The following is a 57,671-nucleotide window of genomic DNA, read 5'->3' on the forward strand; positions in this document are numbered from 1 at the left end:
GATCTGGATGGGGGGCGCCTTTTGAACCTCGGCGACGCAGGCTTCGATGCCGACACGGGGTTCTACCTGGTGCGGAAGCGGTCATCTTCGTCCGGCAGTGCCGTCGATGCCGTCTGGTCCTGGTGCACTGAACAGTTCCAGTGGAATTCGCTCATTAAACTTGAATAGTTTCTACTATATTTTTTTCAAACAAAATCACCAATGTTACTTTAAAACACTGTTGTTTTATATAATCATTGCGCCAATTTAATTTTTTTGAGGTATGATATCGACCGGTCAATGCCGCGCTTGTTATTCAACTCAAGGATGAGGCGAGGCACTTCTGGAAGTCTCTTAAGCGCAAAAAATACCCCCGACCAACATATGGATCCATCTCCGATAGGTAAATGATGGTCAGCAAGTCCGTCGTTGTCGTGCAGGTGGACATGCTTAATTTTTGATCCTGCCTTCACGATGAAATCTTCAACGGAAGAACCGCCAAAACTATTATGAGTAAAATGAGCATGCCCTGCATCCACAGATAGCGCAACAGCGTCTGATTGGAAACGGTCAGCGATCATATTGCATAGAAATGGATCGCGATCTTGAATATTTTCAATGACGATAGTTACACTGAGCATTTCAGCTCGTTTAACACATGCGTTCAAACTGTTATAGCGGCACTCGACAATCCACTCCAGGAGAGAGGCAGAATTAACTTCAGTTTTTTTTTGAAAAATTCCATACTGAATATGGGGAGTGAATAACCAACTGGTCCGCACCAATGTAGCTGCAAATACTTAATGACGTATCGATCCGTTTGGAGGTGATCTTTTGGATATCGCTATCAGGATTTGAGATATCCAGACCCCAAGAGGGACCATGCAAGCCTATTTTACCTTTATGCTGTGACAGTAGATCCTTTGCTTGGTGTGCTAATGTCAACCAATCTCCTCCCAGGACTTCACTCATAACGAAATCCTGAAGTTCAATATCGCGACGGCCACATTCCAACAAGTGTTGATTATTTAAAAGGTCACAGACTTCTACTGCTATCCCAACAAGAGGAAGACTTATGCGCTTATATCAACTAAAAATTGCAAGTGCATGAAGTTGGTATAGCTCATAACAGCACCCAAATCGGATTATGTCGAAGTATCTCCAAATAGAGCCACCCCCTGATTGCAGAAGCCGGTATATACGGCTTTCCGCAGCCGGAATAGCATTTATTTCCAGTCAGATTCAATTGAAAAAGTAGGAAGACGCCAAGAGCGCCATATTGCAAGAAGACGCAATAGAAGGCCCGCCATAAAACTGACTAGGTTGGCAATGTCCGTAGTAACACCAAGATATTTCAAGCTGAGGAACATGATGCATACAGTCAGAGCGACGCTAGCATAAAGCTCACGCTGAAACACGACAGGAACCTGACCGCACAGGATATCCCTCAAGATCCCGCCGCAAATCCCAGTAATCATGCCTGACATGATCACGACAACCGTGGCGTAATTCATGCTTAATGCCACGCTGCAGCCGATCAACGAAAATGCTACGAGGCCCATAGCATCTAACACGAGAAACAGCCGTTTCAGTCGCCGCACAAAGGGTGCAATAAGTGTTGTCAACAGGCCGGCAGAGATGACGATATAAACATACTCAGGATTTTGAGTCCATCCTATAGGAAATCTGCCGAGGGTGACATCACGAATGGTTCCTCCTCCTAGCGCCGTCACGAAAGCAATCACGGCAACGCCGAAGATATCCATATTCCGTCGACCGGCCGCAAGGGCGCCGGACATGGCCTCAGCAGTGATGGCAACGAGATAGATGCTGAACAAGACTGATTCTGACGGAGGTAAAGGATACATCAAGACTTCCTGCTTATGTCATTTTGTGCAATTTTTTTCGATATACCCTGGGCGACGTTCGCCTATATGCGGTGACTGTTACTGCGCCGAACGTTTTATGCATCATAGAGTAAAAATGTTCTTCCTACCTCTATGCTGTTATCGCACCCTCATAATATAAAAATCTTATATCGTGCATCTGGTTATTGGTGCTGAGGAGTACGCAAAAATGGTATCACGGTCTTATTGAATTGCAATGCGGCTTCAATATTGACGATATGCCTCCCAGGCAGGGAGACATGCTTGCCATTGGTAACACCGGCGGCGAGCACTTCGAGGTCAGCGGGCGGACAGACCGGATCATCCCCCCCTGATATTGCCAGCACGGGGTTCTTGATATCATGAATCTTTTTGCGGAAATCTGCACGGGCCAGCGCTGCGCAGCATCCCATGTATCCATCGACAGATGTCTGTTCAAATTGGCCAAGAACTGCCGCGGCGGCATCAGGATGAACCTGCCGAAACTCCGGCGAGAACCACCGATCAGCTGTCGATGTGATCAGAGGGCTTAAACCGTTCTCGGTGACGTCTGCAATCCGGGAGGTCCAGCTGTCCACGGTGCCGATGTGGGCAGCAGTCGCGCACAAAACAATGCGGTCTAGACGTTTGCCAGCATGGATCGCCAGCCACTGCCCCGTCAGCCCACCGATCGACAGGCCGCAGAAATGGGTGCGATCGATGCCCATGGCATTCAGCAGCATGATGACGTCTGACCCCAGGTCGGCCATCTCATAGGGGGCTGGTGGGGCCTCGGACCTTCCATGGCCCCGTCGGTCGTAACGCAGGATTTGGAAATCCGATTTCAGACCCGCGATCTGCGCGTCCCACATGTGCAGGTCAGTTCCGAGGGAATTGCAGAAGGTTAGCCAAGGCTTGTTCACTCCTGCCCCATCGATACGGTAGTGCAGGCGGTGCGTAGGAAGGTTCAGATATGGCATGGCGTAGTCTCCAAAAGAAAAGACGCGCAGCCTAACGACTGCGCGCTATCAGATGATCTTCAGACTGTCGCCAACTGCGCCCTTTCGGTGCTGCGGGCATTGCTGAGGGCAAAGACCATCATCGCAAGAGTCGCGATGGCAGCGGGCAGCGCGAAGATCAGGAAGTTCTGACCCAAGGGCAGTTCCTTTGCCAACAGCACCCCGCCCATCGTCGGTCCGACGATGGCGCCGATGCGACCCACACCGGACGCCCAGCCCAGCCCCGTCGAACGCACTGACAGATTGTAGAGCTGCGCGACGCTGGCGTAGAGCAGGATCTGCGTCCCGATGGTGGTGGCACCTGCGACGAAGATCAGCGCGAACAGCAGCCCCGGTGCCGGATTGACGCCGATCAGCGCGATGGACAGTGCGGCCGCCGCAAAGAAGCCCACGACGACGCGCGGAAGGCCGAACCGGTCACCCAGCCTGCCGCCCATGATCGCGCCGGCCATGCCGCCAAAGTTCAGCGAGAACAGGCTGAGAAGGCTGGCGCGTTCGGCATAGCCCGCTTCCTGCAGAACCTTGGGCAACCAGGACGACAGCAGATAGACCAACAGCAGGCAGCAGAAGAACGACAGCCACAGCATCAACGTGCGCAGCAGTCGGCCATGCCGGAACAGTTCGGCGACCGACGCGGAGGCGCCCTTCACCTCGGTAAAGACCAGTCGGTCGTCGGCGGCCAGCGGCATTGCAGGATTGATTTTGGCGAAGATGCGCTTCGCCTCTTCCTGCTTGCCCTGCTTGATCAGGAAGCCGAGCGACTCAGGCAGCTTCCACAGGATCAGCGGCAACAGCAACAGCGGCACCGCGGCGATGAAGAACATCGGCTGCCAGCCGAAGCTGGGGATCAGGCCGATGCCTAGCCCCGCCGCAACCATGCCGCCCACCGAATAGCCCGAGAACATCAGCGCGACCATCGTGCCGCGCAGACGCTTGGGTGCATACTCGTTCATCAGCGCGACTGCATTGGGCATCAGGCCGCCACAACCCAGACCTGCGATGAAGCGGAAGAATTTGAACTGTCCGGGCGTGTCGGCAAACCCCGTCAAAACCGTGGCAGAGGTGAACAGCACGAAGCTGATGGCCACGCCCTTCTTCCGGCCGATCCGGTCGGCCAGCGGGCCCAGGATCAAGGCGCCGAACATCATGCCGAACAGCGCCCATGCCTGAAGCGCACCCGCCTGCGGCTTGGTCAGGCCCCATTCCTGGATCAGCGTCGGCAGGACCGTCCCCGCCACGAACACATCATAGCCGTCGACCACCAGCAGGGTGCCGCACAGCGCAACCACCAGCCACTGAAATTGCCCGAACGGACTTCGGTCAATGGCCTCGTTCACGTCTATCGTACGCATCGTCATTCTCCTCCCTGTTGTTGTTTCGGTGTCAGCCCTCGTCGCCTCCCGCGACGGACAGGACGGACCCGGTGATGTAGGATGCCTCGTCGGACGCCAGGAACAGGATCGGCGCGGCCTGTTCGTCGATGGTCCCATAGCGCTTCAGGACACTGGACCCGGTCACCTGTTCCACGACCTGCGCCATCCACTGCCGCTCATCCGGGCTGTCGCCCGCGGCATTGCGCGGGATGCGGCGCGGGGGTGCCTCGGTTCCGCCGGGTGCGGTGGCCACGACGCGGATGTTCTGGCCTGCCACCTCCATCGCGAGGGATCGCGTGATCGCGTTCACGCCCCCCTTGGCCGCCGAGTAAGGCACCCGGTGGATGCCGCGTGTCGCGTTCGACGACACGTTGACGATGGTGCCGCCGCCCCGCGCGGCCAGATGCGGCAGGACCGCATGGCAACCATACAAAGTCGGCATCAGCGACCGGCGGATCTCGACGTCGATCTGGTCAGGTTCAAATTCGGCCAGTGGGCGCATACGGATCGCACCGCCCACCACGTTGATCAGAATGTCGATGCCGCCAAAGGTATCGGCGGCATTGCGCATGGCGGCGTTCGCCCCTGCCCAGGTCTCCAGGTCGGCAGTAAAGCCTGCGGCATCTCCCTGGGCCTCGGCCACAACTTCGGCCAGGAAATCGGCCCGGTCCACGAACAGTACGCGGCCACCTTCGGCCGCGGCGCGCAGCGCCACCGCCCGGCCGATGCCCTGGGCCGCGCCGGTGACCACGATCACCTTGCCCGCAAAGCGTCCGGCAAACACCGCGGCAGTCATGCACTGGCCTTCAGCGGTGCGTTCGGCGTGAATTTCTCGTAATGAAAGCTGGCCGGTTCGACCTTGTGGTCATTGAGATACTGCCTGACGGCATCGACCATCGGTGGGGGGCCGCACAGATAGATGTCGACATCGCCCGCCGCCAGCATCTCCTCCGGCATGTGTTGGGTCACCCAACCCGTGCGCGGGTGATCCGAGGCCGGATCGGCAACCACAGTCGCGACGGTCAGGTTCGGCAGCCGCCTGGCCAGCGCCATGATGCGGTCCACCAGAACAAGATCCAGATCGCGCGTCACGCCATAGATCAGGTGGATCTGCCGCCGCGATCCGGCACGCGCCAGCACCTCCAGCATCGACAGGAACGGAGCCAGCCCGGTACCGCCTGCCAGACACAACAGCGGACCATCGCCCCCTCTCAGGTAGAAGCTGCCCATCGGGCCGGTCAGTTGCAACTGATCGCCCGGTTTGGCACGCGACAGCCAGGTGCTCATCACCCCATCGGGGATCTTCTTGATCAGGAATCCCAGGTTGCGCTCGCCCGGCGCGGTGCTGAAGGAGTAGGATCGGTGAGTACCGCTGCCGGGAACGTTGATATTGACATATTGCCCTGGCAGAAATGCAGGAGCCGTGGCCGTATCATCCATGGTCAGTTCCAGGACGACGGCGGCATCATGATGCGGCTCGATCCGGGTCACCGTGGCCGCGAACGCCTGCTGGCCGGTCTTGCAGGCCTGCGATGTGGTTGGCACCGACAGCACGCAGTCGGACGATGGCACCATCTGGCAGGTCAGCACCAGCCCCTGCCCCGCCTCGTCCTCGGTCAGGGCGTCCTCGATGAAATCGTCGCCCAGGTCGTAGGCGCCGCTCTCGGCGCGGCACTTGCAGGTGCCGCAGACGCCGTCGGAACAGTCCATCGGCAGATTGATCTTGTTGCGGAATGCCGCATCGAGAACCTTCTCTCCGGGCTTGCAGTCAACGAAGCGGGTGACCCCGTCCTCGAAGTTCAGGGCTATGGTGTAGCACATGGTCGCCTCCTCCTTGCGGTTGTGCGGGGTCGGCGGTCAGACGTGATAGACGTCGATGACCTGGCGGATGTAGTCGTTTTTCAGGACGATCTTTTTGGCCGCGATGCGCAGCCCGTCCGGATCCCGCCGCAGGGTGACGAACATGGTCCCGAAGAACTGATCCGTGGCCTTGTAGCGGTGGTTCAGCGTGTGGAAGTTGTAGCGGACATCGACCTCGTCGCCGCGATCGGCCACCATCTCGACGTTCTGGACCGCGTGACTGGTGCGCGGCTCAGGCGTGGATGCGCCGGAGCGTTCCGTCTTGATGCGGAACACCCGGTCTTCCAGCCCCTCGCGGTTTGGATAGTAGATCAGCGAGATCTCGGATTGGGGATCTTCGGTCGTCTGGTCGTTGTCGTCCCAGGCCGGCATCCAGTAGGAGGCATCGGGCGCATAGCAGGTCAGCCACTCATCCCATTGCCGGTCATCCAGCAGGCGCGCTTCGCGGTAAAGGAACGCGCAGATCGCGTGATGATCGATGCTCATGCCATCTCTCCCGTCTTCTCGCTGGCCAGGGCATCGCGCATGACGCGGGCCCAGTATTCGTGCTGGCAGACGAACAGCCCTTCGTCCTCGCTGCGCTCTCCAGAGATCAGCGGGTTCAGACCCATGCGGCGGGCATTGTCGTCCGCGCCGTGGATCCACAGCGGCGCACCACGCGACATGTCGTTCCACAGCGGCGCGCTGCCGGCATAAGCGGTCTGGCAGGCACGGAATTCCTCCAGGTCGTCCGACGTGCCCATGCCGGACACGTTGAAGAAGTCCTCGTACTGGCGGATGCGGGTGGCACGGTCTTCGGCGCCTTCTCCCTTTGGTGCGAAGCAGAAGATGGTGACCTCGGTCCGGTCCACCGACAGCGGTCGGACCACGCGGATCTGAGTGCTGAACTGGTCCATCAGGAAGACGTTCGGATAGAGGCACAGGTTGCGCGTCTGGTTGACGATGAAGCCAGCCTTGTCCTCGCCCAAGCGGGCGGCAATCTCGTCGCGGCGGTTGAAGACCGGGCGCACCTCGGGATTGGCAGTGTTGGTCCACAGAAGGATATGGCCGTTGTCGAACCCGTAGACGCCAGCCTTGGATTTGCTCCAGCTGTTGGCATCGACCGCCTTGGTGCCGGTCTCGCTGCGGCGGTCCATTGTGGTGGCATAGTTCCAGTGGACCGAGCTGACGTGATAACCGTCGCAGCCGTTTTCCATCTGCAGCTTCCAGTTGCCGTCATAAATGTAGCTGGAATTCCCGCGCAGCACTTCCAGCCCCTCGGGGGCCTGGTCGACGATCTGGTCGATGACCACCGTGGTTTCGCCCAGGTAATCGGTCAGCGGCGCCACATCGGGGTTCAGGCTGCCGAACAGGAACCCTCGATAGCTTTCAAACCGGGCTACGCGGGTCAGGTCGTGCGAGCCATCGGTGTTGAACTGGTCGGGATACTGCGTGGTCTTGGCATCCTTGACCTTCAGCAGCTTGCCCGTATTGGCAAAGGTCCAGCCGTGGAACGGACAGGTGAAGCTGCCCTTGTTGCCCTGCTTGCGGCGACACAGCATTGCACCCTTGTGGGCGCAGGCATTGATGACCGCGTTCAGCGTTCCTGTCTTGTCGCGGGTGATGACGATGGGCTGGCGGCCGATCCAGGTAGTGTAGTAGTCGTTGACGTCGGGGATCTGGCTCTCATGGGCCAGATAAACCCAGTTACCCTCGAAGATGTGCTTCATCTCCAACGCGAACAGATCCTCGTTCGTGAAGATGTCGCGGCGGCAGCGGAACAGCCCGGCCTGGGCGTCGTCCTGCACGGCTGTCGCCAGCAGGGTATCCAGATCGCGGGCCTTGTCGATGATCGCAGACATGAGTGGTCCTCCCCCAGGGGATGCGCCGGATACGGGCATGCCCTGCTCAGATGTCATTGGTGAAAGATGGATGCGGATCGAGGCAGCCGCGTCGGGCGGCTGCCTGCAGGGCTCCGTCAGGCGGCTGCGCGGCGGCGCTGTTCGTTCAGCTGGTTGTCCACACCGTCGATCAGGGCCGTCAGGTGGATGTCAAAAACGATCTCGGCAAACGGACCGTTCAGGTTGTTGGCATGAATGCTCTGCTCATCCGACCGTTCCACGACTTTGGGGATCAGGCCCTCGCGCGTCGCATAAGCGAAGTCGTCGTGGATCAAAGGATCGCCCTCAATATTGATCTGCGTCGTCAGCTTGCGATGTCCATCGGCGCTGACGAAGAAGTGGATATGAGCGGGCCGCTGGCCGTGCCGTCCAAGGGCGGTCAGCAAACCCTCGGTCGGGCTGCCGGGGGGCACGCCGTAACCACTCGGCAGAATGCTCTGGAACTTGTAGCAACCCTGGTCGTCGGCAATGATCGTGCGGCGCATGTTGAAGGGGGCCTGCTGACCGGTCGGGTCAAAATGCGAATAGAAACCGCGCGTGTCGCAATGCCAGACCTCGACCTTGGCGCCGGGCAGCGGCTGGCCGTCTGCGCCATGAACCTTGCCCTGCATGATCAGCGTTTGACCGTTGGTGTCGTTTCCGTCGTCCAGTCGTGCGAAGCCCACTGACTCCGGGGCGCCGGCCACGTAAAGCGGACCTTCGATCGTGCGCGGGGTCGGGTTTTCGATGCCCATGGCCGCGTCAATGGCGTCCAGCCTCTCATCCATGAAGTGATCGATGCCAAGGCCCGGTGAGACCAGCCCCACTTGACCAGCGGCGCCCAGATCATTCAGCCAGGCCACGCCCTGCCAGTATTCGTCGGGGGTGATATTCAGATCGTCGATTGCCTTGAACAGGTCAGACATCAGGCGGTGCACGATCTGCTTCATCCGCGGATCGCCATCCTTGTTGTTCAGGCCGCTCAGCTCGTTCAGGAATTCCTGGACATCGGGTCGGTTGAAGATGGTCACGGTCATCGGGTTCTCCTCCTGGATTCTTTTGGAAACTGGGTCGGCGGGGCTCCCTCCCCGCCGTTGGGCATGACTAGCGGTCGTCCTCTCTGATGGCCGACGGATGGCGCAGCAGAGGCGTGACGCTGATCTCCATGAACGGGAACAGTGGCAGGCCGGACAGGATCTGGTGCAGCTCGTCATGGTCGCGCACATCGAAGATGCTGCAGTTCGCGTATTGTCCGGCGATCCGCCAGATATGGCGCCACTTGCCGCTGCGCTGCAGATCCTGGGAATAGGCCTTTTCCTGCGCAAGGATCCGGGTGGCCTCTTCGGACGCAAGGTCCCGGGGAAGATCGACCGTCATGATCACCTGGTACAGCATCGTCACACAACCCCTCTGGGCAGGCTGATCGTCTTGCGCAGTCCGTCGCGCGCGAAGAACGCCACGCGGTCCTCGTCCAAAGACAGTCCGAGACCGGGGCCGGCCGGAACCGTCAGCTCGAAGTCGCTGTAGTCCAGCGGCTCGGTCAGGATTTCTTCGGTGAGCAGCAGCGGTCCGAACAGTTCGGTCCCCCATTGCAGATTGGCAAAGGTCGAGAACGTATGGGCCGAAATCACCGTGCCCACCGCCCCCTCCAGCATCGTGCCGCCGTAAAGGCCGATCCCCGCCGCATCGGCGATAGCCGCCACGCGCAAGGCGTTGAACGCGCCGCCGCTTTGCTCCAGCTTGACCGCATAGACGTCCGCACCCTGCACGCGGGCGATCTCGAACGCGCTTTCGGGTCCGGTCAGTGATTCATCGGCCATCAGCGCGATCGGAAAGCGGCGCACCAGCCGACCCATCGCCGCGCTTGAGGCCACCGGTTGTTCGACCAGCAGGCAGCCTGCATCGGCCAGCGCCGCCATGCCAAAGGCGGCCTCCCCTTCGGACCAGGCCATGTTCACGTCGACGCGGATGGACGCCCTTTCGCCAAGCGCCTGCCCGATGGCGGCGACATGGGTAATATCCTCGCGCAGCGCCCGCGCACCAATCTTCAGCTTGAAGACACGGTGGCGGCGCAGGTCCAGCATGCGCTCGGCCTCTGCGATGTCGCGCGCCGTGTCGCCCGAAGCCAGCGTCCAGGCCACGGGCAGGCGATCCCGCCGCCGCCCGCCCAGCAGTTCGCTGACCGGCAGGCCAAGACGCCGACCGTGGGCGTCCAGCAGTGCGGTCTCGACCGCGGACTTGGAAAAGCGATTTTCGCGGACCATCCTGCCGATCCGCGCCATCAGCGACTGCACGCGGGTGGCATCCTGACCGATCATCAGCGGCGCGAACCACGTGTCGATATTGGTCTTCATGCTTTCGGGGCTTTCGCCGCCATAGGCCAGACCGCCGATGGTTGTCCCCTCGCCGACGCCAACGATACCGTCGCTGCAGTGGACGCGGACCAGCATCAGAACCTGACCGTTCATGGTCGCAACCGACAGCTTGTGTGGCCGGATGGTCGGCAGATCAAGGATCACCGTCTCGACCCGCGTGATGACGGGGGTGGCGGTGGTAGTGGAAGCGAGGGGGGCGAATGACTGGTTCATGAGGCCAAAATGCCTCCCGCACAGCGCCCCGTCCAACACCGTTTCGGTTTGAAGCCATACCCTTTGGGTATTATGATCCGTCAGGCATCCACGAAGACTATGATGCTTCGGTGCAGAATACTTTGCGTGAAGGAAAGAATCCGATGGACTTGCGTCAGCTCCGCTATTTTGTCGCTGTCGCGAGAGAGCGCAATTTCACCCGTGCCGCGGAACAGCTGAACATCGCCCAGCCACCGCTGAGCCGGCAGATCCAGTTACTGGAGGAGGAGCTGGGCGTCGTCCTGATCACCCGCACAAGCCGGCCCGTGAAGCTGACCGACGCCGGACGGCTTCTCTATGAACAGGCGTTGCAGGTCCTTGGGCGCGTGGACCAGATGAAAGACGCCACACGGCGGGTGGGCATGAACCGCAATCGGGTGCTCTCCATCGGCTTCGTGGCCTCGACGCTGTATGGCGGGCTGCCGGTCCTGGTGCGCAAGCTGCGCCAGAATGCACCGGAACTGGATATCCAGTTGCTGGAGATGCTGTCGATCCAGCAGGTTGCTGCACTGAAAGAAGGCCGCATCGATATTGGGTTTGGCCGCATGCGCCATAATGATCCCAACGTCGTCGCCACGATCCTGCGCGAGGAGCGTCTGGTTGTCGCGCTGCCACAGGACTCGGTGCTGGCCCAGGACGAGGGCCCGATCCGGCTGTCTGACATCGCGGACCAGCGGTTGATCGTCTATCCGAAGGAGCCGCGTCCCAGCTATGCCGACCAGGTTCTCAGTTTGCTACAGGAGGAAGAGATTCGTCCCCGCGATGTCTTGGAAGTCCGTGAGATCCAGACGGCGCTTGGGCTGGTCGCTGCGGATTCTGGGGTCTGCATCATCCCGTCATCCGCGAGGCAGATGCGGTCTGATGTCCGCTATCGTGTCATCGACAGCCCTGGTGCGACGTCTCCGGTAATCATGAACCATCGGGCTGGCGATACATCCCGCTATCTGGACCTGATCCGGCGCCTGATCCGCGAGATGTATGCCGAAAAACCCGCATGGCTGGCGGCCAACAACTTGGCCGCCCCGGACCCGGACCCCTGACGTCAGACCCGTTCCAAGGCGATCGCGATGCCTTGGCCCACGCCGATGCACATCATCGACAGGGATCGCCTGCCGCCGGTGCGGGCCAGTTCCAGCGCCGCCGTGCCGGTGATGCGCGCGCCCGACATGCCCAGGGGATGGCCAAGCGCGATGGCGCCGCCATTGGGGTTCACGCGCGGGTCATCGTCGGCAATGCCCAGATCGCGAAGGGTCGCCAGACCTTGGCTGGCGAAGGCCTCGTTCAGCTCGATCACGTCGAAGTCGGTCTGGCCCAGCCCCAACCTGGCCATCAGCTTGCGCGCGGCGGGCGCCGGGCCAAATCCCATGATCCGCGGCGCCACGCCCGCGACGGCCCCGCCCAGGATACGGGCGATGGGCGTCAGCCCGTGTCGGCGCGCGCCTGCCTCGGACGCGATGATCAGCGCTGCCGCACCGTCATTGACGCCAGAAGCATTGCCCGCCGTCACCGTCCCTCCCTTGCGGAAGGGCGCCTTCAAACCTGCAAGGGTCTCCAGCGTCGTCTGGCGCGGGTGTTCGTCGCGATCGACCCGGTTAGGGTCGCCCTTGCGCTGAGGGATCAGCACCGGGGTGATCTCTGCGTCAAACCGACCATTTCCCTGAGCCACGGCGGCTTTTTGCTGAGAGCGCAACGCGAACACGTCCTGGTCGGCGCGGCTGACCCTGAAATCCTCGGCGACGTTCTCGGCCGTCTCGGGCATTGAATCGACTCCGTATTGCGCCTCCATCAGCGGGTTCACGAACCGCCAGCCGATGGTGGTGTCGTGAACGGATGCGCTGCGCGAGAACGCCGTTTCGGCCTTGGGCATCACGAAGGGCGCGCGGGACATGCTTTCGACACCGCCGGCGATCATCAGATCCGCCTCTCCGGCGCAGATGGCGCGGGCGGCGGCGATGACCGCGTCCATGCCCGACCCGCACAGCCGGTTGATGGTCGTCCCGCCGACCTCAACCGGGAGGCCCGCCAGCAACAGCGACATGCGCGCCACGTTTCGGTTATCCTCGCCCGCCTGGTTGGCGCAGCCGAAGATGACGTCATCGACCGCCTGCCAGTCGACACCGGCATTGCGCGCCATCAGCACCCGCAGCGGAACGGCCCCCAGATCGTCGGCCCGGACGGAGGACAGCGCACCTCCGAACCGGCCAATGGGCGTGCGGACATAGTCGCAGATATAGGCTTCGGTCATCTCATACCTCCGGAACGGTCAGGTCGGTCACGGCACCATCCACATGCAGCGGGGCGCCGGTGAGCAATTGCAGAGCCTCAAACGACAGGGCGGCGAGCTTTTCGCGCAGCACGAACCGACCGCCCTCGATGTCGATGACCGCCAGCGAGGTATAAACCCGCGTCACGCAGGCCACGCCGGTCAAGGGCAAGGTGCAGGCTTCAACCAGCTTGGGCTTGCCGTCGCGGGTCACATGGTCGGTGATGACCGCCACGCGCTTGGCCCCATGGACCAGATCCATCGCGCCGCCGACGGCGGGCACGCCCTTGGGGCCGGTCGACCAGTTTGCCAGATCTCCGTTCTGTGCGACCTGATAGGCCCCCAGGATCGCGACATCCAGATGCCCCCCGCGCACCATCGCAAAGCTGTCGGCGTGGTGAAAGAACGCGGTGCCGGGCCGGATCGTCACCGCCTTCTTTCCGGCATTGATCAGATCCCAGTCCTCCGCGCCCGCCGCGGGGGCCTCGCCGAAGCCGAGGATGCCGTTTTCGGTATGAAAGATCGCCTGACGCCCGGTGGGCTGGAAGCGGGCGACCATTTCCGGAAATCCGATGCCCAGATTGACATAGGCTCCTTCGTGGATGTCCTGCGCGGCCCGCCACGCGATCTGCGCATTTGTCAGCTTGTCAGTCATGCCGCCACCTCCGGGTATCGCGCCCCTGCGCGGTTCAGGTCCTCTTCCTGCGCCGGGTCCGGCACGTGGATGATCCCATCGACAAAGATCCCCGGCGTGATCACCGCCTCCGGGTCGATATCTCCCGGCGCGACCACATGGCTGACCTGCACGATCGTCCGCATCGCGGCCATCGCCATCAGCGGCGCAAAGTTGCGCGCGGCCATCCGGTAGGTCAGATTGCCCAGGTGATCCCCGGCCTCCGCCTTGATCAGCGCCACATCGGCTTTCAGCCAGCGCTCCTGCACATAGGACCGGCCGTCGAATTCGGCCACGGGCTTCCCCCGCGCCAGGTCGGTGCCGAACCCGGTGGGGGTATAGAACGCCGGGATGCCCGCCCCGCCTGCGCGGATGCGTTCGGCCAGCGTTCCCTGCGGGACCAGCTCAAGGTCGATCTGCCCGGCCAGATAGCGCTCGGTGAACACCACCGGGTCTGCCGAGCGCGGAAAGGAACAGATCATCCGGGCCACCATGCCCTGCTCGATCATCGCCGCGATGCCGACATGACCGTTGCCGGCGTTGTTGTTGATCACCGTCAGGTTTCCGGGGCTACCGGTCGTCACAAAGCGGTCGATCAGGGCGTGGATGAGTTCGATCGGCGCGCCGGAGCCGCCAAACCCGCCGATCATTACCGTGGCACCGTTCGCGATTTGGGCCGTGGCCGCCGCCAGCGTTGAGATACGCTTGTCCATGAATGCTCCTCCGTATGGGGAGGGCTTACGGCGCGATAACAAACAAAGCTATCAGGTTTGGTCACATGTTGAGTTTTGTTCGGACTGCGATTATTTCTGATCGCATGGCGAACAGAACCGACATTATCGGATCATTGGGCAAGGGACTGCAGGTGATCGAAGCCTTCGGCGCCGAGCGACCCCGCATGGCGATTTCCGAGGTGGCGGAGGCAACCGGCTTGGATCGGGCCACCGCCCGGCGCTGTCTGCTGACCCTGCACGAGTTGGGCTATGCTGATTACGACGGGAAGTTTTTCACCCTGACCGCGCGGGTGTTGCGCCTAGGCATGGGGGCCTTGGCAGCGATGCCCTTGGCGCAGCTGGTCCAGCCTTGGCTGGACCAGTTGTCCGACCGGATCGGCCAATCGACATCCGTGTCGATCCTTGACGGCACCGAGATCGTCTATCTCGCCCGCGCCGCGCAGCGTCGGGTGATGTCGATCGGGCTGATGCCCGGATCACGCCTGCCCGTGCATTGCACGTCGATGGGGCGCGTCCTGCTGGCCGCCCTGCCCCGCGATCAGGCCCTGACGCTGATCATGACATCCGATCTGACGCCCCGGACCGCCCACAGCCTGACCGACCCCACCGAGATCATGGACCGGATCGACACTGCCCGTGTAGACGGGTACGCCGTCATCGATCAGGAGGTGGAGCCGGGACTGCGGTCCATCGCCGTCCCGCTGTACTCGGTGCATGGCCGGGTCATCGCCGCGGTCAATACCGGGGTCGCCGCGGTTCAGACCGATGCCGTGGATCTGGTCGGGCTGTATCTCGATCCGCTCCTGAAGGTTCAGGAGGGCCTGCGACGCGTGCTGCGATAGCGCGACACGCCAAATTGCCGCAGATACCGTTAGCTACTGTCGCGTTACCCTTAATTCCGGCACACGGCGCATTGAGCAGCGTTTGTTGCCCTTAGATATGACGTTCAGACGCCAGCTTGCGGAAGTTTTTCCCATTCCGCAGGACAATACGATCAACCGCTGCAAAAAGACGGGGTTCCAGTTCGAACGTACGAGGCATGGCAACTCTTGCGTCCTAGTCGAGGCCAGTGCTGAACATTGTCGCCTTGACCAGTGGACGTAACTTAGCCACGGCGAAGGCAGAAAGGCAGAAAGGCAGAAGAGTTTCACGTCGGGTTTGAGCCTAAAAAAGGCAAAAGCCGTATGTGCGTGAACGGACTTAAGCGCGTTGGCGTAGATAGCTGTACAAGCGGTCGAGGGACCGATGCCCGGCGCAGCGCCTCAGCACCAGCATCGCCACAGTCTCCGTCATTACCTTCCATCGATACCAACCGTCCAAATCCGCGCACCCTATGTCAGATTCAACAACAAGAATGTCGAGTTTAATGGCAAGATACCGTTTTTAGTGGCAAAGCCGCCCAATTGATTTATTTGACTTTTCTATACCGCATTTAAGGGCTATGCGACAGCCGGTGATGCACCGCCTGTCCTGGACGAGGATGAGGCGGAAGCAGAGAGCCTCGTCGATGCAGGCGCGGAAGCCGAAGATGAGCCGGCGGCCCGGGTCGCGACGGAAGCCCTTGTCGCAGCGGAGAGCAGTGATGCTAACTGACGGAAGCCCTGCTGACGATGGACTGCTTTGGCAGTATCACCCTTGCAGGACACATCAAACCCTGTGAGGTGGCAGTCCCGGCATTCGGCGGAACTGAACCGATGAGTATTGAATATCCCAAATGGTGAGTTACATTAGGTAGCATACCGCATAGGTTGTGTCGCTAGATGCTTCAGGCTTTCATGGGGAGGGTTCTGGCTGTGACGATCATTGGCAAAGACTTCGCGACGTTTCTGAGAGCCGTTGAAGCGGCGGGACATGCCGCCAGTCCCGGCGACATTCTATGTGACTCGCTCAGACGCGCGCAGCTGGTCTGTCTTGTTGCGAACGCCTCGACAGCCGCGGCAGTGCTGACGCGAACCGCTGTACGCTGAGACCGTCCGTTTCTTGCGCTGAAGTAGCGCACAGAAGGCTGTGCCGCCGAAAGCTATGCTGTTTCCGCCCTGACTGCAGCCGTAAAGAAATCCGGGACGGCTACCGTAGGGTGGAGCCGCTCAGCCTTTTGGAGAAAGCGACTTGGACCAGATCAAGCCAGCACACCGGCTTTTCGTCAGTTGGAGACCGCCTTGTACAGCTGATCCTGTTGCCGGATAAGCTTCTCATAGAGTGCCCGATATTTGGTATTGTGGTTATAGGCTGATAGAGCCGACACGATCATATCGAGTTCGTCTACGGTGGCGATGGCCATGATCACGGTGTTCCGCACGGTTGTCTCCGTCTGATTTTTTGGTTCGCCGGCATTAACCTGGAGCGCACGCCTTGGTTGCACTGATTAACCGAAAGTTGATTTTCTGGCGGAAACGCGCTCAGTACGGGCTGGCACGCATTCAGATGGGGTATGACACCTGATGATGACGCGTCGCTCGTTGATATGCGCAGCCCTCTGCGCGAGCACTCCGCTGCTCCGTGCCGCGTTCGCGGACGATCCGCCGACACAATGGCAACAATGGCAGCGCCGCTATGTCAGTTCCGGCAGGGTGGTCGACGCACAGCAAGGCGGCATTTCTCATTCCGAGGGACAAGGATATGGTCTCCTGCTTGCTCAAGCGCATGGTGATCGCGAAGCGTTCGATGAAATCGACGCATGGACCCGACAACACCTTGCGATCCGCGATGATCGCCTGATGGCTTGGAAATGGCAGCCAGGTGCGGGCAACAATATCCCTGACTGGCACAATGCCACCGACGGCGATCTTTTTCGTGCCTGGGCACTGCTTCGAGCCGGACGGGACTCTGGGTGGACAGAGTATACTGACGCCGCTCTCAGAATTGCGCGAGATATTGCACGCCTTTGTCTTGCTCCCGATCCAAGGGCAGCGAATGGACCCCTGCTTCTGCCAGGCGCCGAAGCAAGGCGTGCCAAAAATCGTGTGCTGATCAATCCATCCTACATCATGCCACGTGCCCTGCGTGAGCTGGGGGAAGCTGCGGGTGAGCCTGCGCTCGTTCAGGCAGCCGATCATGGAGAAACCGTACTTGCCGAACTGGCAGCCACTGGCTTCCTGCCAAACTGGGTGGATGTAACACGGGCAGGTTTCGCAAAGCCTGTAGAGCATGACTTTCGATGGGGATATGACGCTCTCCGCATCCCTCTTTATCTGACCTGGTCGAACAGAACCGATCACCCGGCAGTGCGTTCAGCAGCGAGCCATATGAGCGACGGTGCCTTGCCGGGACATGTCGTTGTTGAGGCGACACCACAGGGGGAGGTGTTACAGGCCAGCGACCGCGCAGGATTCACCGCTATTCGACGCTTGATAGACTGTGCAAATATTGATGTTTCATCAGCCGTCATTGGTGCTGACTACTATTCCGATACCCTGCTGATGCTCATTGAGCTGGCCTTCCGGGAAGGGGAATGCAACACGCCGCCGCAATAAGGGGAAACATCTCCAGATGGTGGTGACCGTAATGAATTACTCGCTTAAGCTGAACTAAAAGAAATCATCAGCTTGGGTTGCATCTCTCATGAAATACAGCAGACCAGTTATCGGGATCCTCCTGATCCTCTTGTCGATCTGGGTGATCGTGGGCGAGCAGATGTCCGGGGCGAGCGCGGATGCCGTAGTCAACGCACCGATCGTCACGATCCGGGCGCCGGTTGCCGGAAACCTGACGATCCCCGAGAGACAGTTGGGCGGACGGGTTACGCAAGGCGAGGTGCTGGCCAGCATTGAAGACCCGATCGTCGATCGCGTCAGGCTCAATGATCTGCTGATGGAAGTCCGGCTGGAGGAGGCTGCGCGCGCTCAGATCGCGGAGTTGTTGGCAGAAACCGGTGCCATCCGCGACGACCTGGACCGACGTGCGAACATCTTTCGCACGAACCGGCTGGAAGAGCTGCGAACGCGTCTGACGCACGCCCGATCGCGTCTGGCCATTCTGGAGCAAGAGCAAGCCGCTGTGCCCGACCCGCGCCTGCTGGACGCGGTTGAGGAGAACGACCAGCGCCTGCCTGCCGAACCGCGGCTGGATGCGCTGGCGCTTGATCATGCGCGCGAACGCGTGGCGATCCTGCAGATCGCGCTAAACGCTGCGCAACAGGGCGTGTTTCTGGGCGACGGGTACAACGACGCACCCAATGCCGAACAGCGCAGCGTCGAATTGCGCAGCGAAATCGCGACCCTGAACACGCGTCTGGCCGAAGCCGATGCCAGGCTGACCGCGGTCGGTGAGCGTACCGACCGCGAACGTCTGCGGGTCAACAGCCAGATCGGCGGCGATCTGCAAAGCCCTGTAACCGGGATCTTCTGGGACGTGCTTCAGGCCGACGGAGTCAACGTTCAGCGCGGCGATCCGCTGCTGCGGCTCGTGGATTGCAGTTCCACGGTGGTGACCCTGTCGGTGACTGAACGCACCTACAATGATCTGGCTGTCGGCCAGTCCGCGCGCTTCAGACTTGCGGGTTCGTCTGAAGTTCATGATGCCACTGTCGCCCGCCTTGCCGGAAGCGGCGCCGCTACGATCTATCAAGCGATGGCGGTCGCTCCCAGCCAGAAACATCTGGAACGATTCGACGTGGCATTGATCGTTCCTGCACTGCGCGACGGGGGCGCGGACAACTGTGTCATCGGCCAAACGGGACGTGCCTTTTTCGAGACGCGCCCGCTGGACGGCCTCCGCGGGCTATTCAACTGAGATGCCGGACGTCCTGCTGTTCAGCCAGCTGGGGTCTAGCACGGTTCATCTGTTGCTGGTCCTTGGCGTAGGTCTCACCCTCCGATCATGGGTGAATGTCCACGACACCCTGCACCGCTCGATCCTGCTGGGCATCGGCTTTCTGCTGGCCGTTCGCTATATCTGGTGGCGGGGAACCGAGACGCTGGCGCCACCCGGCCTGACCTTGGACATGCTCGCAAGCTGGTCGCTGTTCGCGCTCGAGTTTCTTGCGCTGATGGGATCGGTCAGCGCCTTTGTGATCATGTCGCGCATCAAGATCCGCAGCGCCGAGGCGGACGCCCACGAGGGGTGGTGGTGTGAAACCGAACCACGGGTCGCGATCCTGATTGCCACGTACAATGAGGACCTGGAGGTTCTAGAACGCACCATCATCGGCGCCAAGTTCCTGCGCCATAGGAACAAGGAAGTCCTGGTTCTTGATGACAGCCGCCGGGACTGGCTTCGCGACTATTGCGCGCAACAGCAGGTCCGATACATGCGTCGTCCAGACAACAAGGGGTCCAAGGCAGGCAACATTAACCACGCGCTGGATCGTCTGGCCGAAGACCCGGTTCCACCAGATTTTGTGGCTGTTCTGGACGCTGACTTCGTTCCCCATCGCGGCTTTCTGGGGCGCAGTCTGGCGCTGTTTCATGATCCCGACGTGGCACTGGTCCAGACCCCCCAGCACTTTTTCAACGCCGACCCAATCCAGCACAATCTCGGGATAAGCCAGTCCTATCCCGACGAACAGCGGTTCTTCTTCGATCACATGCAGCCCTGTCGTGACGGGTGGGGGATCGCCATCTGCTGCGGTACTTCGTCCATTTGCCGTTGGTCCGCGCTTCGCGAGATTGGTGGCTTTCCGACGGAGAGCGTAACCGAAGATTTCATGCTGACGCTGGCCTTGCAGGAACGCGGGCTCAAGACCGTCTATCTGTCCGAACCCCTGACCGAGGGGCTCGCCCCTGAAGGGCTCAAGGAATATGTGACGCAGCGCGCGCGCTGGTGCCTGGGCTTGATGCAGATTGCCCGCTCCAGCCTGGGTCCACTATCAGCCAGCAAACTGCGCCTGCGCGATCGCTGGAGCGTCATCGATTCGATCTTCTTCTGGATGACCAGCTTTCCGTTCCGCATTGCGGTGGTCGTCTATCCGTTGCTGTACTGGTTCTTCAACATCATCGTGGTGGACGCGTCCCTGCCCGACGTGATCACGTTCTTTGGGTGTTATTTCCTGTGGTCATTCTTGGTCCTTCGGACGCTGATGCCGGGAATGTTCGTGCCGATCCTGCATGATGTCAGTCAGCTGATCGGCGCGATCGCGATCAGCCGCGCGGCGTTCACTGGCATGTTCCGACCCAAGGGGCATCCGTTTTCAGTGACGGCCAAGGGGGGCGACCGCACCAAGGTCACGGTCCAGTGGGACTTGATGCGACCGTTCCTGATCCTGCTGGTGCTGACCCTTCTTGGCCTGACCATCGGCATCGTATCCGACCGGTTCGCCTTCAACGACGCGGGCGACGGAAAATGGGTTGTAATCTTCTGGACGATCTACAACGTGTTCGTGCTGACACTGACCGTTCTGGCCTGCATCGAACTACCGCGCCGGGAACGCCATATCGCCGACTTGCCAGATCGCGCCGTCTTCGTGGTTGAGGGTGATATCCGGCGTCAGTGGATCAGCGCGATGAACATGGATGAGGCCAGACTACGCGGTAAGATCTATCCCACAGGCACCGAGGCCAAGCTGCGGATCGCCAAGATCGGGGACATTCCTGTAACCGTCATCGCCGAGACGGTGGACGGAAACCGCGTGCGCCTGACGCCGACACCGGACCAGCGCGAAGCCCTAATGCTGCGTTTTTATGCCGAGGGCGCGGCCCCAGGCACAGGGCGAGCACAGCTTGGCGGCATCCTGGCGGGTATGGGTCGGCGACTGTCGTTCAGCTCTCGCCGCTGACTGGATCGCGCTGGAGGCGTGCCAGCGCGGTTGACAGCTGTGCCGCCTCGACCGTGATGCGGCTGTTGGCGGGGTAATTCTGCGACCCTTCGGCGATTTGTTCAGCGGATTTCGCCAAGCGTGAAAGAGGTGCGAGAATAAGGCGCGAGTAGATCATGGTGATGAGAAATACCAACGCCAGAGCCACGAGAGCAGCGTAATGAGCCCCGTTCCGGATCAGGTCGACTCCGAAACTCACGCTGTTGGCATCCAGTCGACCGATCATCCGCCACCCGAAGCTCGGCAGGTCACCGGACGTGACTTCTGGCACGATCGTCGAGAAGTAGTCGCGGCCGTCCGGCCAGGTCTCCCGTCCCTCGGCGCTTATTCCTGTCTGGGCGGTCCGCAATATCTGCAGGTCGGCTTCTGTCGGTGCCTGATCAGTGGAAGAGGCCGATATCGTACCGCTCGGATTTATGAGGTAGAGATCAATACCGAACCTCTCCGAAGTTTCACGCAGATAGTCAGCGAGCCAGTTGGCGTTGATGTGCATGCCGATGACGCCTGAAATATCACCGCTTTCATCCTGCACCGGACGTGCCAGATCGATAAAGCGCAGGGGTTCGTCACTGTTGCCACCGAGCAGTTGGGCGAGCAGAACCGCATCATGTACATCGCCCGCAAAACCACCCGTCAGACCGTTGCGGTACCAAGGGCGTTCGCTGACATCCTGCCCCACCAGAAGATCGTTTGTTGCCGAAACCACGATCCCACTGAGATCGGCGTAGCCGACCCATGAAATGCGGGTGGGATTACCCCCTGCGCCTGTCATCAAATATGAAAGTTGATCGGGGGTCAGCTTGCTTGCCTGCTCGGTAAGGAAGATGAGATTGTGCCAATCGCGCTCCAGCATTCGGGCAAGCTCACCCGCCGCGGCAGTCGTGCGAAAGCGTGAGGCAAATGCCAACGTACTGTCGGTGAAACGATCGCCCCTGAGATAGACGAAGGCGGCACAGACGACGGTGACGGCTGCGAGGCAGGAGAGGCAGAAGAGAACGACCGAGCGCCGCAGCGTCATGGGATGCGCTGATGTCATTTCAAACCTCAAAATGTGTTGATGGAAAAGCCGGCAAACAACTCCTCGGAGCTGAGCTTGTATCCGACCCGCAGACTGACCGAGCTCCCGGCCAGTCGCCTCTGCACGGCCACTGTGGTTTCGCTGTAGGTCTCGCTGGCGCCACGCGACAGCTCGATACCGAGATCTGCCGGTGCATAGGTGACTTGGGTCAGAAGAAACCAGGAATTGTAGACCGTACTCGCCTCGCCCAGGAAATACGCCGAGCCGAAATCGGTTGGAAAGTAGCGGTCAGCGACCAGCCTCAGCCCCGCTTCGAAATCATCGCCCTCTCCATCGTCGTCTTGATAACCCACTGTCGGCCCCACCTTCAGGGAAGCAGGTGCGTTTAACGGAAGGGCATAGGCGACGCTGACAGAGGCTGAGCGGCCGCCCTCATAATCGGCGTAGCTTATGCCAGATGTAAAGGATCCCCGGGACACAGCACCCACGGTAGTTTGGGTCTGACCCCCGATGTCGATCTGGAGGAACTCGCCGTCCGCCAGTACTGGCTGGACAAGAAAGGCCCCGGCAATAGTTGCGGAGAGGAGAACTGTCCTGTGGGGCATGATCGCCTCATGAGTGAACTGAAGCCATACTATGCACGTAATGCGACTGCATCCTAGGGGGGAATGGGATTTGCATAGTTGTGTGGGCATCGGCAATACGAGGCATAAACATCCGACAGCTGTGGCACTTAACACCGCGATTGACCCTGTGCTGGCTTACGTTGAACGGCTGGCGTAAATTGTTACCTGCCATCCCAGCCCGTTGCAGACGCTGGAAACCATCGAGCGTGCAAAGCGGCAGCGGGACGATGCCACGTTCCATCGCGACGGACGTGCATGACTGTTAGTGCAGCGCAGGTCTAGAAGCGCAATCGTGGCTTTAATAACAAACCAACTGGTTGGGCTGGCGGCCTGCTACGTGCACGAGACGCAATTTCAATGTAATGGGAAAGAAAATTTTCCGTAGCGACCCGAGCCCAAAAGATTTTGAGGATTAAAATATTCAGGCCAACTTGCGAACGGCAGTGTCGTCACGAAGCTCAATATTTGAAGAATGAACAGCGCTACCGGCAGAATAATCAGCACTAGGGTACATGCCCAAATGAACGCCAAAAAAAGCTCGGTCCTGATCTGCCTTAGCTTTTGCATTCGCACGCCTTTGCTTTAATGTCAGCGAGCCTTTGCTGGCGATTAGATCAATAGTCTCAAGCTCACTGATCATGCGCATGATACGCATACGAATGAAGGCTTCATCCTCGGTTCCAATATCGATACGTGGAATCCCGATCCTGCAGGCGCTGATGACTGCCTTTGCATGGGCGAGATTCGCTGCTAGATCCTTGCTGGTATTTACCCGATAGTCCATCACCTGCTCCTTTAGCTCCATCTCGCTATATACGGCGCATCCTAAGGAAGAGATAATTCACGAACGGGTTGATGTGGTCGTTGGCGATTTTAACAGGTTGCTGAATTAGCCGCCGATCAAGAAGGTGTTTCTTGAGGTCGTCGGAACTGACAGCAGATACCACGGCTCACGGACCCTCTGATCGACGACCGATTTTTCCCCGCGACCTCATCCGGCCAGCAACCGCAGCAGTCGGGCGAGGTTGCTGGCTGCCGTCGTCAAGGTGAACTGAGCGCCCACTCGTTTATGCCCCGCAGCATGGTCTGTGCTACGAACCACCGGAAGATGTAGATTATACCGCATCTGCTCCATCATTTGCCGCTCTGAGCGGACCGAGAACAGGATCTGCAGCAGGCAGGCCCGGATCAGTCGCTCCGGCGCAATCGAAGGACGGCCGAAATCGACACAGAGCGCCGCGAAATCTGCATCCAAGCTGAACAGGGCTTCGTTGACGACCTGCCGGATCTTGTGCAGCGGATGCCGAGCCGAAATGCGCTCCTCAATGTCGACATAGTTGAACAGCGATCTGCTCGTCTCGTCCACATCCCGCATGGCCTTCCCCATCAGACCGCCCGGAAAGTGAATCATGTTACGGTTTCAGCGTTCAGAAGAGCGTTTTTCAGCAGCGTTTTAAATGCACAGGAAGCAAGCCTGCTACAGTGCCAATTGGCTACACGAGGTTTATCTGAGTTGGAAAAAAGCGCTGGCCAGACAGTCGCTCCTCCCAAAGCCGCTGCCTGACCGGAATGTAATGTATCGCCAATTGCTTGCTCGGAACGCCTGTTTATTTGGGCAGGTCTGTTTGTGGCCGCTCCCAAGCAGGGCATCTGCGCTTTCATGCCAGACAACACCCGACCGTCGTCGTTTGAACGTGGGAGACCACCGTGCCTGGCCAGCCTATCGAGAGACACGTTCAGCGTAGCGGGCAGTTTGCCGGGCCGCTCCAGCAGCTTACACATGGCTCATATTCAGCACCGTCGCAGAGGGTTAACCGATGCGCCAGTACCCCGCAGATGCAATCAACACATCAGAGGCGCGAAATTCCTGACAGCGCTGCCAGGCGGGCGGAGATGATCTGCTCGCGCGTTTCGCGAACATGGATGATCTGCTGAGACCCCCGCCGATACAGAGCCAGGATGGTGGCGCCCTCCGGGCCGTTGTCGATGTTGAACTCGGTATCGGCCTCGAACCGTATCGCCACAGGAAGATTGTCGGGCATTCTGGTCAGCGTCATCCGCGGCATAACTTGCCACTCCCTGGGCAGTGCGACTATGCACAGAGTTGCATATTAAACGGAACAGTTCAGCAAGCCCTTTTATGAGCTATTGGGATCCATGTCAGATCGTATTTTGCGGCGAAGTGTTCCCTGCCACGCGATGTATCTTCCCGCTTCGTACCCGCGCTTCAAGTTTTGCAGCCAAGGCGCCGTGCCGAGCCATCCAGAACTGTGCTTTTCTTTCAGCTTCAGTCCGTTCGGCATGGCAGGCCCCTTCCCGTCGTTCCAGCAGTTCAAGGCGCTGTAGCCACCGCCGTCCGCGCAGTTGAGCATCTTCCAGTTTCGTCTCGATCGAGTTTACGGCCATACAAACCTCCAAAAGCATCAGGCAGTTGTAAGATTACACGGATAACGTGCAAATGGAGCCTGAACGTTCGAAAAAGTCGCCCGGGGCTGCTGTTGGGAGCTGCGACTACCAAGCATGAACGTCACCGTGATGACCACAATCACCGCCCCGGCGGGGTAGCCGATCGGGCTGGCTGTCCGCTCGATGATCCGGATTTCGGTAAACAAGCCCGTTGCGAAGCCGGCAGCCTCGCTGGACCGACGGTCCACGAGCGATCGCATCTCGGGCTGCCGCTTCATCTCAGTCGCAATTGATAAACCACGAATGCTTAGAACGCCGCGCATCGCGGGTCGCGTTAACCTTGCAGAAAATGCAAATCCGTACGGTCGGGAAACCCCTGTGAAAGGAGCTTCCCGTGATCACGTTCAGCATTCGAGGCGATCAACTGATCGTCGATCCCGCCGTCGGCACCAACTCCGCCCAAGGCACGGCGACGGTGCAATGGGGCCGCCAGATCTGGGCCAAGGACCACCGCATCGAAATCACCGCCATCAACGACACGGGGACGGAGCTGACCGGCAGAAGCGGGATCACCGGGCTGAAGGTCTTTGACGGATCGGGCAAGCAGGTAGCCGAGTACCAACCGATGAACCCCGGCCAGACCGCCAACATCCAGAGTGATCTCTCTGGCCTGGGGGACGATTATGCCCGGATCAACACGTCGGTGATGCAGCCTGCACCGGGGTCGCCCTGGATCGGGCCGATCATGATCACGAATGGCGACAATTCGTTCGCGACGCTGCCGCAGACATTCTCCGTGGGCAATGGCGCCTATGATATCGCGCCCGCGCTGTCCCGCTCTCTGGTGGCGCCCTGCTTTGGGCCGGACGTGCTTGTCGATGTCTCCCGTGGGGGCATGATCCCGGTTCGGGATGTCCGGGTGGGCGACGCGATCCTGACCGCCGACGGGCGCCAGCCCGTGCTGTGGACGGACTGGCGACACTGTTCCGGCAAGACCCCGCAGGACTGGCCCGTCGATCTGAACGGAGAGCTGTTCTCTCCCCTGCACAGGATCCTCTGGCACGGGCGGTGGGCCAAGGCCAAGCACCTTGCCGAGGCCGGGCGTGCCACGCTGCGTCCCGATCACGGCCCGATCGACTATCACCACATCCTGTTGCCGGTGCATTCGGTCATCCTGACCGCCCGCAACCGCGTCGAGAGCCTGCTGATGACACCCTATTCCCTCGGCCTGTGGGATCACGCCCCTGCCCTGTGCGCGCATGACGGTGCATCGACCCGGCTGACCCACGACGAATGGCGACGTGGAGAACTGCTAAGTCAGGAACGGCGTGCCGGTGCGGCGGCGACAGCGTCTCATGGTCATGATAGATACTTCCATCGGGTGTCATAGCAGTATGGCAGTGCTAGAAGTATTGATGCCCATTTGCAATAAGCGGTATCTTATACCTTCTTGGCTCTTCGTGCTGTCAGATAATGAATTCATTCTCAACCGAAGCTGAGTTGAATTGTTCATCGAGGAATGATCCCCCTCTGATTGTGAATGCAGAGTCGTAAAGGAAAAAGAGTATGGGTTAGCTCAATCGTTTTCTTGAACGCTTCGACTCAGCTTAACCAGTCACCAGTCACGGCTTTCCCCGGCTCTGTAAAATGGGCAGTGGCCGAATTTGCAATTAATCTCCTACGAGACCATACCTTATATTCCGTATCTGGACAGAAATAGTTCTGCAGCCTCGTTGGAAATCCTGACAAGCTGCGCATTGCCAAGCCTTTCTAGTCCTAGCATAATCGGATACTGTGCTTGTGCCATAACAAGGGTGCTTAATTGGAAAGCCGAATCGTCAATGTTATGGTGCTTAATTTCACCAGTAACGATCCATTTATCGATGATGGATTTCAGGGGCTCGGTGACATTTCTTGCGATTCCAGACGCATAATCCTGAGCCCCTTGTGGAAACCGTTCTACTTCTGATACCACCAGCCTAAGTAAACTTGGGCGAGGCTCGGATGTTGACCACTCCGCAAGATCATAAAGAATTTTAGCTAGTACAACCTTAGGCGGTTCATCGAGAAGTCGCTTAAAGGCTTTTCCTGAGAACGCCTGAGCCATCGTTATCTCAAGCATGTCAATAAACATGTAAGACTTGTCAGGGAAGTACTTATACATTGTCGCTTTAGAAGTCTTTGCCTCTCTTGAAATGTCGTCGACACTCGCACCTGCGTATCCGTCCCTCATGAATACCTTAACGAATCCATGACGAATTTGGTCAATCTTAATTTCTTGGTTTAATTCTTTGGGTGTTTTGGACGCTCTTTTTTTCAGCTGCATATATAAATGCCCTAGTTTACATTATGGCGCAAGGTCGTTCAGCCCAAGGGCAAATAGTAGCTGTTTTTGTTGTCATTCCGAAATGACAACATAGAAAACTGTCCTACAATCAAGAGAGGTCTTGCTCGCCTTACCCAAACTAACGCTACAACCGTAAAGTTGGGTTCCAAACCTTTTGCATCCAACAGGTGAGCGTGACGTATCATGCTGGACCACCCAGCCCGACGGCGTCAATATACCTCGTGCGCCATGCCGAGCGGCGAATGTTATGATGCACCGTAGCTATTATACTTGGATAAGAAAATGGGACGAGTGGGTCTCTCGCATGCGAGACGCAAGCGATCTACCGTTTCCTGCATGACCACAGGCCTGGCACGCTCCTCTGGGACGCGATCCCGATCGTACCAAATTTACAAACTGTCGCTGACCCGCACCAAACACGCCAATGGGATGGCACTCCGTGACTGCAATGAGCCAGCACGTCGTTAGTGCCTTTCGGCGCCGACCACGGACCACAGTATGCATCATAAGGATCCTTCATGAACACAGCGTCAAACAGGATGGCTGAGATACCCGAAACCTGAATCTGGCACATGGCGGCCGACAGCGTGTGCGCAAAACCATTTTACTGAAAGGCCCCGTTACCGAAGTCGCCCCCCTAGGGGGCAGTCAATGCGCAAGACGTTCATCCTAGCACTTAAAGGATAAAGTCCGAGGCGACGATCCGCTGCACGCCGGCTAACCAAACGGCAAAATCCTGTACGCCGTCCCCATCAAGGTCGGCACGAACCGAAATGCCGCGCCCCTCGCGGATCAGCCAAACAGCATGCTCCGCAGGTCCATTGGGGTTGAAGATCAAGGCCTGGTTACCTGCTCTGCTCAGATCGGCGTCTAGCCTGGAGACGTCTATCTTATCCTCGCCTGGCGTGAAATCGACGATGACGTCCCGCCCCTGGCCTGGACGGCTGTCATTCTGAGTAAAAAATACGAATCTGTCGGCACTTGCGCCGCCATGCAGTCTGTCTGTGCCCGCCCCACCAGCAATGGTATCCCGGCCGACCCCACCGACCAGAATGTCGTTACCGTAACCGCCATCCAGATGGTCATTACCGGCATCACCATAAAGATGGTCGTTGCCTGAGTTGCCAAACAGTCGATCGTTTCCTGGACCGCCAAAGATTAGGTCATGGCCGTGATGACCAAAGACAGTATCGTTACCCCATCCGCCATACAGATGGTCATGGCCATCGCCACCGTGAAGCCAGTCGTTGCCTGACTTTCCAAGCATCCGATCATTACCCACCCCGCCCCAGAGTCGATCGTGACCATCGCCGCCATCCAGGATGTCGGCGCCAACACCGCCATTCAGGCGATCATTACCGCTGCCACCATAAAGAGCGTCATTCCCGGAATCTCCAAAGATCAGGTCGTTTTCTGATCCCCCGAAAATTGTGTCGTCGCCGGAGGACCCGTGCAATGTGTCATTGTCCGATCCCCCTGCGATGACGTCGTGACCCAATCCCCCGACGATTATGTCGTGACCTTTCCCGCCATCGATGGAGTCATTTCCACTACCGCCGAAGATGCGGTCATGACCGTGATACCCATCAATGTAGTCGTTCCCTTCACCGCCCTGAATCGTGTCGTCTCCCCGATTTCCAAAAATGAAATCATGTCCACCAAGACCGAAGAGACTTTGTCCATGATCGGGAGACCCTTCAATACGGTCGTTGCGGGCGGTGCCAGAGAAGCTGTGGTCTCTTGGGCTGAACCGATGCTCATATTGTGCCTCGACCGGCAGGAAGCGCGCCGGAATGAAATTAACGGGGTTCCGATAGACCACATCCGCCGACGCCGGCACGCCATCTGCCCATTCTTCGGGCCAGTAGATAAAATGGTTTTCCTCCGAGGACTCGGAGTTTCGCCCGTCGGACTGGATCGTCGGAGAGGCGTGCCGTGCACCCTCGAGGGCATAAAGAATGCGATTGTCGATGAGGATCCACTGCTGGCCGAGATGCTGGACAATCCGGACATTGTCGGGAAGATCGTTGAGGTTCACCCGGACATTCCCGATCCAGATCGAGTCCTGTGTCGGATCAAAATCGTCAATTCTTCCGGTAATTTTCTGGTCGCCCTGTGCTACCCCGGAGAAAATGAATCTGTCCGCCCCATGGCCACCAAATACATGGTGCCCAAACCTGTTGGCGTAAGTGTCGTAATTGTAGCGAGCCATGCCTAGATAGAAGGTGTCGTTGCCCCAATCTCCATAGGCATGAGTTTGGAATTGCTGTGGAAGCGGCGCTCCAAAACCAAACGTGTAAATAGTGTCATTACCGCGGCCTCCAGATATTAAGCCGCCCCGAACGCTTCCGAACAGCAGATCATCGCCGGCCCACCCGCGAATATCGACGACCCCATTCCCGCCGTGAATGGTATCAGCATGATCTGTCCCAATTACACCTGACCCTTCGTGTTCTGACGGATTATGAGATAGCGTCAAATCATGCTCCTTCAAAACAAATGAAATTCTATATGTTATGCTGAATCTGAGCAGCAGCAATTATCGCCATCCATATCGGAGACTAGAGCTTCTCAATTTTACAGATAATCCTCGGCATATCTATCCTCACCTTTCGCTACAAAATTGTCAAAAGAATAGGAGAGCCATGCAGGTATCCCGAGCGCGCCGACTGCTAGAGATGCAAGTGATCCAAAAAAATTGCCGCTAATCCCAAATATTACCACGGAGATAAAAATAAATGCTGAAATTGATGCAATGTGCGCAATAATTATATTAACTCTTAAGTCAATATTCAAGCTCCACCAAATTTTCGAAATTATAAATCTTAGCGAGAAAAGGACGGCGGATATTAAAACGGCAAACCCTCCAGCTACGGCATAAATGTAAGCGGCAAATATTAAGCCAGTGCCTGAAGCGAGAGACATCAATGCGGCGAACGTCCCGGTGACGATGCCCGCAATAATTATTGGAACCAGCATAGCGCCGCCACCCCCTTGCAAGGACCCTGTGACATCTCTTGGTTGATTAACTGTGATTCTACTCTGCTTATTAGTTAACGAACTGTCAAGTTCAATGCGGCTATACACAGCACTAGAGAGTTGCGACCGGTGAAAGGCCGGAGTTTCCGTGTAGCCCCCTAACCCACTGAATCTGAACATGGGCGTTGACTAAGGTGAGGATGCATTGGTTTCCGTTCTGCGGCGCGCCTCACGGCCCGGAAAGGCAGTGGTGACATGAGCGACGCCTTCTGGCTGACTTACGCGCAGATGGCACGCACGGTCCCTTTTCTTCGAAAAATTGCACGGCAAGCCAAGCCATGATGACAGGCAAGTTCTCAGCGTGATTATTCCTATAATCGGCAGTGCCTTACGCTGGCGTGATGCACTTACCGCCTATGACCCTCATAAGACACTTTACAGCCGTTGGAGGCGTTGGAGAGGGAAGGGCATTTCCGCTCAGATGATGGCTGGACTAGCTGACGAACATGGTGAAGAGAAGACCGTGATGATAGATGCGACATACCTGAAGTCATATCGCACAACCACCAGTGTGGCCGTTAAAAACAGGGGGCGCGGTGACCTGATCGGCCCCAGTTCTTGGATCAGGAAAAAGTCCGGGGAACTGTTTCCCTGAGAACGGGCGGCATGAACACCAAGCTGCACGTCATTTGCGACAGCCATGGACGATTGTTCAGTCCCGGCATCTTGTGGATCGCCTTTAGGATGAGTCTGTCTGGTTCGGATGTCCAGATCTTGCAGATGTATTCGTAAGGCGTGAGGCCGCCGAGGGTCCTGAGCCGACGTGCGAAATTGCAAGCGGCCATGAAGTCGGCAAGATGGATCCGGAACTAGTTGAGTGTCCGGTGAACCGGGGCAAAACCAAGCCCGGCTGCAAAAATGGCGTTACTATTGCCTTAAAAGAGGATGCAGTAAGCTCGTGTTAAGAGCCTCTTGCTAACATCGTGGCAACGTCCCTCTGCGGCTACATAGCTGCTGCTTTGATTGTAAGGCTCAGATACTTATGGTGTTCTCAACGATATCTGCCGGCGCATTCGTTGTCCTGCTCGCCGTTGTGAGTCCCGCCGCTGCCTGCAACCAACAGCAATTGGTCCGCTCCACTGAGGCCGGTCTTGAACCCCTGTCGGTCTCTGCGCAGGAGATCGGCATGTGGCTGACCGCCTCATCTTTTTCCGGCGGCATCCGCTTCACATCTACTATGGATGGCCACGATCTCCGGCTCGACATCACAAGCTTTCCCGACCACGCACCTGAAGTGGGCTCCGTCAGGGCGATCATGCAGTTGGGTCGTCTGGCCGGCAGCGGGTTTGATCGGCTTCTCTTGGTAGACGGGCAAAAAGATCTTTTTGTGATCAGCGAGGCCGACCTGCGCAGCGTCGGCTGCCAATTCACGTGGCCTTCCAAAGCGCAGGTTGACCCGCTTATGCTGATGCGCCAGCTTGTCGGGGCCATCCGGGAAGAAAGCACGGGCACATCCATCAGGGAACTTTCAGGCTCAGGCTTAGTGATGACCAACACACAGGCAATGTCCATCGTGCAGGACGTCCTCAACGAGGCTTGGGTCGCAAGTGCTCGACGTAACGACAATAAGGTTTACAGGCCGGATGAGGACCCGCAGGATGAGCTGGCCAGCATCATGGCACCCGATATTCATGCACAAGCGCGACAAGTAGAGAAGCCGCTCGTTCTTAGCGGCCTTTAATACTTGCTAGCTTCTTTCAAAAGAAAGAGGGCCAAAAGAGCTTGGAAAGAATATCGACATTTCCGGGTGACATCCATCCTAATGTTCAGTCCCGGCAACTGTTAAGCTCAGAATTAGTTCATTGCTCCCCAGCTTTGGACCGCCGGATGCTGAAGTTTTCGGGGGGCAGAGCAGGGCAGAGCCGGGGCAGAGCAAGGCAGAGTATCGCTACACGCTGGTGGGCGGGCACCTGAGCCCCATACTGGCGGCATCGGGTCCGATGGCAGACTATTCGTCCCGTGACAGGCCTTGTTTTGGTTCGAAAGACTAGTTCTCGGAACAAGAGAATTGGAATGACCACAGACCACGTTAACAAGGTTACGTTCGAGGCTGGGGGTGACGCTTGGTTCCTTCCAGCCAATGGGACCACCACCGGGCGTTCTGTGTCCAGGAACTGAATCAGGTCCAGCCGTCAACGAGTGTTTTCCATTGGCCGAGCAGGGCAGCAGCCTTGTAATCGCCATGCCGTTCGCGCTCCGTTGAAGCGACAGACATCATCATTGCCACATTTTGGTTGTCCATTGCTCCTGGGCGAGTAAGCGTCGCGCGCAGGATGTTTAGCAAAACGCGCTCGGCCAACGCACGCTGTTCGATCTCATCCAGCAACTCATTGTTGGTATGCATCGTCATTCCTGATTTTATGTCACCGATGTTGCATGCAACCATATGTTTACACCTACGCTTAATCCACATACCCACGGCCGAGGGTTTCATGAGCCAAACGCGTATATTTTGATTTTTGTATGACCCCTGCAAGAGAACGAAGGTCCCAGTGGTGGATTCATCATGGATTAGGCACAAGGTCCAAACGTCGACGAGATGGACAACAAGGGATTACCACGCACACCGCTTGGCGCGGCCTCAAGCAATGCATGTTCTGCGTCCTAAGCCGTCATGCACGGCCGGATCTGGGACATGACGACATGACTATGGTGCTGGCGCAGTCGAAGCGTGTCGGGACACGCCTGTTCGGGGGTCAGACCTTACCCCTAGCTGAAGCATGATCAGCAAGAGAATATCAGTTTGAAGATGTCCGCAGCTTGCAGTTCACACTCCTTTGAAGGCGTAGTGGACCTGTCAGCCATTGTCTATCAGGCAGACGGCAACCTGCCGTTGGGTCGATTACCGCAAATTGGCTACTCCTCTCTTACCGACCTCGAAAACCACTGCCCACGAGCGATTAGCCGCCACAGCATTTCTCCGTGGGAACTGTAGAGCTATGAACTCCTTTTTCTCTCATATACCCATACCGCTATGACAATGAGAATTTGAGTATGAACATATCACGATTTGACCCGGTGGTTCTTGTTGTCGAGGATCAGGGGCTTTTGCGCATGACGGCTGTCTCGATCATGGAAGATGCAGGGTTTGAGGCGATGGAGGCCAAGAACGCGGAAGAAGCCTTGATTCTGCTAAGACGCTATCCTGACATTCTGGTCGTGTTCACGGATATCGACTTGAACGCTGAGAAAGACGGGATCTGGCTTGCTGAACAGATCAACAAGGAATGGCCGAAAATCGATGTCATCGTGACGTCGGCATACCCAAGACCAAGGAGCTACAATCCTGACAACGTCATCGCCTACTACGAGAAGCCTTACACCGAGAAAGATCTGATCAATCAGATCCAGAAGGCGATTTTTGGGTCGAGGCGTTTGGTCGCTCCAGTGCCGAGCTCGTAACGGCACCGGACATCGGCAGGTTACAGCTGTCCTTGCGAACCTTGGTGGACCCACGCTGATTTCAGACTGATGGAGATGGCGATGCACGACGACCAAATGTCCCGCGCCAATCGGTAAGTGAAACAACCTTACAGACCGTGTTCACCGCACTGTCCGCAAGCCACCGCGTCGGCCAGTCTGGCCCGGAAGCGATGTAGCAGGACAGGCACCCGTACTTATGCGGGTTCATTTTATCGAGTTCGTTCCCACATTCATCGCAGAACCGGTAAGCGCACATCCGCCGAGAATCTCCATTTTGAGCAACTTCTTGCTTAACGCAGCTTTACTAACGGATCCATAATTATACTGCACAAATCTGGCCGGAGTGTCTGAGTGGGTAAGTTTGTCACAGAATTTAGGCAGGTACGCGGTGATACGATCCAAGACTCACGATCACTAGCTTACGATGGCGGCCAAGCCGCGGACCCAGAGGAAGCGGATCGGGCAAAGCTCGTAGCGTGTGGCAATTCGCCTCCAGTTCTGCAGTAAGGGTTAAAGTTGAGGTGGCTATGACAGGCACCGTGGTTGCAGTTGCGAAGGCCAAGGGGCATCGCTTCTCAAAAAATCTGGCACTCGAAATTCTTCTTCTGAAAGGTCTCGGCGTTGCGGGAGATGCGCATCAGGGATCGACTGTGAAGCACCGCTCCGGCGTTGCCGCGGATCCCATGCAGCCCAACCTGCGCCAGGTCCACCTGATCCACTTGGAGCTTTTCAAAGAGCTTGCAGATCAAGGCTTCGGCATTCAGCCCGCCGACTTGGGGAGAATATCACAACCGCGAACCTTGACCTCCTCTCTCTCCCGGAGGGAGCCGTTCTGCGTATCGGTCCTGATGTGCAGTTGGTCGTGACGGGCTTGAGAAACCCCTGCTCACAGATCGACAAATTCCAGAAAGGTCTCATGAAGGCGGTTCTCGACAAGGGCGCAGACGGACGTCTTGTCCGAAAGACCGGGATCATGGCGGCCGTCAAAGCTGGCGGCGTTGTCAGAAAAGAGGACGAGATCGAGGTGATATACCCACCCCTGCCCTACAAACCGCTGAAGCCTCTTTGAAGTTGCCCGGGCACAACGTAGCCGGGATTGAGGAACGGCATTAGAACTGTCGATCGGACAGCATCCTTGTTTGCGCCTGAAACCTCACTGCTATCATCTGTCTAGATGGCGCCGTAGTAACGGCAATACGAAGCGGGTTGGATAATGTGAACGCAGATTGCTGTTCTTTTGGCTCTCGTGATGACCACCGGATGCGCGGCTGGTTCTGGTGCAGTGGTTCAGAGCGCCGGTCCCAACGATCTCCTGAAGCTTTGCGAAGGCCCGGGCCCGGGCCTCGGCCACGCCATCATAATCGGCCTGCCCGACGGAACGCGCCTCACCCGTCGGAGCTGCCTGACGAATGACGGTAAGGTCTGGTGTCGGATCTCGCTTGCCGACAGGCCGAGTGTATCGGGCTACGTTTCAGCGGACTATCTGGCGCCACGCTGACGGAGATACTTGCCCATCGCTGACGACGGAGGAAGCGTATCCGATTATGACCTCGACCTCCGCAATGAGCGAGCACGCGACATGTTTGGACTGATGCGGCCTGATAAGGTAATCATTCCCGATCGCATCCGCCCGGTCGCGGATGGTAGCAAGCTAAAGTCAGATCCGGCAAAGCGTTCAGACATCCTGGACGTGGGCCAGAGTTGATACGCTATCTCTGGCGTGAGACCGGATCGCCATTCCACGGCGGTGAGCTGATCCCGCCGTGTCGGGCACGAGACTATTGTCCGGAAACGTCAGGATGCAGCGTCCATCACTGTTCGGGTTCGCATGATCAGCTTGAAGTCTCCACCTGTCCATCCTGATTCACCGGCCTCGCCAGACCATCAAGTTCCTTGCGCAGCGCATCCGCCTGACTGTCCGTGATCTGGCAGGCAGAGTTGACCTGATCGGAAACAGCCCAGACTGAAGCCTGCAATGCTTGACCGGCAGGCGTCAGCTCGACAAGGACCCGGCGTTTATCCAGCAGGTCACTCTTCCTCGTGATCAGCCCGGACTGCTCCATGCGCTTGAGGAGAGGCGTGGTCGTGCCGGTATCAAGGCCAAGTTTGGCGCCAATCTTGCCCACCGAGCCCGGAGACGTTTCGAGCAGCTCGAGGATCACCAGGTATTGGGGAAAAGTAAGACCAAGCGGCTCAAGGAACGGCCTATGCATCCGCATGATCCGGTTCGCCGCCCCGTAGAGTGCGAACGAGAGTTGCTTATCGACCTGACGGCGGGCGTCGTTTTTCGGGCTCATTGGATCCCTGGCTTAAATTGATGGGGTGTTTTTCGATATGACAGCATTCCATGCCTGGTCGGAACCTTCCGCGTGATCTGTATGCTGAGCGTTGGAATGCAGCGCATCAGTTTGTCACGGACGACAACCAACAGCACAGCCTCAGATCTCTCTTCAAACGGAGATCTGCCCGCGTAGTGGAGCAGGAGCCCGAAAGGCGAGGCACATCTCTGCTACCGTCAGATCGCCGCGCGCCACATCCGATACCGCCCCTGCCCGGTCATCTCCCGGATCAGACCCTGTTCCTCCATCCAGGCGAGGTTACGCTGAACGGCCGCGCGACTGGCGCCGGTCAGGGCCTCAGCCATTGGGGCGGAGATGAGCGGCCATTCGGTCAGTACGGCGCGCAAGGCCGGGGGCGTGCGACCCGACAGCGGGATCATTGCAACCTGCGCCCTCTCCGCCCACACCTCGATATCATCAAGATGGCGCATCGCGGTCAGACATGCCGTCTCCATCCCGGCGAGCCACCGCGCCAGACGCTCAGCAGGCGAGCCGCCAGCACGCAGCCCCCCTGCCCCGCCCATGGCGAGAGGCGCAAAGACCGTACCCTTGCCGTCGCTGGCCGCGATCCGTGCCGCGGTGACCGCCTTTTCCATATGATCGCCGTGCTGCCCGAGCCCAGCAAGGCTCCAGAGGTGAAAGCCCATGCAAGCGCGGGTGATCGGGTGCAGAGCCGTTGCATGCGCCATCAGGTCAAGCCAACCGCCTGCGCGATCCGCGAAGGGCTCCGCATCAGCCCCCATGTTCTCCGGGTCGCGGCGGTCGAGAAAGGCGGACAGGTCCCCTTCCGGACCGGGCCCACCTGTCAGCCGGCGCACTGCCCACCCGATACCCGCGAGCGCACCGGTATCGTCGTGCACACCAGCCAGGCGCAGGGAGATCCACAGTGCCAGCCGGTCTGCCCCGATGCGGTCACCGACAAACCAGCTCAGATCGGCTGCCTCAAGCAGTGCCAGCCGGTGCCGCCAGCCCTTCGGGCCACGCCGCAACCGATCATCCAGTGCGCCGAGCCTGCCCGCAACACGGGCAAGACGAGCTGCACTGCCCGCCTCTGCCGTCCGCCAGTCATCGATGACCTTGATCTCAAGCGGTTCAGCCCGTGGCCCGGGCGGCAGGTCGTCAGGCGCGTCGTCGATCGGACCGGGCAGAAACCACAGGTCGTCCTCGGATGTCTCATCGACCTCTTCGGTACCCGGAAGAGCGTCGCCAAAATAGCCAGGTAGAATAGGTCCTTGGTTCTTCATAGGTGCAGAATACACATCTTTTGCATCTTACCTAAGGGTTTAGTTTTGAGGTGTCAGCGGCCCCTGTGGAGCCTGTCTGCGCAATGTCCTCGGTTAGCTCTCTGGATGTGCTCGTAGGGTGAAAACCCCGGGCTATGTGCTGAACAGTGTCACAGAATGGGCCATTGCATTTGTTTGCAAACGGTCGTTTACTGACGTCTACATGTTATGAAAGATGGCCCTCCATGCCGCTGATTGGCTATGCCCGCGTCTCTACGGACGATCAGACCCCCCTGCCTCAGGCCCAGGCTTCGAAGGCCGCAGGCTGTGCCGTGGTTCTTGAGGAACAAGCCTTGGACGGTGACCACACGTGTCCTGTGCTGGCGCGATTTCAAATGAAGATACAATAGATACGTGCGTAGGCTTAGAGAGCTCCGATGCGTGAAGCGGAAAGTCAGCGGAATGGGTGACCTGACCTGCTACGGCGGGCTCGTAGGCTCGCAGGCTATATTTTGCTATCTTAGGCTCAACACCCCGCTCGGGCACCGCCGCAACTGTAGGCGTGCGAAGAGTTAGGCTGCTGGGCTTGGTTGGACATAGATTATGCATTTCAGCCTTGACCCAGAAGGATCTCCGCTTCCCAATCTACGCCCAAGCAGTGCTGGGTGGTTTGTACAGGCGGCTGCTAATATGCTAGTGCCGATGCCGCAATAGAATTTAGTAATTTTCATTGGCGTAGATGATCCGCCGATAAGCCACCGCCTTGGCACCTGCACGACAACTGTGTCCAATGGGTTACGCGCATTCAGATCGACGCGTAACCCGCGGGTTACTTCTCATCCAACACCTTGTGAAATGCTTCAATTGCGCTCTGAAGGCGCTTCCTGTCGATCGAAGAAAAGTCGGTGCCAGAAAGAATTCTGCATTCACCCTTCCGCGCTGTTACCTTTGCCTCACCGACGTGAAATTCATATTTCACCGCCTTCTTCTGATCTCCCCCGCGCCCCGAAGTGCCCCGACCTGCCAAAGCGGCCGGTGGCCGTGACAGCACCTCGGTTTGCTCTTCCGCCGACCTAACCGATGCTAGAGCATTTCGAAGGGACACTGAGACTTCGGGGGAGGCCTGGATCCTCCTAGCAACCTCGACCCCCAAATTGCGCGATATCGCTTTGGGATAAGGCAACACATCGCCAAGTTCCTGCAGCAAGAAAACAAAGCTTCGGATGTAAGACCGCTTCATCTTGTGAAGCGATGCAAAGATCCGACCCACAAGAATATCGGCCCCCTGCCCTTCCATGCCAGCATCAGCCGCCGCAGTGATGGCCACCTGCGCCATCTCGGCGAAGCTTAGGTCCTCACGGATGACGTTTTCCTCGACCATGTCGATGTAAAGGTCTATGCGATCTGCTGGACCTGACGAAACCCGCGCCGTCACGACTGCGAAGCGCGTATCGCCGGTCTCTTGCCACAACTGTTTCAAAGCCGTCAAACGTCGCCAGCCCTTCTTCAACTGAAATCCTGCGTTGGTTCTGAAGACCTCGATCGGCTCTTTCTGTCCACGGGCACGAATGGACGCTTTTAGTTCCTCCATCTCGTCAGAACCCGCGGTCGCCGCAAGATCGATACGGTCGCGTGGAAGGTCGTCAGTCCTAATATCGTCGACGCGAATTATCTCGAGCACCCGGCCTTCACCCTGCGCTGTCCTGAAGGCCTTGGCATCTGACGCATTCTGACGGCGCTGCTCGATCAAGGTCTCCGTGCTTTCGGCAAGGCTTCCCGCGGCTTCGCGAACCGCCGCACCCATCGGTCCAACTTCGCGCTTGCGTGGCTTGACGCTGGCTGGCTCCAAGGGATCGAAACCGAACTTTCCCTTCCCGCTCATGCACCCATACCCCCATTGCTGTTTTTGCCATCCCATGCGCGAAGCACGGTCTCTCGGAACTCAATATAGGCGGTATCAAAGCTCTGTCTGGCGCGCTTCCATGTCTCACGGGTCATCTGTCGATAGTCCTGCTCATAGACCGATTGCTGGAAACGCCCGGACTGCTCGACCGCCCGAGTCATCTCGATGGCATTCTTGCAAACATCATCGCCAAAGACGTTCCGGAAGGCACCCATCATCGCGATATGTAGTGGGTTCGACGCTTCAAAACGGGTCATTAGCAGCCTGACGTCATCGAATTTCTTGGGCAGACTGATCCCGGCATCCTGGGCCAGCGTCGCGAAGCCAGAAGAGATATCCTCCATCGCGTCGCCTAACTGGCCCAGATAGCTGGTGGTCGAGTCGTACTCCCAGTACCCCGGACCCGAAGGCACGTAGAGGATGTCGGCAGCGAATGCAGCGTTGAGGGATTGATAGCCGATGGCCGGAGGGCAGTCGAAAATGATGATGTCATACTGGTCGTCAGGAAGTTCATCGAGATATCTGGAAATGCAGCCAAAAAAGCTCCAGGCTTTATGAAGTGCCCGATACTGCGCACTTGCGAATTCGACAAAGGCAGCATTCGCGCAGCTGGGAATTACATCGATCGTCGACCAAGCAGTTCTCTGAATAAAGTCCTGTGCGCGTTGTGCACCGATGGATTGGACATCTTCGGGCAGTTCGTCAGAGGAAGGGTAGGGGCAATCGGCCGGGTCGTCATATGCAGCTACAATGCGGTCGGCCTCGCGGCACAGGTCACGGCACATGATCCCCCAAACAGTATTCCATTCCTTGACCTCGACCAGACCCATCGAATGGGTCAGCGTGGCCTGGGGGTCAAAGTCAATAACCAACACGCGATAGCCGTCCAGTGCGGCGCCATTTGCCAGATGATGGGCGACCACCGTCTTGCCCACGCCGCCCTTGAAGTTGGAGACCGCAATCCGCATCGCGCGTCCGGGCGGGCGCTTTGGCATCAAAGTCTTTCCTCGAAAGCGCAGCCTGCGGCGCAGCTCATTGATCTCATTCAGTGTGAACCAGCGCTGACGTCCGTCCTCTTCCACGATCCCCTGTGGCAAGGAGGGATCATCCGCCAGCTTTTTGCGAAGCGTGTCCGCCGGGATGTCAAACATGAACTGACTGATTTCCCAGATTGAGAAGGGCCGTAGGGTCTTTTTTTCGGAAGGTGAGAACGTTGCCTTCCTGACTGCTGCCTGCTGTGCAAGGCTGCGTTCGTTCATTCCTTGAAGATGAGTATGGTCCCGCATGTCTCGGCTCGCGTTTTATGGCTTCCCCTTCTGAATAACGCGAAACGCCAGAAAAGCAAATCCGGCGTTCTGCGTTTTGCCAATGTTGGGGAGATCCATCTAAGAACGCGATTTCGGACGGATACGGGGACATATTTGACCAAGATGTGACCGTTTCGGTGACACCAGAACGGCGATAGGGTGACACGCAAGCTGTCACCTATAACCTATATAACCAGATTTTCGTCAATCTTAGTGGACGTCAGCGCTAATCGCGCTTTTAGTTACTCGTTGACAGATTGCAGGATTTTAATCACTCTCATAGCATAGAGCAGAATCGGTCGAAGATGCCGAGAGAGATGCTAGGGGGCGGCAATGAAGGCGACAAGATCCACCGGGCCGCACGCCTCGGTTCAAAAATATGACCTTCTGACAGCTATGGCCATTGCCGGCCTCCACGGAAAAGCCGTCTTTCAAACCTCCATGCTTCGCTTAGTGGCCTTGGTCACGGCCCGCTACAACTGGAAGCTGGACGAGCTGACGGTTGGACAGCGTGACCTTGCAAGGATGTGGTCGGTGGATGAACGAACCGTCAAGCGAGAGATCAAGCGGCTATTGGAAAACGAGATTCTTATTCAACTTCGGCCGGGCGTACGGGGCCGGGTAGCCGCCTATCGGCTGAACCAGCGCGAGATCTATCGAAGAAGTGAATCGCATTGGGAAGAGGTTGGACCTGATTTTGCCGCCAGGATGGATACTAACAGGCAATGCCCGGATGCCGTCGGACCGACAGTCGTCCGGGTTAACTTTCGTCCTATGATGGCGACGGATGATCCGCAGAAAACGGCATGGGGGCGTACATGCGTGCGCCTGGCTGATATGGACCCAGATTTCTATAAAAGCTGGTTTTCCGCTTTGGTTTTCGAGGATTTTGAGCAGACAGTGCTCCGCCTTCGGGCGCCGTCTTCTTTTGTGGCAAAGTACATCGTCACGCATCATCAAAAGCGCTTGCAGGACGTGGCGAGCAGTGAGTTCGGCGCGATCAGAAAGGTCGAGATCATATTCTGAGCGGCCTCCCTTCGGACTGCTACACCACTTCGACACGGCGGTTATGAGTTTTTCAAAGGCCCCGCAACGTTTCCAGAACCGAAGCCAGCGGCATGGCCCTTAGTCCCTGAGCCACCGGGATATCATGTTCCCCCGCATAGACCAGGACGCCTTGATCGGCCTTGATGTCTGCAACCGCCAGGTGGAACCCCCGTGATACTTTCGGTGTGGTCGTCCGCTTGACTTCGATGGCCCAAGTTCCGCCGCCCGGAAACCGCAGGACAAGGTCGACCTCCGCTCCCGCTGAGGTCCGATAGAAAAATGGTTCGGTTCCTGCTGGTGCAGCCGCAATGAGGGCCTCAAGGCAAAACCCCTCCCAACTCCCGCCCACCACGGGATGACCCAGCAGGTCTTCAAATGTCTCTAGTCCAAGCAGGGCATGAACAAGACCGCTATCCCGGACAAAGACCTTAGGTGACTTGACCAGTCTCTTGCCAACATTCTCATGCCAAGGCTGAAGGCGTCGGACCAGCATCAGATCGACAAGCAGGTCAAGATAGCGTCCAACTGTTTGGCCCGAGATGCCCAAGCCCTCGGCCAGTGCAGCGGCGTTCAGCAGTCCGCCTTGCGCATGCGCCAGCATGGTCCAGAAACGGCGCAAGGTGTTTGCAGGGATCCGCGGACCCAGGGCCGGGATATCGCGTTCCAGATAGGTGCGTAGGAAATCCTTACGCCAGTCCAAGCTGGTCTTATTGGTATCGGCTTGGAAGCTGTCGGGAAACCCTCCCCGCAGCCAAAGGTCGTTAAGCCGATCCGTACCTACTTCGTCAAGAAGAAGGGGCGGCATTTCAATATAGCGGACGCGTCCAGCGAGCGATTCTGCCGATTGATGCAACAGGACGTTCGATGCTGACCCGAGCAGCAGGAACTGTCCGGTACGAAACCCTTGGCGACGTCGCGTATCTATCTGACCACGAAGGCTTTTGAACAGTCCTGGAAGCTGCTGAACCTCGTCCAAAATGACTAGCTTTCCCGCCTGTTCATCCAGATAGAGATCTGGCTCGATCATGATTCGTCGATCAGAACTGCGTTCCAGATCCAGATAGACCGACGGTTGCTGTTCGGCGACCCACAGAGCAAGAGTTGTTTTCCCTACTTGCCGGGGACCGAGAAGAACGACTGCCGCCTGATTTTCAAGGGCTGACAGAACGATCTGATTGGCTCGGCGCGTATACATACCTTGCAATTACTCCACAAGATGGAAGAATTGCAAGGATATTAACGAAAAGCTGAGAAGAAACGTTGATCTGCGATGGAGTGCGCGCGTATTCCTAGGGTCAATCAAATCATTCCCAACTTTTCGGCTTGCCCGAGCAGCATCTTGACGGAGGAGGGCTGCCATTTAGTCCTCCCACGGGGTGTCCTCTCTCGCATAGCCTCCAAACGCTCACAAATTGCCTGCAGTGTAATGCCTGCGTCGGCGCCTTTGATTGCGGCAATAAGGGCAGGCAAGCGGTCATCTGTCGGGCGCCTTGCTGCGCGCCTCATAACAGTCGCGGGCAGGAAGCCTTCGCACACATAGGCGCGAGTGGCCCGCAGCAGCCGTGGCTGCGTCCAACGGCGGTTTTCCGGTAATGGGGCATTGACGATGCGCAGCACGTCCTCCCACGCCATTTCCGGGCGAAGGCGACGGACATAGGGCACCCACTCGGTCGCCGTGTTGGCCAGACGCTCCATATAGCCATCATGCCGCGCTAGGCGTACCTTGCGAAGCGCCTCCGGGTTTCGGGCACGCAGACCGGGATTTCCGCCGATCCGGCCTTCGAGACGTGCGCTGGCCAGTCCCGCTTTGGTGCGCTCGCGGATCAATGCCCGCTCGAACTCGGCCGCAGCCCCGAGCACCTGAAGCGTGAACTTGCCTTGGGGCGATGCCGTATCGATCGGATCCTCGATCGAGCGAAAGAACGCACCCTTTGCTTCGAGCTGCTCGATGATCTCCAGCAGATGCGAGAGGGACCGGGCCAGTCGGTCGATCCGAACGACAACCAGCGTGTCTCCCTTACGGATACCGTCCAGGACGCTCGTCAGGACGGGGCGGGCGCGGTTGCCACCGGAGCCGTGTTCCTCGCGGATGACTGAACAGCCTGCCGCTCCCAGAGCCAGGGCCTGGGGCAGGGGGGTCTGATCGTCCGTAGAGACGCGGGCATAGCCAATCAGCGGCATGGAGGGCCATCTTTCATAACATTTAGACGTCAGTAAACGACCGTTTGCAAACATATGCAACGCCGATATCTGCGTCTGCCGTACGGATGCCCAGATCCTCCGCGTCCAGCAGGGGACGGAAATGGGCGCCTTCGTGCGCTCACTGGGCCGTATCCCAACGCCTTCGCGTTCTCCGCTGCCTGAGTGGCGGGATGAAGGAGATCTCGGCTCAAATCTGAAAGTACTAGGCAGCTGTAGAATGTTCGAGATATGCTAAACTGTTGGCATCATAATCATGGGCTATCAGATGGATGTCGGATCGCTTCTTCTGAGTGCCGAGACCCGGGCTGCGAGGCTTGAGGGCATCCTCTTTGCCCACCCCGCCCTGGCTGCACTGTGGCGGATGGAGACAAGCCTTCTGGAGGCTGCCGCCTCGGTCGGGCTTGAAGGTGAGCGCATCTCCACGCAGGGGATGGTGCTGCGTCTCACCAGCGGCACCGCGATGGAAGAGGATGCCCGGGCGGCCGAGATGGCCCTGAAGGTTCTGTCCGTCATCCGGCGACCCGGAGATCCGTTCGGCGCGCCGGTTGCAGCCCTGCGCCGGATCGAAGCGGCCGCCACGCCCATCGGGCAGACACGCGACGAGGGCGATCGCCTCGAGGATGCGGAGCTGCCCCTGGTCGTGGAGGCTTGTCGCGTCTGGTCCCACGTTCCGATCCTGGCGGGATGGCGCGCGGCGGCCAGCTATGCCTTCCGCTCCCGACGCAGCAGCCCGGTGGCCGAGCGGCTGGTCTTCATGGCTGTGGAGGGTGCCGCGCGTCATCTGCAGGGCCTGTCTCCTGATCGAAGAGCTGGCCGCGATGAGCTGGACGAAAGGGCAGGGGGCCTGCTGATGCCGGCGGCTGCCGGATGGATCGTGCCGCCGTCCGTGTCGCTGACCCGCACCGGCTTCCGGGTCTGGTCGCCGGTGACCGGGTTGGCCTCGTTCCTGGAGGCCGCCACGCGGGGCCTGTCTCATGATCTAGGTCATCTGGGGACCCTGCGCCATGAGCTGGCGCGTCTCTCGGCCATGGCGTCTTCTGCACACGGGCGGTCGCGCCTTGGCGACCTGATCACCTATCTGCGGACGCAGCCGGTGATCAGCTCGGCGATGGTCATGGATCATCTCGGCGTGACGCGTCGGACCGCCCTGTCCCTGATCGGCGAGCTCGTCGATGCTGGCTGCCTCAGCAATCTCACCGCCCGCAGCACCTCCCGGTTCTGGGCGCTGCCCTCCCTTGCCGCGAGGATGGGACATGCGGGAGGGGCAGGGGCGGTTCGTGGTGGTGCGCTTGCCGGCAGCGAGAGGTCGAGCGAACGCTTGAAACAGATCGGTACGTTGAAACGAATGAAGGGAGGGCGCGATGAGGGCCAACTGGACCGGATCATGGCGGATCTTGATGCCGCGATGTCGGGCTTGGATGATGTCGTGCGCCGGGCGGGGGGTCGAGAGCGGGAAAAAGAGTAGATCCTGCAGCGGTCAATTCTTTGCATGTCTGAAGACGCACGCTGTGCGGTAGAGGTATCCTTAAGGCGGAACCAAGAACGTCGAGTGTGAAAGACTTAGTTCAGGAGGGCGCGCAGCAATGAATTCGGAGCTTGGACCATTCAGTTACGACACGGTAGCTGGAATGCTGGTAGAATGGGGCGGTGCGCAGCGCCTTGGGACATTGCTGTCGGAGTGGTTTGAGCAGCGCAAGCTGCTGATCGTTACTGACCGCCTCCTGCATCAGTCCGGCCTTCTGGATCCCACCAAGGCATCGCTGCAGTCGGCAGGGTTCGAGATAACCATCTTCGATGATGTCGTCGCCGACCCGCCAGAAGATGTGATGATCGCGTGCGCGACGATGGCCAAAGATGCAGGCTCTGACATCGTCATGGGGTTCGGCGGTGGCTCGTCGATGGACGTCGCGAAACTGGCTGCCGTGATGATCTCTTCGGATCAGTCACTGGCCGACATGTATGGCATAGGAAAGGTGACTGGCGCGCGGGTACCGCTGGTTCAGGTGCCGACGACTGCTGGCACAGGCTCCGAGGTCACGAACATCACGATCCTGACCACCGGCACGACCACGAAGATGGGGATCGTTGCACGACAGCTGTACGCCGATCGCGTTCTGCTGGACGCCCAACTGACGATTGGCCTGCCACCCCTGCAGACCGCGGCCACCGGGATCGACGCGATGGTGCATGCCATCGAAGCATTCACCGGCAGACTCAGAAAGAACCCCCTGTCTGACATTCTGGCAAAGGAAGCCTTGCGCCTGATGGCTGCGAACCTGATCACCGCATGCGACGATGGCCAGAACAGACAGGCACGCGAGGCGATGCTGCTGGGGGCGACACTGGCCGGTCAGGCGTTCTCGAACAGTCCCGTCGGAGCCGTTCATGCCCTTGCCTATCCTCTTGGAGGACATTTTCACCTGCCGCACGGCCTGACCAATGCGCTGATGCTGGGCCCTGTGCTGCGCCACAACATGCGCGTCGCCGCACCCCTCTATGCTGAATTGGCCGACCTTATTCTTGGCGCATCCAGCGTCAGCGTCGACGCACGCGCAATGGCATTCGTCGAATTCATGGAGGATTTGATGAACCGTTCCGGCGCCCCCCGGCGGCTGCGTGATTGCAACATTCCGGAGGGCAGTCTGCCAAGCTTGGCCGAGGATGCAATGCTGCAGACCCGATTGCTGTTGAACAACCCTGTCGAAGTAACGCAGGACGATGCGTTGGCTATGTACCGACAAGCGTACTAGGGTCAGGACCCATTGATCTGAATGAGGCTGTCCTGCCTGCGTGATTCAAGCTCCCGAACTGGAGGAAGTGGAGATGAGCAACCTTTTCCAGGGATGCGATGCCGACTGGTCCCGGGACGCGTTGAAAGACAGGGCTATACGCCCCTGCATTCCGGGTCGGAAATCGCGCGTCACAGTCGTCCGCCAAGACAAGCGCTGCTAAAAGAGGTGCAGTTGGATCGAGATCATGTTTGGCAGGCTGGAGACTGGCGCCGCATTGCCATCCGCTACGACGGGTGCCCGAAGGTCTTCCTTTCCGCCATCGCTCTTGCCGTAACCGTCATGTTCTGGCTTTGACGATCAAACAATCTGCAGCATAGGATCTGGATTTGGCTGGCGATATCGTACCAACTCAGGGGTTTCCAGTTTCTAAGTCGACCGATTTGTCCGCCGGTCCGAACCTGGGCGAAGCAAACTGCGACTGGTGCCAAAGCGGATAGATTTGTGGTGGGCGACTGACCGCATTCAGACGTGCCAGGTCGTCTGGCGATAGAGTCAGGTCCAGGGCCCGAAAGTTCGCCTCGAACTGCGCGGTCGAGGTTCCGCCAACAACCAGAGACGCAACGGCGGGTCGCGTCAGCGTCCATGCCAGGGCGATCTGCGCGGCCTCGACGTCATATGCGGCGGCGATGTCATTCAGGACATCGACGATCCGCCACAGACGCTCCTGATCCCGGATGGGCGGTTCAGACCATCCGCGGTCCTGACGGCTGTCGGGTGCCACAGGCTGCTGCCGCGTGTGCTTTCCGCTGAGGAGGCCCGCCGCCAGCGGGCTCCAGACGGTGACGCCGATGCCTTGGTCCACCGAAAGCGGCAGAAGCTCGTATTCCGCCTCGCGCGCTTCCAGAGTGTAATGAATCTGCTGAGTGACGAAGCGCTGGAAATGGCCGCGGTCACTGGCCATCAGCGACTTCATGATCTGCCAACCCGTATAGTTTGAACAACCAGCATAGCGGATCTTGCCCTGCCGTGTCAGGCTGTCCAGCGCCTCCATCGTCTCCTCGACCGGGGTCTGGCCGTCCCATTCATGGATGTGGTAGATGTCGATATGATCGCGACGCAGCCGCTTGAGCGACCGCTCGCATTCGCGGATCAAGTGCCAGCGGCTGGCGCCCTCGTCGTTCGGCCCGTCCCCGATTCTCATCCGCGCTTTGGAGGAGATCAGGATGTCCGGGTTGCGGTCCGCCAGCACCTCACCGACGATTTCCTCTGACAGGCCTGTCGAATACATGTTTGCGGTGTCGATCAGGTTGACCCCGTGATCGGTGCAGCAATCGATCAGCCGTGCGGCCTCGGTCACGCCCTGGCTGGCGATGGCTGCAAAGGGCCCCCGGCCTCCGAACGAAAAAGTGCCCATGGACAAGGCCGAGACCTTTAGTCCGCTGCGCCCCATGATGCGGTATTTCATGCCGCTCTCCTTGTCTTGAATTCAGGGCCCGGCATGCCGTGCCGCGGTGTGCCTTACAAAATTTGCCATCGTTTCGATCAGGATGACCGCAACGGTGCCGCCGGCATCCTGGATGCCGCGAGTCTTTTCCTGAAACGCCGCCGCCTTGCCGTGCTGGGCCACCAGGTCCCTGGTCCGCTCCAATGCATCGACCGCGACGGCATGCGCGTTGTCCAGCGCCGTCGACAGCCCCGAGCCCGCCTTGGCATCGGCCTCGACGCTCATGGCGATCGCGTCGAGCACGTCCAGGACCGTCTTGTCGCCCACCTGCGCGCGGCCCCGCTGCGCGACGCCGTCGCGAAACGCCCGCCAGAATAGCGCCATCTGTTCAGTTCTCAGGTCGTCGCAATCCTTGGCCGAGGCCGAACCGCGCAGAAAGCCGGTGGCCATCAGGGTGCCCATCGTCGATGGGGCCGCGCGGGCAATTGCGGCACCGGCTGCCTTCAGCTGTGCTTCGATCGGGGCGTCGCCTAGTTCGGACACCGCTTTGTCGGCGGCGGCGAAGCCTTTGGCCATGGTGAGGCCAAGATCGCTGTCGCCGACCTGTCCGTCCAGTGTGATCAGAGCCTCTTTCTGGTCTGCAAACACCTTAGAAAGGCGTGCGAAAAGTTGCGGAATGTCATGCGCCGTCAGCCTGTCCATCGTCCCCTCCCTCACTGGGCGATATGCTTGAAGAAGGGCGTGTTCGCGCCCATCGCGATCAGCGGCTGCAGTTCGTCGTCCATTTGCAGGACCGATATGGACGCACCCGCCATCTCCATCGACGTGGCGAACTCGCCGATGAAGACATGCCTGATCCGCGCACCAGCCTGATCCAGCACCTGCGCCGTGCGGCGATAGATGACGTAAAGCTCCTCCAGAGGCGTAGCCCCCAGCCCGTTGATCAGCACCGCGACGTCCTTTTCCGTCTCATAGCTCTGTTCGGCGAGGATGCGGGACATCATCTCATCGACCATCTCGTTCGCGGGTGTCAGTGTCTTGCGGGTGATGCCCGGCTCTCCGTGGATGCCCATGCCGATCTCCATCTCGTCCGCGCCGATCTGAAAGCTCGGCCGACCGACCTCGGGGACGATGCAGGGCGACAGGGCCACGCCGATTGTCCGAGTGCGCGCGCTGGCCTTTTCGGCCAGACGCGCCACCTCGTCCAAGGGCTTCATCGCGGCGGCGGCGGCCCCGGCAGCCTTGTAGGCAAAGAAGATCCCGGCGACCCCCCGCCGCTTGTGTTCCTCGCCCACGACCGAAGACGCGACATCGTCGCGGCCCAGCACGGTCATGGTCCTGATACCCTCCAGATCGGCCAGTTCCCCGGCCATGTCGAAGTTCATCAGATCGCCGCTGTAGTTTCCGTAAAGGTACAGCACCCCCGCGCCCTGGTCTACATGACGGGTCACGTCCAGCACCTGCTCGGATGACGGCGATTGAAACACACCGCCCACGCCCGCGCCGTCCAGCATGTTCTCGCCCACGAATCCCAGGAATAGCGGCAGGTGGCCCGAACCGCCGCCGGTCACCAGCCCGACCTTGCCGGGCACCGGATTGGTGCGCACGAAACAGCGCAAGTCGTCACCGACATGCGTCACCTCGGGATGGGCAAGATAGATGCCCTCCAGCATCTCATCGACAAAGTCTTCGGGATTGTTAAGGAATTTCTTCATTGCTCTACTCCGGGTATCAGGTGGTGGTCTTGCGGTCGCGCAGGACGAAGAACGCGGCGGCCAAGAGGATGAAGGCGCCGACGACGACGCGCTGCCAGGTGCTGGGAATGCCGACCAGGACCAGGACGTTGTTCACGACCGTCACCAGAAGGACACCGATCACCGTGCCCAGGACCGACCCGGTGCCGCCGGTGATGCGCGCCCCGCCCAGGATCACGGCCGCGATGACGATGATCTCCGTCCCGGCAAAATCGAACGGATTGGCCATCCGGTTGGCCGAGGCCTGGATGACCCCGGCCATGCCCGCCAGCCCGCCCGCGAAGGCAAAGGCGAAGACTTGGACCGCGCGGATGTTGTAACCCAGCCTGGCGGCGACATCGGCCTTGCCGCCCACGGCAAAGATGGCGCGGCCCATCAAGGTGCGGTTGAAGACGAACCAAGTGAGGACGGCGGCCAGCGGAAAGCTTAGGAAATAGACCGGCAGGCTGACGGTGGCGCCGCCGCGCGTGGTGATGTCCACCAGCGACCATTGCCCAAAGGCGACCATCTGCGACGGCATCTCCATCAGCCAGACCGTTCCCACGAACACCAGCAGGATCCCGCGAAAAACGTACAGCGTGCCGATGGTGACGATCAGCGCGGGCGCGCGCAGCTCATGGACCAGAAGGCCGTTCACGATGCCCAGCACGATGCCCGTCGCGACGCACAGCACGACGATCAGCGCCATCGGCATGCCCGGGAACACGTTCAGCACCAGCGTGCTGATCCCGTACATGGCCACCGCCCCCACAGCGGGAAACGACACGTCGATGCCGCCCGAGGCCAGCACGGTGAACACGCCCAAGGCGAACAGCCCTGTCACGACACTGGCCCGCCCCATGTCGATCAGCGATGACGGCTGCAGGAAAGCCGGGTTGATAAGGGCGACCGATGCGCAGATCGCGACCAGTAGGATCAGGCTGACTGCTTCTGGATGGGCGCGCAGGAACGCGAAGACGCCGGCGGTCGGCGCGCGTTCGGGGTCGGTAGATGGACTGTCGATCATGTGCGGCACCACGGTCATTCTACAAGCTCCGCCTGGCTGGCAAGCATGGATTGATAGATACGGTCCTCGTCCACCTCGATGGCGCGAAGATCCTCGATGATGCGGCCCGAATTCATCACCAGGATGCGGTCGCAGTTCTGCAGCAGTTCCGGCAGGTCGTCCGACACGATCAGCAGGCCGATGCCGCGACCGGCCATCTCCTGGATCGCGCGAAAGATCGTCTCCTTGGAACCTACGTCGACGCCCACGGTCGGCCCGTGCAGGATCAGCAGCCGCGGATCGATGCTGAGCCAGCGCCCGATCAGAACGCGCTGCTGGTTGCCGCCCGACAGCGCGCCGACCGGCAGGTCGATGTCGGCGGTGTTCAGGTTCATCCCGGCAGCTATCCCGCGGGCGGCGTCGCGGCCCTTGCGGCGGTCGATCAGGCCAAGGTGACCCGCGATTCGGCCCAGGATCAGCGGCACGGCATTCTCGAAGATGGATTTCTCGATGAACAACCCTTCGGACAGCCGATCCTCGGGGACATAGCCGATGCGGTGGTCAATGGCCTCGGAGGGCGATCCGATGCGCACCGGCTGTCCGTCCAGAAACAGGCTGCCGCTGTCGGTCGACAGGTGACCGGCCAATGCCATCGCCAGCTCGTTCCGACCAGAATCCGACAGGCCGGTTATCCCGAGGATCTCACCGCGGTGCAGGGTGAAGGAGATGTCGCGAAACGCCTGTCCGTGGCCCAGCCCCTTTGCCGTCAGCAGAACCTCGGGCTGGGGGGCGCCGGTGCGGAACCGCACGGCCTCGATCTCGCGCCCGGTCATCAGCTCGGCCAATCTGGCGCGAGAAAAGCTCTCTATCGGGCCTTGCGCGACGCTCAGCCCGTCGCGAAAGACGATGGCGTCGCCACCGATCCGATAGCACTCTTCCAGCTTGTGAGTCACGAACAGCACGGCGACATTCGCATCCAGCAGCCGGTTGACCACCTCAATCAGCGTCTCGACCTCGTGCCGGGTCAGCGACGTGGTGGGTTCGTCCATGATCACCAGCCGCGCCTCGGCGGCGATGGCGCGCGCAATCGCGACGCGCTGGCGGATCGCCAGGGGCAGATCGCCCACGATGCTGTTCAACAGCGCCTCGACCGGGTCCAAGCCCACCTTGCCAAGCGCGGCGGCGGCGGTGGCATAAACGCGCGTCCGGTCGAGCAGCCGCAGCAGCCGCCCATGCCCGGCCACAAGCTGTTCGCCAAGGGCGACGTTCTCGGCCACGGTCAGGTTCGGCAACAGCGACAGGTCCTGATAGACCGTCTCGATCCCCGCCTGCAGCGCTGCCATCGGCGACAACTTGGGGACCAGTTCCCCGTCCAGCAGGATGCTGCCTTCGGTCGGGGCATGGGCGCCCGACATGATCTTGATGACCGTGCTTTTGCCGCAGCCGTTCTCGCCCAGCAGATGATAGGCCTTTCCGGCCTCGATGGTCAGGTCCACCCCGGACAGGGCGCGCACACCGCCGAACCGCTTGTGGATTCCGCGAAGTTGCAGGAAGGGCGGGGTGGAACGGGTGGGCTCGGTCATCGGAAAAGGCTCCGTTGGGACAAGGTGCGGGGTCGGACCGCCCCGGATGCACGCTGGCTGCAGCCGGGGCGGTCCTTGTCATGGTTCGAGATCAGAATAGACGTTCGGCGTAGGTGTCCTTGTCGACGATCACCATGCCGTTGCCGACAACCAGCTTTCCTTCGCCGGCGCCCTGCGTGACGGACACCGCCTCATAGCCCTCGACGCCAAGATCCATGCCGTCCTCCAGCTCACCCCCCTCCAGCAGGATGCGGGCAACCTCGTTCATTGCCATTCCGGCCTTTTGCGGGTCCCAGAACCCGATAGCCGTGATGGCGCCGCTGTCCAGATAGGCCGCTGACGGGTTCGGCAGTCCGGTGCCCACAAGACAGACCTGACCGGTCAGGCCGGCCTCCTCGATCGCGCGACCGACGCCAAGGACGTCGTTCCCGGCCGAGGTCTGAAAGCCCTTGATGTCCGGATGCTTGCGCAGGATCTCCTTGGCGGTCTCGTAAGTGCCGTTGGCATCGTCAAAGGACTCGTTGTTAGGATCGACCAGTTCCATGCCGGGATACTGGGCGGCATTCTCCTCGCCTGCGCCGACCCACTGCATGTGCGTGCGGCTGCCCAGAGACCCTACGAAGGTCGTCCATTTGCCTTCTTGACCCATGCATTCCGCCAGCCGCTCGTTCAGCGCAGTGCCGTACTCGGCGTTGTCAAACGCCTCGATGTTGGCCATCGTGTTGACCTGGTTGTCGGCCTCGTGCGTCACGACGATGGTCCCCCGGTCGATAGCGCGCTTGAGCAGCCCCTCCAACACGCCCGGATCCATGGGTACGATGGCCAGTGCGTCGGTGCCTCGCGCCACCAAGTCCTGGACAATCTGCAACTGCTGAGCAGAGTCGGCAGTGGCAGGCCCGACCTGAGAAATCGTCATCTCAGGGTGCTGCTCGGCATACATCTTGACCCCGGTCTCCATCCGGTCGAACCACGGGATGCCGCTGATCTTCACGACGGTGGTGATGGCCTTGCCGTCCTGCGCCCATGCCCCCTGGCCGGCCACCCCCATCACGGTGGTAAGAAGGGCGGCCTTCAGGCCGGTTGTCAGCGCGCGGTGTTTGGTCGTCATTGTCTGTCTCCTCCGAAGAAAGCCCTCATCCTCCCATCATTCCGCGGCGCGAGGGGGGTGCCGGGAAGGTGCGAACGCGGCAATCCTGTCGGTCAGATCGAACCGCGCCACGGCCAGGAAACACAAAAGCAGGATGCCCCAGGCCAGATCTCGAACAAAATTGGACAGCCCGATGAAGTTCAGCAGGCTGGACAGAAGCTGCAGCACGACGGCTGCCAGGATCACGTTCACGATGCGGCCGTGGCCACCCTGCGGACGGACCCCCGCCATCACCGCGATCAGGATCGCGACCAACAGGTACGACGTGCCATAGTCCCATTTGACGTTGACGTTGCGCGCCGCGATGATGATCCCGGCGATCCCCGCCAGCAGCCCCGATATCGCATATGTGGTGGTGATGATCCGCACCCCGCGGAACCCGCTGTAGACCGCCGCCTTGGGGTTCGCGCCAGTCAGCATCAGGCGCATCCCGTACGGCGTGAGGCGCAGTACCACAGCCAGCACCGCTCCGATCGCCAGGAAAATTAGAAAGCTGATCGGCATCCCGAACAAGACCCCGTTGCCCAGCTCGTACAACGGGTCCGGAGAGCCGATGGTCAACGACCGCCCGTCGGACAGCACGACCGCGACGCCTGTGAACAGCATCTGCGTGCCCAGGGTCGCGAGGATTGGCGTGATGGCGAACCGGGAGATGATGATGCCGTTCAGGATGCCCGCGATCAGGCCGACCGTCATACATCCCACGGCAAAGACCACGGTGAACAGCATGGGGGAAGTGGCGGCGTCGACCGTCGCAATGGCGAATATCCCCGCGGCGACTCCGGACATGTTCGCGTTCGCGATGCCCGACAGGTCGATGCCTCCGTTGCCCGCGCACATCGCCAGCATGACGCCGATCGCCAGCAAGCCGATCTCGGGCACCTGTGTCGCCATTGACTGCAGGTTGAACAAGGACAGGAACGCGCCGTCGGACACCAGCCCGCCGAGGGCCAGCAGGACGACGGTCAGGACGCACAATACCGCAAGGTTCGCATCGCGTTTCACCATTTCTCCTCCCCAGGATTTAGTAAAACATTCGCTTGATTTAGTAAAACGCTAGCAGCAAGTTAATAGTCACGCAACGGATTTGTCAGGGCCCTCGCGGTTTGTCGAAACGGGGGGTCACAGCAGCCTTGGCCTTGGGGCGGTCTTGTATAGAAGGTGGTCTCGACCAGAGGAGGGGGCGTGCGAAACATGGACAAACCAGTCAGAAAGCCCGCAACCCTTCGGCAGGTGGCCGACATGGCCGGCGTGTCGGCCACGACCGCGTCGCTGGTTCTGAACGGCAAGGGCGACATCACGCAGGTCACCCGCGATCGGGTGCTGGCTGCGGCGATGGCGCTGTCCTATGCTCCCAGGCCGTCCAAGACTAAGGCGGACGCGTCGCAGACAATTCGCTTCCTCAAGGTGTCAAAGCATGGCGACACGGTAAACCGCGACCACAACCACTTCATCTCTGACTATATCGACGGCATGTCCCACGAGGCCACGCGCCGGGGCTATAACCTTGAGGTGGTGGCCCATGACGGCGTGGACATCGCGGCCCTGCTGGCCACGGGTGGTGACGGGCGAGGTCAGATCATTTTGGGGACCGAATTATCCGAGGACGACATCCTCAAACTGTCACAAGGTCAGCAGCCAGTAGTGTTCATCGACACTTATTGCCGGCACGTGACCGCGAATTTCGTCGACATGGACAATGATCAAGCCGTCTTCTGCGTCGCGTCGCACCTCAAGGCGTCCCGGCTCGACCGGATCGGCTTCGTCGGAAGCCGTTCCGACGTGACAAACTTCCGGCTGCGTGAACAGGCGTTTTCGCGGGCCTGTAAGCAGCTGGACATCACGGTCGGGGAGCAGGACATCCTGCATGTGTCAGCGCGGCGCAACGGAGCCTATGCCGAGGCCAAGCGTCACCTTGCCGCGCAGGACAGTATCGCCCACGCCTATTTCTGCGTGAATGACATTGTCGCCCACGGCCTGATGCGTGCCTTGCAGGAACTGGGGCATCGCATCCCAGAGGACGTTTCGGTCGTGGGCTTTGACAACCTGCCTATGAGCAGCCTTTTGTCCCCGGCTCTGTCCACGATACACGTCCCGAAACGCCAGATCGGCGCGATGGCGGTCAGCTTGCTCGACGGCGTCATCAACGGTGGTCAGACCCAAGCTCCGACGAAAGTGCTTGTGACCGGTCAGCTGATACTCAGAGAGAGCAGCGCAGTGAGAGTAAGCTAAGCGCATCTATGGGTAATTATGTCCCTCTACCAGACTGCTTCACTCTTGCAGATCAAACCCTAACTGTGACATGGGCGCGGAGGTACAAACAGCGAACCCGAACAACAGATCAGCAAACATTTATAGTCTCATGGTCATCAAATAGATTTGTAAGTGCGTGCTGATGGGTTTTATGACGGAGTGGCCTTGATCTACTTCGCCTTCAAAAAGCGCACGTTGAGAACGTGCTCAGACGGTAGAAAGTGGATCGATAAATGCCCTCAATCGATATTGTTAGAGTAGACGATAATCCGTACGAAACCATCGGTGGTATTCGCGAAGACACGGCCTCGCGAGGGGTTGATTTGGAAGGTACTCAAATCACGGCTGTATATGCTGACGGATCAGTAGAAAATTTGAGATGGCACGCCTTGGATGCGTATACATACGGCGGCGCTACCGGTACCAGCGTCGATATGTCCTTTGGTTTTGATTGGCATGAGTTGGCGGCAACAAAGCTCCTCGCATCGCTTCAAATTAATCTGCAGCCGGCCAACTCTGTATTTGACACGACGTTGGACAGCGATGATCAGTCCGGTGGCTCTACCCCAGGGTCATTGAGTGGCTTTCCTTTCAGACTGGCTCCAGAATATGAAGAGATCGCCGGAAACCTGATCGCAAATTACTCAGGGATCGTAAGTATCTCAGGAAATGAAGCCGTCGGTGACATTTACACAACGATGGTGATTGATTTCACCAACCTCTCTGCGGGCGGCCTTCTGAGCGATCTGAGGTGGAATTCGGACATCGATACCATGAAGGTTTCCGGTGACCTCGTATCATCCAACCAGGGCAATGATACGTTGGTGGGCGGACCCGGAAACGACACCCTTGACGGTGGTCAAGGTACCGACACGGCCGACTATCTGAGCGCCCAGGGCAATGTTCTGGTCAATCTCTCAATGGTAGGTTCTCAAGATGTCGGCGCCTCCCAAGGTCGTGATACTTTGATCAGCATCGAGAATCTGACGGGAAGTCGTTTCAACGACATCCTGATCGGCTCATCCGATGCGAACCTGGTGGTAGGCAACGAGGGTGATGACCGTATCAATGGCCTTGCAGGAAACGACGTACTGGAGGGTGGTCTTGGCGATGATACGCTTGCCGGGGGTCTTGGAAACGACACCCTAGACGGGGGTGTTGGAGTTGATTGGGCTACGTTCATGGGCGAGAGCCGGGCGGCAAGGCTCGATCTGTCGATAACCGGTCCGCAGGCCAAAGGCCATGGCGTCGATGTGGTCCGGAACATCGAAAACATCCACGGCGGGGCAGGCGACGACTTCCTCCTGGGAAATGCTGAGGCCAACCTGATCAGAGGTGGATTCGGGGCGGACACCATTCACGGTAGGCAGGGTTATGACCTGCTTCAAGGCAACGCCGGCAATGATACTCTCAACGGCGGTTTTGGAAACGACACCCTAGACGGGGGTGTTGGAGTTGATTGGGTCACGTTCATGGGCGAGACCCGGGCGGCAAGGCTCGATCTAGCGGTGACCGGTTCGCAGGCCACAGGTCACGGCGTCGATGTGGTCAGGAACATCGAGAACATTCACGGCGGGGCAGGCAATGACCACCTGCTCGGCAATGCTGGAGCCAACCTGATCAGAGGCGGATACGGGGCGGACACCATTCACGGTCGGTATGGCCATGACCTGCTACAAGGCAACGCCGGTGATGACATTCTCAACGGCGGTTTTGGAAACGACACCCTGGACGGGGGTGTTGGAGTTGATTGGGTCACGTTCATGGGCGAGACCCGGGCGGCAAGGCTCGATCTAGCGGTGACCGGTTCGCAGGCCACAGGTCACGGCGTCGATGTCATCCGGAACATCGAGAACATTCACGGCGGGGCAGGCAATGACCACCTGCTCG

51 protein-coding genes and 5 pseudogenes (1 of these 56 running past the window's edge) are annotated in these 57,671 nt (G+C 59.1%); 18 read left to right on the forward strand and 38 right to left on the reverse strand.

The genetic code is table 11. From position 1 onward, the window contains the following. Positions 1-233: 233 nt before the first annotated feature. The 12 genes from LZ686_RS16700 to LZ686_RS16755 all read right to left on the reverse strand — a co-directional run bounded on the left by LZ686_RS16700 (position 234) and on the right by LZ686_RS16755 (position 10,543). Positions 234-761 (reverse strand): sugar phosphate isomerase/epimerase family protein, encoded by a 528-nt coding sequence (locus LZ686_RS16700; protein WP_349548511.1) that lies wholly within the window; start codon positions 759-761, stop codon positions 234-236. Further along, positions 700-951 (reverse strand): apurinic/apyrimidinic endonuclease family protein, encoded by a 252-nt coding sequence (locus LZ686_RS16705; RefSeq protein WP_349548544.1) that lies wholly within the window; start codon positions 949-951, stop codon positions 700-702. The genes LZ686_RS16700 and LZ686_RS16705 overlap by 62 nt, the downstream gene beginning before the upstream one ends. Before the next feature lie 254 nt (positions 952-1,205). Continuing rightward, positions 1,206-1,817 carry a trimeric intracellular cation channel family protein gene (locus LZ686_RS16710; RefSeq protein WP_349548512.1) on the reverse strand — a complete coding sequence of 204 codons (612 nt, stop codon included), beginning with the start codon at positions 1,815-1,817 and terminating at the stop codon, positions 1,206-1,208. 212 nt (positions 1,818-2,029) lie between these two features. Then, the gene (gene pcaD / locus LZ686_RS16715; RefSeq protein ID WP_349548513.1) at positions 2,030-2,824 is read right to left on the reverse strand and encodes a 3-oxoadipate enol-lactonase; all 795 of its coding nucleotides are present in this window, start codon (positions 2,822-2,824) and stop codon (positions 2,030-2,032) included. 59 nt (positions 2,825-2,883) lie between these two features. After that, positions 2,884-4,215: an MFS transporter gene (locus LZ686_RS16720; protein ID WP_349548514.1), complete on the reverse strand. Its 1,332-nt coding sequence runs from the start codon at positions 4,213-4,215 to the stop codon at positions 2,884-2,886. Between the two features lie 31 nt (positions 4,216-4,246). Continuing rightward, positions 4,247-5,032 (reverse strand): benzoate diol dehydrogenase BenD, encoded by a 786-nt coding sequence (benD, locus tag LZ686_RS16725; RefSeq protein ID WP_349548515.1) that lies wholly within the window; start codon positions 5,030-5,032, stop codon positions 4,247-4,249. Next, the gene (gene benC, locus LZ686_RS16730; RefSeq protein WP_349548516.1) at positions 5,029-6,057 is read right to left on the reverse strand and encodes a benzoate 1,2-dioxygenase electron transfer component BenC; all 1,029 of its coding nucleotides are present in this window, start codon (positions 6,055-6,057) and stop codon (positions 5,029-5,031) included. Before benC ends, benD begins: the two co-directional genes overlap by 4 nt. 36 nt (positions 6,058-6,093) lie before the next feature. After that, positions 6,094-6,582, reverse strand: coding sequence for a benzoate 1,2-dioxygenase small subunit (benB, locus tag LZ686_RS16735; protein WP_139598940.1), 489 nt, complete (start codon positions 6,580-6,582; stop codon positions 6,094-6,096). Next, on the reverse strand, positions 6,579-7,937 hold the full coding sequence (locus tag LZ686_RS16740) for an SRPBCC family protein (protein ID WP_139598941.1): 1,359 nt from the start codon (positions 7,935-7,937) through the stop codon (positions 6,579-6,581). The genes benB and LZ686_RS16740 overlap by 4 nt, the downstream gene beginning before the upstream one ends. Positions 7,938-8,053: 116 nt before the next feature. Continuing rightward, a complete protein-coding gene (gene catA, locus LZ686_RS16745; protein ID WP_139598942.1) occupies positions 8,054-8,992 on the reverse strand; it encodes a catechol 1,2-dioxygenase in 939 nt (312 codons plus the stop codon). 67 nt (positions 8,993-9,059) lie between these two features. Beyond that, complete coding sequence (gene catC / locus LZ686_RS16750; protein WP_139598966.1) at positions 9,060-9,350, reverse strand: muconolactone Delta-isomerase; 291 nt, start codon at positions 9,348-9,350, stop codon at positions 9,060-9,062. Between the two features lie 2 nt (positions 9,351-9,352). After that, on the reverse strand, positions 9,353-10,543 hold the full coding sequence (locus tag LZ686_RS16755) for a muconate/chloromuconate family cycloisomerase (protein WP_349548517.1): 1,191 nt from the start codon (positions 10,541-10,543) through the stop codon (positions 9,353-9,355). A 143-nt stretch (positions 10,544-10,686) separates the two neighbouring features. Between LZ686_RS16755 and LZ686_RS16760 the strand changes: the two genes are divergently transcribed. Beyond that, on the forward strand, positions 10,687-11,622 hold the full coding sequence (locus LZ686_RS16760) for a LysR family transcriptional regulator (RefSeq protein WP_349548518.1): 936 nt from the start codon (positions 10,687-10,689) through the stop codon (positions 11,620-11,622). A 2-nt stretch (positions 11,623-11,624) separates the two neighbouring features. On the opposite strand, the gene pcaF is transcribed toward LZ686_RS16760, so the two are convergent. From pcaF to LZ686_RS16775, 3 genes are read right to left on the reverse strand one after another with little or no spacing between them, the layout of a single operon-like run. Continuing rightward, complete coding sequence (gene pcaF / locus LZ686_RS16765) at positions 11,625-12,827, reverse strand: 3-oxoadipyl-CoA thiolase (protein WP_349548519.1); 1,203 nt, start codon at positions 12,825-12,827, stop codon at positions 11,625-11,627. A gap of 1 nt (position 12,828) precedes the next feature. Beyond that, positions 12,829-13,500 (reverse strand): 3-oxoacid CoA-transferase subunit B, encoded by a 672-nt coding sequence (locus LZ686_RS16770; protein ID WP_139598946.1) that lies wholly within the window; start codon positions 13,498-13,500, stop codon positions 12,829-12,831. Beyond that, positions 13,497-14,231: a 3-oxoacid CoA-transferase subunit A gene (locus LZ686_RS16775; protein WP_139598947.1), complete on the reverse strand. Its 735-nt coding sequence runs from the start codon at positions 14,229-14,231 to the stop codon at positions 13,497-13,499. Before LZ686_RS16775 ends, LZ686_RS16770 begins: the two co-directional genes overlap by 4 nt. A gap of 104 nt (positions 14,232-14,335) precedes the next feature. Here LZ686_RS16775 and LZ686_RS16780 point away from each other — a divergent pair, with 104 nt between their 5' ends. Further along, positions 14,336-15,094: an IclR family transcriptional regulator domain-containing protein gene (locus LZ686_RS16780; protein WP_139598948.1), complete on the forward strand. Its 759-nt coding sequence runs from the start codon at positions 14,336-14,338 to the stop codon at positions 15,092-15,094. 1,301 nt (positions 15,095-16,395) lie between these two features. On the opposite strand, the gene LZ686_RS16785 is transcribed toward LZ686_RS16780, so the two are convergent. Next, on the reverse strand, positions 16,396-16,533 hold the full coding sequence (locus LZ686_RS16785; protein WP_349548520.1) for a hypothetical protein: 138 nt from the start codon (positions 16,531-16,533) through the stop codon (positions 16,396-16,398). A gap of 160 nt (positions 16,534-16,693) precedes the next feature. Between LZ686_RS16785 and LZ686_RS16790 the strand changes: the two genes are divergently transcribed. From LZ686_RS16790 to LZ686_RS16800, 3 genes are all read left to right on the forward strand, one after another. Next, positions 16,694-17,725, forward strand: a complete 1,032-nt coding sequence (locus tag LZ686_RS16790) for a family 8 glycosyl hydrolase (RefSeq protein WP_349548521.1) — start codon at positions 16,694-16,696, stop codon at positions 17,723-17,725. A gap of 88 nt (positions 17,726-17,813) precedes the next feature. Further along, on the forward strand, positions 17,814-18,983 hold the full coding sequence (locus tag LZ686_RS16795) for an HlyD family secretion protein (RefSeq protein ID WP_349548522.1): 1,170 nt from the start codon (positions 17,814-17,816) through the stop codon (positions 18,981-18,983). 1 nt (position 18,984) lies between these two features. Then, positions 18,985-20,964, forward strand: a complete 1,980-nt coding sequence (locus LZ686_RS16800; RefSeq protein ID WP_349548523.1) for a glycosyltransferase family 2 protein — start codon at positions 18,985-18,987, stop codon at positions 20,962-20,964. Here LZ686_RS16800 and LZ686_RS16805 read toward each other — a convergent pair. From LZ686_RS16805 to LZ686_RS16825, 5 genes and pseudogenes are all read right to left on the reverse strand, one after another. After that, on the reverse strand, positions 20,948-22,021 hold the full coding sequence (locus LZ686_RS16805; protein WP_349548524.1) for a cache domain-containing protein: 1,074 nt from the start codon (positions 22,019-22,021) through the stop codon (positions 20,948-20,950). The two genes, LZ686_RS16800 and LZ686_RS16805, sit on opposite strands and share 17 nt — an antisense overlap. Positions 22,022-22,047: 26 nt before the next feature. Next, positions 22,048-22,626, reverse strand: a complete 579-nt coding sequence (locus LZ686_RS16810; protein WP_349548525.1) for a hypothetical protein — start codon at positions 22,624-22,626, stop codon at positions 22,048-22,050. A gap of 442 nt (positions 22,627-23,068) precedes the next feature. After that, on the reverse strand, positions 23,069-23,431 hold the full coding sequence (locus LZ686_RS16815) for a hypothetical protein (RefSeq protein WP_349548526.1): 363 nt from the start codon (positions 23,429-23,431) through the stop codon (positions 23,069-23,071). Between the two features lie 308 nt (positions 23,432-23,739). Then, positions 23,740-24,022: pseudogene (locus tag LZ686_RS16820) on the reverse strand (transposase); the annotation flags it as partial. A gap of 475 nt (positions 24,023-24,497) precedes the next feature. Beyond that, positions 24,498-24,704: a hypothetical protein gene (locus LZ686_RS16825; RefSeq protein WP_349548527.1), complete on the reverse strand. Its 207-nt coding sequence runs from the start codon at positions 24,702-24,704 to the stop codon at positions 24,498-24,500. 743 nt (positions 24,705-25,447) lie between these two features. Here LZ686_RS16825 and LZ686_RS16830 point away from each other — a divergent pair. Then, positions 25,448-26,443 carry a Hint domain-containing protein gene (locus LZ686_RS16830; protein ID WP_349548528.1) on the forward strand — a complete coding sequence of 332 codons (996 nt, stop codon included), beginning with the start codon at positions 25,448-25,450 and terminating at the stop codon, positions 26,441-26,443. Between the two features lie 303 nt (positions 26,444-26,746). Here the strand turns inward: LZ686_RS16830 and LZ686_RS16835 are convergent, their stop codons facing one another. Next, entirely contained in the window at positions 26,747-27,379 is a 633-nt protein-coding gene (locus tag LZ686_RS16835) for a TetR/AcrR family transcriptional regulator (RefSeq protein WP_139598956.1), read from the reverse strand. Between the two features lie 697 nt (positions 27,380-28,076). Further along, positions 28,077-29,939: a calcium-binding protein gene (locus LZ686_RS16840; protein ID WP_349548529.1), complete on the reverse strand. Its 1,863-nt coding sequence runs from the start codon at positions 29,937-29,939 to the stop codon at positions 28,077-28,079. 695 nt (positions 29,940-30,634) lie between these two features. Between LZ686_RS16840 and LZ686_RS16845 the strand changes: the two are divergent. Next, positions 30,635-31,087, forward strand: a pseudogene (locus tag LZ686_RS16845) (transposase); the annotation flags it as partial. Here LZ686_RS16845 and LZ686_RS16850 read toward each other — a convergent pair. Next, positions 31,003-31,239, reverse strand: a pseudogene (locus LZ686_RS16850) (hypothetical protein); the annotation flags it as partial. The pseudogenes LZ686_RS16845 and LZ686_RS16850 sit on opposite strands and share 85 nt — an antisense overlap. A gap of 326 nt (positions 31,240-31,565) precedes the next feature. On the opposite strand from LZ686_RS16850, the gene LZ686_RS16855 reads away from it, so the two are divergent. Beyond that, positions 31,566-32,120, forward strand: a complete 555-nt coding sequence (locus LZ686_RS16855; RefSeq protein ID WP_139598959.1) for a hypothetical protein — start codon at positions 31,566-31,568, stop codon at positions 32,118-32,120. Between the two features lie 438 nt (positions 32,121-32,558). On the opposite strand, the gene LZ686_RS16860 is transcribed toward LZ686_RS16855, so the two are convergent. Continuing rightward, positions 32,559-32,783: a hypothetical protein gene (locus LZ686_RS16860; RefSeq protein WP_349548530.1), complete on the reverse strand. Its 225-nt coding sequence runs from the start codon at positions 32,781-32,783 to the stop codon at positions 32,559-32,561. A 650-nt stretch (positions 32,784-33,433) separates the two neighbouring features. Between LZ686_RS16860 and LZ686_RS16865 the strand changes: the two genes are divergently transcribed. The 3 genes from LZ686_RS16865 to LZ686_RS18860 all read left to right on the forward strand — a co-directional run bounded on the left by LZ686_RS16865 (position 33,434) and on the right by LZ686_RS18860 (position 34,931). Next, the gene (locus LZ686_RS16865; protein ID WP_139598961.1) at positions 33,434-33,841 is read left to right on the forward strand and encodes a response regulator; all 408 of its coding nucleotides are present in this window, start codon (positions 33,434-33,436) and stop codon (positions 33,839-33,841) included. A 548-nt stretch (positions 33,842-34,389) separates the two neighbouring features. After that, complete coding sequence (locus tag LZ686_RS16870; RefSeq protein ID WP_349548531.1) at positions 34,390-34,728, forward strand: hypothetical protein; 339 nt, start codon at positions 34,390-34,392, stop codon at positions 34,726-34,728. Continuing rightward, positions 34,647-34,931 carry an MOSC domain-containing protein gene (locus LZ686_RS18860; RefSeq protein WP_502922025.1) on the forward strand — a complete coding sequence of 95 codons (285 nt, stop codon included), beginning with the start codon at positions 34,647-34,649 and terminating at the stop codon, positions 34,929-34,931. Before LZ686_RS16870 ends, LZ686_RS18860 begins: the two co-directional genes overlap by 82 nt. 763 nt (positions 34,932-35,694) lie before the next feature. Here LZ686_RS18860 and LZ686_RS16880 read toward each other — a convergent pair. Next, complete coding sequence (locus tag LZ686_RS16880) at positions 35,695-36,159, reverse strand: MarR family winged helix-turn-helix transcriptional regulator (protein ID WP_349548533.1); 465 nt, start codon at positions 36,157-36,159, stop codon at positions 35,695-35,697. Positions 36,160-36,377: 218 nt separating this feature from the next. Next, positions 36,378-37,445, reverse strand: coding sequence for a hypothetical protein (locus tag LZ686_RS16885; protein ID WP_349548534.1), 1,068 nt, complete (start codon positions 37,443-37,445; stop codon positions 36,378-36,380). Positions 37,446-37,669: 224 nt separating this feature from the next. Between LZ686_RS16885 and LZ686_RS16890 the strand changes: the two are divergent. Beyond that, positions 37,670-37,828, forward strand: a pseudogene (locus tag LZ686_RS16890) (recombinase family protein); the annotation flags it as partial. 425 nt (positions 37,829-38,253) lie between these two features. Here LZ686_RS16890 and LZ686_RS16895 read toward each other — a convergent pair. Together LZ686_RS16895 and LZ686_RS16900 are read right to left on the reverse strand one after the other, a co-directional pair. Beyond that, the gene (locus LZ686_RS16895) at positions 38,254-39,306 is read right to left on the reverse strand and encodes a ParB/RepB/Spo0J family partition protein (RefSeq protein WP_349548535.1); all 1,053 of its coding nucleotides are present in this window, start codon (positions 39,304-39,306) and stop codon (positions 38,254-38,256) included. Then, positions 39,303-40,613 (reverse strand): AAA family ATPase, encoded by a 1,311-nt coding sequence (locus LZ686_RS16900; RefSeq protein WP_139599778.1) that lies wholly within the window; start codon positions 40,611-40,613, stop codon positions 39,303-39,305. Before LZ686_RS16900 ends, LZ686_RS16895 begins: the two co-directional genes overlap by 4 nt. 354 nt (positions 40,614-40,967) lie before the next feature. On the opposite strand from LZ686_RS16900, the gene LZ686_RS16905 reads away from it, so the two are divergent. Further along, entirely contained in the window at positions 40,968-41,660 is a 693-nt protein-coding gene (locus LZ686_RS16905) for a DnaA N-terminal domain-containing protein (RefSeq protein WP_139599777.1), read from the forward strand. A 52-nt stretch (positions 41,661-41,712) separates the two neighbouring features. On the opposite strand, the gene LZ686_RS16910 is transcribed toward LZ686_RS16905, so the two are convergent. Both LZ686_RS16910 and LZ686_RS16915 read right to left on the reverse strand, forming a co-directional pair. Then, a complete protein-coding gene (locus tag LZ686_RS16910) occupies positions 41,713-42,876 on the reverse strand; it encodes an ATP-binding protein (RefSeq protein WP_139599776.1) in 1,164 nt (387 codons plus the stop codon). Positions 42,877-42,980: 104 nt separating this feature from the next. Beyond that, the gene (locus LZ686_RS16915; protein ID WP_349548536.1) at positions 42,981-43,862 is read right to left on the reverse strand and encodes a recombinase family protein; all 882 of its coding nucleotides are present in this window, start codon (positions 43,860-43,862) and stop codon (positions 42,981-42,983) included. A gap of 274 nt (positions 43,863-44,136) precedes the next feature. Between LZ686_RS16915 and LZ686_RS16920 the strand changes: the two genes are divergently transcribed. The 3 genes and pseudogenes from LZ686_RS16920 to LZ686_RS16930 form a co-directional block, all read left to right on the forward strand. Continuing rightward, complete coding sequence (locus tag LZ686_RS16920; protein WP_349548537.1) at positions 44,137-45,348, forward strand: helix-turn-helix domain-containing protein; 1,212 nt, start codon at positions 44,137-44,139, stop codon at positions 45,346-45,348. A gap of 163 nt (positions 45,349-45,511) precedes the next feature. Beyond that, positions 45,512-46,633: an iron-containing alcohol dehydrogenase gene (locus tag LZ686_RS16925; RefSeq protein ID WP_349548538.1), complete on the forward strand. Its 1,122-nt coding sequence runs from the start codon at positions 45,512-45,514 to the stop codon at positions 46,631-46,633. Between the two features lie 88 nt (positions 46,634-46,721). Then, positions 46,722-46,969 (forward strand): annotated as a pseudogene (locus LZ686_RS16930) (transposase); the annotation flags it as partial. A gap of 55 nt (positions 46,970-47,024) precedes the next feature. On the opposite strand, the gene LZ686_RS16935 reads toward LZ686_RS16930, so the two are convergent. The 7 genes from LZ686_RS16935 to LZ686_RS16965 form a co-directional block, all read right to left on the reverse strand. Continuing rightward, positions 47,025-48,080: an aldo/keto reductase gene (locus tag LZ686_RS16935; RefSeq protein WP_139086061.1), complete on the reverse strand. Its 1,056-nt coding sequence runs from the start codon at positions 48,078-48,080 to the stop codon at positions 47,025-47,027. A gap of 21 nt (positions 48,081-48,101) precedes the next feature. Then, entirely contained in the window at positions 48,102-48,761 is a 660-nt protein-coding gene (locus LZ686_RS16940) for a dihydroxyacetone kinase subunit L (RefSeq protein WP_349548539.1), read from the reverse strand. Positions 48,762-48,772: 11 nt separating this feature from the next. After that, positions 48,773-49,774: a dihydroxyacetone kinase subunit DhaK gene (locus LZ686_RS16945; RefSeq protein ID WP_139086063.1), complete on the reverse strand. Its 1,002-nt coding sequence runs from the start codon at positions 49,772-49,774 to the stop codon at positions 48,773-48,775. 16 nt (positions 49,775-49,790) lie between these two features. Beyond that, on the reverse strand, positions 49,791-50,837 hold the full coding sequence (locus LZ686_RS16950; protein ID WP_208863777.1) for an ABC transporter permease: 1,047 nt from the start codon (positions 50,835-50,837) through the stop codon (positions 49,791-49,793). After that, positions 50,834-52,381: a sugar ABC transporter ATP-binding protein gene (locus LZ686_RS16955; protein ID WP_349548540.1), complete on the reverse strand. Its 1,548-nt coding sequence runs from the start codon at positions 52,379-52,381 to the stop codon at positions 50,834-50,836. Before LZ686_RS16955 ends, LZ686_RS16950 begins: the two co-directional genes overlap by 4 nt. Positions 52,382-52,472: 91 nt before the next feature. Next, positions 52,473-53,489, reverse strand: a complete 1,017-nt coding sequence (locus LZ686_RS16960; protein ID WP_218062310.1) for a substrate-binding domain-containing protein — start codon at positions 53,487-53,489, stop codon at positions 52,473-52,475. Between the two features lie 36 nt (positions 53,490-53,525). Beyond that, complete coding sequence (locus LZ686_RS16965) at positions 53,526-54,536, reverse strand: ABC transporter permease (RefSeq protein ID WP_139086067.1); 1,011 nt, start codon at positions 54,534-54,536, stop codon at positions 53,526-53,528. Positions 54,537-54,722: 186 nt separating this feature from the next. Between LZ686_RS16965 and LZ686_RS16970 the strand changes: the two genes are divergently transcribed. Both LZ686_RS16970 and LZ686_RS16975 read left to right on the forward strand, forming a co-directional pair. Beyond that, positions 54,723-55,760, forward strand: coding sequence for a LacI family DNA-binding transcriptional regulator (locus LZ686_RS16970; RefSeq protein WP_349548543.1), 1,038 nt, complete (start codon positions 54,723-54,725; stop codon positions 55,758-55,760). Positions 55,761-56,014: 254 nt separating this feature from the next. Beyond that, a protein-coding gene (locus tag LZ686_RS16975; RefSeq protein ID WP_349548541.1) for a calcium-binding protein crosses the window boundary here: on the forward strand, positions 56,015-57,671 show its 5' portion. Its footprint extends 404 nt past the window's final position; the window shows 1,657 of its 2,061 coding nt (coding positions 1-1,657); it begins with the start codon at positions 56,015-56,017; its stop codon lies off the right edge, out of view.

Source organism: Paracoccus sp. NFXS7 (genome assembly GCF_040148865.1).
In the GTDB taxonomy this organism is placed as follows: Bacteria; Pseudomonadota; Alphaproteobacteria; order Rhodobacterales; family Rhodobacteraceae; genus Paracoccus; species Paracoccus marcusii.

Coding starts and splice junctions, on each gene's coding strand:
- LZ686_RS16900 (WP_139599778.1), bottom strand. CDS start 40,613: ATGCGGGACCATACTCATCTTCAAGGAATGAACGAACGCAGCCTTGCA.
- LZ686_RS16740 (WP_139598941.1), bottom strand. CDS start 7,937: ATGTCTGCGATCATCGACAAGGCCCGCGATCTGGATACCCTGCTGGCG.
- LZ686_RS16955 (WP_349548540.1), bottom strand. CDS start 52,381: ATGACCGAGCCCACCCGTTCCACCCCGCCCTTCCTGCAACTTCGCGGA.
- LZ686_RS16965 (WP_139086067.1), bottom strand. CDS start 54,536: ATGGTGAAACGCGATGCGAACCTTGCGGTATTGTGCGTCCTGACCGTC.
- LZ686_RS16810 (WP_349548525.1), bottom strand. CDS start 22,626: ATGCCCCACAGGACAGTTCTCCTCTCCGCAACTATTGCCGGGGCCTTT.
- LZ686_RS16780 (WP_139598948.1), top strand. CDS start 14,336: ATGGCGAACAGAACCGACATTATCGGATCATTGGGCAAGGGACTGCAG.
- LZ686_RS16880 (WP_349548533.1), bottom strand. CDS start 36,159: ATGAGCCCGAAAAACGACGCCCGCCGTCAGGTCGATAAGCAACTCTCG.
- LZ686_RS16760 (WP_349548518.1), top strand. CDS start 10,687: ATGGACTTGCGTCAGCTCCGCTATTTTGTCGCTGTCGCGAGAGAGCGC.
- LZ686_RS16865 (WP_139598961.1), top strand. CDS start 33,434: ATGAACATATCACGATTTGACCCGGTGGTTCTTGTTGTCGAGGATCAG.
- LZ686_RS16860 (WP_349548530.1), bottom strand. CDS start 32,783: ATGCATACCAACAATGAGTTGCTGGATGAGATCGAACAGCGTGCGTTG.
- LZ686_RS16720 (WP_349548514.1), bottom strand. CDS start 4,215: ATGCGTACGATAGACGTGAACGAGGCCATTGACCGAAGTCCGTTCGGG.
- LZ686_RS16855 (WP_139598959.1), top strand. CDS start 31,566: ATGTGGCTGACCGCCTCATCTTTTTCCGGCGGCATCCGCTTCACATCT.
- LZ686_RS16815 (WP_349548526.1), bottom strand. CDS start 23,431: ATGGACTATCGGGTAAATACCAGCAAGGATCTAGCAGCGAATCTCGCC.
- LZ686_RS16835 (WP_139598956.1), bottom strand. CDS start 27,379: ATGCAGCTGAAAAAAAGAGCGTCCAAAACACCCAAAGAATTAAACCAA.
- LZ686_RS16895 (WP_349548535.1), bottom strand. CDS start 39,306: ATGAGCGGGAAGGGAAAGTTCGGTTTCGATCCCTTGGAGCCAGCCAGC.
- pcaD (WP_349548513.1), bottom strand. CDS start 2,824: ATGCCATATCTGAACCTTCCTACGCACCGCCTGCACTACCGTATCGAT.
- LZ686_RS16770 (WP_139598946.1), bottom strand. CDS start 13,500: ATGACTGACAAGCTGACAAATGCGCAGATCGCGTGGCGGGCCGCGCAG.
- LZ686_RS16795 (WP_349548522.1), top strand. CDS start 17,814: ATGAAATACAGCAGACCAGTTATCGGGATCCTCCTGATCCTCTTGTCG.
- catC (WP_139598966.1), bottom strand. CDS start 9,350: ATGCTGTACCAGGTGATCATGACGGTCGATCTTCCCCGGGACCTTGCG.
- LZ686_RS16805 (WP_349548524.1), bottom strand. CDS start 22,021: ATGACGCTGCGGCGCTCGGTCGTTCTCTTCTGCCTCTCCTGCCTCGCA.
- benC (WP_349548516.1), bottom strand. CDS start 6,057: ATGTGCTACACCATAGCCCTGAACTTCGAGGACGGGGTCACCCGCTTC.
- LZ686_RS16705 (WP_349548544.1), bottom strand. CDS start 951: ATGAGTGAAGTCCTGGGAGGAGATTGGTTGACATTAGCACACCAAGCA.
- LZ686_RS16940 (WP_349548539.1), bottom strand. CDS start 48,761: ATGGACAGGCTGACGGCGCATGACATTCCGCAACTTTTCGCACGCCTT.
- LZ686_RS16935 (WP_139086061.1), bottom strand. CDS start 48,080: ATGAAATACCGCATCATGGGGCGCAGCGGACTAAAGGTCTCGGCCTTG.
- LZ686_RS16825 (WP_349548527.1), bottom strand. CDS start 24,704: ATGACGCTGACCAGAATGCCCGACAATCTTCCTGTGGCGATACGGTTC.
- pcaF (WP_349548519.1), bottom strand. CDS start 12,827: ATGACCGAAGCCTATATCTGCGACTATGTCCGCACGCCCATTGGCCGG.
- LZ686_RS16970 (WP_349548543.1), top strand. CDS start 54,723: ATGGACAAACCAGTCAGAAAGCCCGCAACCCTTCGGCAGGTGGCCGAC.
- LZ686_RS16870 (WP_349548531.1), top strand. CDS start 34,390: ATGACAGGCACCGTGGTTGCAGTTGCGAAGGCCAAGGGGCATCGCTTC.
- LZ686_RS16905 (WP_139599777.1), top strand. CDS start 40,968: ATGAAGGCGACAAGATCCACCGGGCCGCACGCCTCGGTTCAAAAATAT.
- LZ686_RS16785 (WP_349548520.1), bottom strand. CDS start 16,533: ATGGCCATCGCCACCGTAGACGAACTCGATATGATCGTGTCGGCTCTA.
- LZ686_RS16915 (WP_349548536.1), bottom strand. CDS start 43,862: ATGCCGCTGATTGGCTATGCCCGCGTCTCTACGGACGATCAGACCCCC.
- LZ686_RS16775 (WP_139598947.1), bottom strand. CDS start 14,231: ATGGACAAGCGTATCTCAACGCTGGCGGCGGCCACGGCCCAAATCGCG.
- LZ686_RS16755 (WP_349548517.1), bottom strand. CDS start 10,543: ATGAACCAGTCATTCGCCCCCCTCGCTTCCACTACCACCGCCACCCCC.
- LZ686_RS16800 (WP_349548523.1), top strand. CDS start 18,985: ATGCCGGACGTCCTGCTGTTCAGCCAGCTGGGGTCTAGCACGGTTCAT.
- LZ686_RS16910 (WP_139599776.1), bottom strand. CDS start 42,876: ATGTATACGCGCCGAGCCAATCAGATCGTTCTGTCAGCCCTTGAAAAT.
- LZ686_RS16945 (WP_139086063.1), bottom strand. CDS start 49,774: ATGAAGAAATTCCTTAACAATCCCGAAGACTTTGTCGATGAGATGCTG.
- catA (WP_139598942.1), bottom strand. CDS start 8,992: ATGACCGTGACCATCTTCAACCGACCCGATGTCCAGGAATTCCTGAAC.
- LZ686_RS16925 (WP_349548538.1), top strand. CDS start 45,512: ATGCTGGTAGAATGGGGCGGTGCGCAGCGCCTTGGGACATTGCTGTCG.
- LZ686_RS16885 (WP_349548534.1), bottom strand. CDS start 37,445: ATGAAGAACCAAGGACCTATTCTACCTGGCTATTTTGGCGACGCTCTT.
- LZ686_RS16790 (WP_349548521.1), top strand. CDS start 16,694: ATGATGACGCGTCGCTCGTTGATATGCGCAGCCCTCTGCGCGAGCACT.
- benB (WP_139598940.1), bottom strand. CDS start 6,582: ATGAGCATCGATCATCACGCGATCTGCGCGTTCCTTTACCGCGAAGCG.
- LZ686_RS16960 (WP_218062310.1), bottom strand. CDS start 53,489: ATGACGACCAAACACCGCGCGCTGACAACCGGCCTGAAGGCCGCCCTT.
- LZ686_RS16950 (WP_208863777.1), bottom strand. CDS start 50,837: ATGACCGTGGTGCCGCACATGATCGACAGTCCATCTACCGACCCCGAA.
- benD (WP_349548515.1), bottom strand. CDS start 5,032: ATGACTGCCGCGGTGTTTGCCGGACGCTTTGCGGGCAAGGTGATCGTG.
- LZ686_RS16920 (WP_349548537.1), top strand. CDS start 44,137: ATGGGCTATCAGATGGATGTCGGATCGCTTCTTCTGAGTGCCGAGACC.